50 protein-coding genes (1 of these 50 running past the window's edge) are annotated in these 57671 nt (G+C 50.7%); 39 read left to right on the top strand and 11 right to left on the bottom strand.

Annotated elements, in window-relative coordinates:
* A protein-coding gene (gene hisP, locus LC084_RS15935; protein WP_226572173.1) for a histidine ABC transporter ATP-binding protein HisP crosses the window boundary here: on the top strand, positions 1-579 show its 3' portion. 195 nt of this gene lie to the left of the window's left edge; the window shows 579 of its 774 coding nt (coding positions 196-774); the start codon falls outside the window, past its left edge; it ends in the stop codon at positions 577-579.
* 60 nt (positions 580-639) lie between these two features.
* On the opposite strand, the gene LC084_RS15930 is transcribed toward hisP, so the two are convergent.
* Together LC084_RS15930 and folX are read right to left on the bottom strand one after the other, a co-directional pair.
* The gene (locus LC084_RS15930) at positions 640-1530 is read right to left on the bottom strand and encodes a TIGR01777 family oxidoreductase (protein ID WP_226572172.1); all 891 of its coding nucleotides are present in this window, start codon (positions 1528-1530) and stop codon (positions 640-642) included.
* A 21-nt stretch (positions 1531-1551) separates the two neighbouring features.
* On the bottom strand, positions 1552-1920 hold the full coding sequence (gene folX / locus LC084_RS15925) for a dihydroneopterin triphosphate 2'-epimerase (RefSeq protein WP_226572171.1): 369 nt from the start codon (positions 1918-1920) through the stop codon (positions 1552-1554).
* Positions 1921-2155: 235 nt separating this feature from the next.
* On the opposite strand from folX, the gene yfcF reads away from it, so the two are divergent.
* The 3 genes from yfcF to yfcD all read left to right on the top strand — a co-directional run bounded on the left by yfcF (position 2156) and on the right by yfcD (position 4082).
* Entirely contained in the window at positions 2156-2800 is a 645-nt protein-coding gene (gene yfcF, locus LC084_RS15920) for a glutathione transferase (protein ID WP_226572170.1), read from the top strand.
* A 61-nt stretch (positions 2801-2861) separates the two neighbouring features.
* Complete coding sequence (gene yfcE / locus LC084_RS15915; protein ID WP_226572169.1) at positions 2862-3413, top strand: phosphodiesterase; 552 nt, start codon at positions 2862-2864, stop codon at positions 3411-3413.
* 54 nt (positions 3414-3467) lie between these two features.
* Positions 3468-4082: an NUDIX hydrolase YfcD gene (gene yfcD, locus LC084_RS15910; protein WP_226572190.1), complete on the top strand. Its 615-nt coding sequence runs from the start codon at positions 3468-3470 to the stop codon at positions 4080-4082.
* 26 nt (positions 4083-4108) lie between these two features.
* Here yfcD and LC084_RS15905 read toward each other — a convergent pair whose 3' ends face one another.
* The gene (locus tag LC084_RS15905; protein WP_226572168.1) at positions 4109-5128 is read right to left on the bottom strand and encodes a LacI family DNA-binding transcriptional regulator; all 1020 of its coding nucleotides are present in this window, start codon (positions 5126-5128) and stop codon (positions 4109-4111) included.
* A 248-nt stretch (positions 5129-5376) separates the two neighbouring features.
* On the opposite strand from LC084_RS15905, the gene LC084_RS15900 reads away from it, so the two are divergent.
* From LC084_RS15900 to LC084_RS15880, 5 genes are all read left to right on the top strand, one after another.
* Entirely contained in the window at positions 5377-5820 is a 444-nt protein-coding gene (locus tag LC084_RS15900) for a PTS sugar transporter subunit IIA (protein ID WP_226572167.1), read from the top strand.
* 199 nt (positions 5821-6019) lie between these two features.
* Positions 6020-6292 (top strand): PTS sugar transporter subunit IIB, encoded by a 273-nt coding sequence (locus tag LC084_RS15895; RefSeq protein WP_226572189.1) that lies wholly within the window; start codon positions 6020-6022, stop codon positions 6290-6292.
* Positions 6293-6316: 24 nt separating this feature from the next.
* Positions 6317-7720: a PTS ascorbate transporter subunit IIC gene (locus LC084_RS15890; protein ID WP_226572166.1), complete on the top strand. Its 1404-nt coding sequence runs from the start codon at positions 6317-6319 to the stop codon at positions 7718-7720.
* Positions 7704-8537, top strand: coding sequence for a transketolase (locus LC084_RS15885; RefSeq protein ID WP_226572165.1), 834 nt, complete (start codon positions 7704-7706; stop codon positions 8535-8537). Before LC084_RS15890 ends, LC084_RS15885 begins: the two co-directional genes overlap by 17 nt.
* The gene (locus tag LC084_RS15880; RefSeq protein ID WP_226572164.1) at positions 8530-9486 is read left to right on the top strand and encodes a transketolase family protein; all 957 of its coding nucleotides are present in this window, start codon (positions 8530-8532) and stop codon (positions 9484-9486) included. The genes LC084_RS15885 and LC084_RS15880 overlap by 8 nt, the downstream gene beginning before the upstream one ends.
* 66 nt (positions 9487-9552) lie before the next feature.
* Here LC084_RS15880 and pta read toward each other — a convergent pair whose 3' ends face one another.
* Complete coding sequence (pta, locus tag LC084_RS15875; RefSeq protein WP_226572163.1) at positions 9553-11694, bottom strand: phosphate acetyltransferase; 2142 nt, start codon at positions 11692-11694, stop codon at positions 9553-9555.
* A gap of 92 nt (positions 11695-11786) precedes the next feature.
* Positions 11787-12989, bottom strand: a complete 1203-nt coding sequence (gene ackA / locus LC084_RS15870; protein WP_226572162.1) for an acetate kinase — start codon at positions 12987-12989, stop codon at positions 11787-11789.
* A gap of 334 nt (positions 12990-13323) precedes the next feature.
* Here ackA and yfbV point away from each other — a divergent pair, with 334 nt between their 5' ends.
* The 4 genes from yfbV to LC084_RS15850 all read left to right on the top strand — a co-directional run bounded on the left by yfbV (position 13324) and on the right by LC084_RS15850 (position 17010).
* Positions 13324-13779 (top strand): terminus macrodomain insulation protein YfbV, encoded by a 456-nt coding sequence (yfbV, locus tag LC084_RS15865; RefSeq protein WP_036116007.1) that lies wholly within the window; start codon positions 13324-13326, stop codon positions 13777-13779.
* A 92-nt stretch (positions 13780-13871) separates the two neighbouring features.
* On the top strand, positions 13872-14366 hold the full coding sequence (locus LC084_RS15860; protein WP_226572161.1) for a YfbU family protein: 495 nt from the start codon (positions 13872-13874) through the stop codon (positions 14364-14366).
* A gap of 14 nt (positions 14367-14380) precedes the next feature.
* Entirely contained in the window at positions 14381-15037 is a 657-nt protein-coding gene (locus LC084_RS15855) for a sugar phosphatase (RefSeq protein WP_226572160.1), read from the top strand.
* A 140-nt stretch (positions 15038-15177) separates the two neighbouring features.
* Positions 15178-17010, top strand: a complete 1833-nt coding sequence (locus tag LC084_RS15850) for an SLC13 family permease (RefSeq protein WP_226572159.1) — start codon at positions 15178-15180, stop codon at positions 17008-17010.
* Between the two features lie 49 nt (positions 17011-17059).
* Here LC084_RS15850 and yfbR read toward each other — a convergent pair whose 3' ends face one another.
* Together yfbR and LC084_RS15840 are read right to left on the bottom strand one after the other, a co-directional pair.
* Positions 17060-17659, bottom strand: coding sequence for a 5'-deoxynucleotidase (gene yfbR, locus LC084_RS15845; protein ID WP_036115998.1), 600 nt, complete (start codon positions 17657-17659; stop codon positions 17060-17062).
* Between the two features lie 82 nt (positions 17660-17741).
* Positions 17742-18959: a pyridoxal phosphate-dependent aminotransferase gene (locus LC084_RS15840; RefSeq protein ID WP_226572158.1), complete on the bottom strand. Its 1218-nt coding sequence runs from the start codon at positions 18957-18959 to the stop codon at positions 17742-17744.
* Between the two features lie 1105 nt (positions 18960-20064).
* Between LC084_RS15840 and LC084_RS15835 the strand changes: the two genes are divergently transcribed.
* From LC084_RS15835 to LC084_RS15720, 24 genes are all read left to right on the top strand, one after another.
* Complete coding sequence (locus tag LC084_RS15835) at positions 20065-20997, top strand: LysR family transcriptional regulator (RefSeq protein WP_226572157.1); 933 nt, start codon at positions 20065-20067, stop codon at positions 20995-20997.
* Positions 20998-21600: 603 nt separating this feature from the next.
* Complete coding sequence (gene nuoA / locus LC084_RS15830) at positions 21601-22041, top strand: NADH-quinone oxidoreductase subunit NuoA (protein WP_110025696.1); 441 nt, start codon at positions 21601-21603, stop codon at positions 22039-22041.
* 15 nt (positions 22042-22056) lie between these two features.
* Positions 22057-22731 carry an NADH-quinone oxidoreductase subunit NuoB gene (gene nuoB / locus LC084_RS15825; protein ID WP_036115987.1) on the top strand — a complete coding sequence of 225 codons (675 nt, stop codon included), beginning with the start codon at positions 22057-22059 and terminating at the stop codon, positions 22729-22731.
* An 84-nt stretch (positions 22732-22815) separates the two neighbouring features.
* Positions 22816-24627: an NADH-quinone oxidoreductase subunit C/D gene (nuoC, locus tag LC084_RS15820; RefSeq protein ID WP_226572156.1), complete on the top strand. Its 1812-nt coding sequence runs from the start codon at positions 22816-22818 to the stop codon at positions 24625-24627.
* A 2-nt stretch (positions 24628-24629) separates the two neighbouring features.
* Complete coding sequence (nuoE, locus tag LC084_RS15815) at positions 24630-25130, top strand: NADH-quinone oxidoreductase subunit NuoE (protein ID WP_226572155.1); 501 nt, start codon at positions 24630-24632, stop codon at positions 25128-25130.
* Positions 25127-26470, top strand: coding sequence for an NADH-quinone oxidoreductase subunit NuoF (gene nuoF, locus LC084_RS15810; RefSeq protein WP_226572154.1), 1344 nt, complete (start codon positions 25127-25129; stop codon positions 26468-26470). Before nuoE ends, nuoF begins: the two co-directional genes overlap by 4 nt.
* An 87-nt stretch (positions 26471-26557) precedes the next feature.
* Complete coding sequence (nuoG, locus tag LC084_RS15805; protein ID WP_226572153.1) at positions 26558-29284, top strand: NADH-quinone oxidoreductase subunit NuoG; 2727 nt, start codon at positions 26558-26560, stop codon at positions 29282-29284.
* Positions 29281-30258 (top strand): NADH-quinone oxidoreductase subunit NuoH, encoded by a 978-nt coding sequence (gene nuoH, locus LC084_RS15800; RefSeq protein ID WP_226572152.1) that lies wholly within the window; start codon positions 29281-29283, stop codon positions 30256-30258. Before nuoG ends, nuoH begins: the two co-directional genes overlap by 4 nt.
* A gap of 14 nt (positions 30259-30272) precedes the next feature.
* Entirely contained in the window at positions 30273-30815 is a 543-nt protein-coding gene (gene nuoI, locus LC084_RS15795) for an NADH-quinone oxidoreductase subunit NuoI (protein WP_036115974.1), read from the top strand.
* 10 nt (positions 30816-30825) lie between these two features.
* The gene (gene nuoJ / locus LC084_RS15790) at positions 30826-31380 is read left to right on the top strand and encodes an NADH-quinone oxidoreductase subunit J (RefSeq protein WP_226572151.1); all 555 of its coding nucleotides are present in this window, start codon (positions 30826-30828) and stop codon (positions 31378-31380) included.
* The gene (nuoK, locus tag LC084_RS15785; RefSeq protein WP_036115971.1) at positions 31377-31679 is read left to right on the top strand and encodes an NADH-quinone oxidoreductase subunit NuoK; all 303 of its coding nucleotides are present in this window, start codon (positions 31377-31379) and stop codon (positions 31677-31679) included. Before nuoJ ends, nuoK begins: the two co-directional genes overlap by 4 nt.
* Positions 31676-33514, top strand: a complete 1839-nt coding sequence (nuoL, locus tag LC084_RS15780; RefSeq protein ID WP_226572150.1) for an NADH-quinone oxidoreductase subunit L — start codon at positions 31676-31678, stop codon at positions 33512-33514. Before nuoK ends, nuoL begins: the two co-directional genes overlap by 4 nt.
* 152 nt (positions 33515-33666) lie before the next feature.
* Positions 33667-35196, top strand: coding sequence for an NADH-quinone oxidoreductase subunit M (nuoM, locus tag LC084_RS15775; RefSeq protein ID WP_226572149.1), 1530 nt, complete (start codon positions 33667-33669; stop codon positions 35194-35196).
* Positions 35197-35202: 6 nt separating this feature from the next.
* Positions 35203-36660: an NADH-quinone oxidoreductase subunit NuoN gene (gene nuoN / locus LC084_RS15770; protein WP_226572148.1), complete on the top strand. Its 1458-nt coding sequence runs from the start codon at positions 35203-35205 to the stop codon at positions 36658-36660.
* Between the two features lie 82 nt (positions 36661-36742).
* Positions 36743-37213, top strand: coding sequence for a GNAT family N-acetyltransferase (locus LC084_RS15765; RefSeq protein WP_226572147.1), 471 nt, complete (start codon positions 36743-36745; stop codon positions 37211-37213).
* A 46-nt stretch (positions 37214-37259) separates the two neighbouring features.
* Positions 37260-37493 (top strand): hypothetical protein, encoded by a 234-nt coding sequence (locus LC084_RS15760; protein WP_226572146.1) that lies wholly within the window; start codon positions 37260-37262, stop codon positions 37491-37493.
* Positions 37494-37658: 165 nt separating this feature from the next.
* Positions 37659-38945 (top strand): isochorismate synthase MenF, encoded by a 1287-nt coding sequence (gene menF / locus LC084_RS15755; protein ID WP_226572145.1) that lies wholly within the window; start codon positions 37659-37661, stop codon positions 38943-38945.
* Positions 38946-39026: 81 nt separating this feature from the next.
* Entirely contained in the window at positions 39027-40700 is a 1674-nt protein-coding gene (gene menD / locus LC084_RS15750; protein ID WP_226572144.1) for a 2-succinyl-5-enolpyruvyl-6-hydroxy-3-cyclohexene-1-carboxylic-acid synthase, read from the top strand.
* Entirely contained in the window at positions 40697-41476 is a 780-nt protein-coding gene (menH, locus tag LC084_RS15745) for a 2-succinyl-6-hydroxy-2,4-cyclohexadiene-1-carboxylate synthase (protein WP_226572143.1), read from the top strand. The genes menD and menH overlap by 4 nt, the downstream gene beginning before the upstream one ends.
* The gene (menB, locus tag LC084_RS15740) at positions 41473-42330 is read left to right on the top strand and encodes a 1,4-dihydroxy-2-naphthoyl-CoA synthase (RefSeq protein ID WP_226572142.1); all 858 of its coding nucleotides are present in this window, start codon (positions 41473-41475) and stop codon (positions 42328-42330) included. Before menH ends, menB begins: the two co-directional genes overlap by 4 nt.
* Complete coding sequence (gene menC, locus LC084_RS15735) at positions 42330-43295, top strand: o-succinylbenzoate synthase (protein ID WP_226572141.1); 966 nt, start codon at positions 42330-42332, stop codon at positions 43293-43295. Before menB ends, menC begins: the two co-directional genes overlap by 1 nt.
* Positions 43292-44656 carry an o-succinylbenzoate--CoA ligase gene (menE, locus tag LC084_RS15730; RefSeq protein ID WP_226572140.1) on the top strand — a complete coding sequence of 455 codons (1365 nt, stop codon included), beginning with the start codon at positions 43292-43294 and terminating at the stop codon, positions 44654-44656. Before menC ends, menE begins: the two co-directional genes overlap by 4 nt.
* 134 nt (positions 44657-44790) lie before the next feature.
* On the top strand, positions 44791-45330 hold the full coding sequence (locus tag LC084_RS15725) for a YfaZ family outer membrane protein (protein WP_226572139.1): 540 nt from the start codon (positions 44791-44793) through the stop codon (positions 45328-45330).
* Between the two features lie 136 nt (positions 45331-45466).
* Complete coding sequence (locus tag LC084_RS15720) at positions 45467-46675, top strand: nicotinamide mononucleotide deamidase-related protein YfaY (RefSeq protein WP_226572138.1); 1209 nt, start codon at positions 45467-45469, stop codon at positions 46673-46675.
* 81 nt (positions 46676-46756) lie between these two features.
* Here the strand turns inward: LC084_RS15720 and yfaE are convergent, their stop codons facing one another.
* The 4 genes from yfaE to ubiG all read right to left on the bottom strand — a co-directional run bounded on the left by yfaE (position 46757) and on the right by ubiG (position 51633).
* Entirely contained in the window at positions 46757-47014 is a 258-nt protein-coding gene (yfaE, locus tag LC084_RS15715) for a class I ribonucleotide reductase maintenance protein YfaE (protein WP_226572137.1), read from the bottom strand.
* Positions 47015-47016: 2 nt separating this feature from the next.
* Complete coding sequence (gene nrdB / locus LC084_RS15710) at positions 47017-48147, bottom strand: class Ia ribonucleoside-diphosphate reductase subunit beta (RefSeq protein WP_226572136.1); 1131 nt, start codon at positions 48145-48147, stop codon at positions 47017-47019.
* Between the two features lie 115 nt (positions 48148-48262).
* A complete protein-coding gene (gene nrdA, locus LC084_RS15705; protein ID WP_226572135.1) occupies positions 48263-50548 on the bottom strand; it encodes a class 1a ribonucleoside-diphosphate reductase subunit alpha in 2286 nt (761 codons plus the stop codon).
* A gap of 353 nt (positions 50549-50901) precedes the next feature.
* Positions 50902-51633, bottom strand: a complete 732-nt coding sequence (ubiG, locus tag LC084_RS15700) for a bifunctional 2-polyprenyl-6-hydroxyphenol methylase/3-demethylubiquinol 3-O-methyltransferase UbiG (RefSeq protein WP_226572134.1) — start codon at positions 51631-51633, stop codon at positions 50902-50904.
* Positions 51634-51791: 158 nt separating this feature from the next.
* On the opposite strand from ubiG, the gene gyrA reads away from it, so the two are divergent.
* Both gyrA and rcsC read left to right on the top strand, forming a co-directional pair.
* Positions 51792-54428: a DNA topoisomerase (ATP-hydrolyzing) subunit A gene (gene gyrA, locus LC084_RS15695; RefSeq protein WP_226572133.1), complete on the top strand. Its 2637-nt coding sequence runs from the start codon at positions 51792-51794 to the stop codon at positions 54426-54428.
* A 123-nt stretch (positions 54429-54551) separates the two neighbouring features.
* A complete protein-coding gene (gene rcsC, locus LC084_RS15690) occupies positions 54552-57389 on the top strand; it encodes a two-component system sensor histidine kinase RcsC (RefSeq protein WP_226572132.1) in 2838 nt (945 codons plus the stop codon).
* The last annotated feature ends 282 nt before the right edge of the window (positions 57390-57671 follow it).

Below are 57671 nucleotides of genomic sequence, written 5' to 3'. Positions count from 1 at the left end.
AACGAGAACATTACGTTAGTACGCGACAAAGATGGTCAACTGAAAGTCGCCAATAAAAATCAACTGCGTCTGCTGCGCACCCGCCTGACCATGGTATTCCAGCACTTCAACCTGTGGGGGCACATGACTGTGCTGGAAAACGTCATGGAAGCGCCCGTGCAGGTACTGGGCTTAAGTAAAGCCGAAGCAAAAGCACGAGCCATTAACTACCTGGCAAAAGTGGGTATTGATGAGCGGGCACAGGCGAAATATCCGGTTCATTTGTCCGGTGGGCAGCAACAACGTGTCTCTATTGCCAGAGCCCTCGCGATGGAGCCAGAAGTGTTACTGTTTGATGAACCAACTTCTGCACTGGATCCGGAACTTGTGGGCGAAGTGCTACGCATTATGCAGCAACTGGCTGAAGAGGGGAAAACCATGGTGGTCGTTACCCATGAAATGGAATTTGCCCGCCATGTTTCCAGCCATGTTATCTTCCTGCACAAAGGGAAAATTGAAGAAGAAGGGCGGCCTGAGGATGTGTTTACTAATCCGCAAAGCCCTCGCTTGCAGCAATTCCTGAGTGGTGCATTGAAATAAACAGGTCTGTATCAGGTATGGCGCGCATAATGCTGTCTGTTCAGCCTTAAGCGCGCCTTTTCAGGTTACATCCTGTAAAGCATCTTCAAGTTGAAACCAGCGAAAACCAAACCCTGCCTGTTCCAGCCTGCGGGGTAGAGCATTTTGCCCACCCAGAACCAGTGCGGCGGATTCACCCATCATCAGGCTAATTACCCGGGCGGGTACGCGCAAAATTGCCGGGCGTTTCACTGCTTCCCCCAACAATTGCGTAAACCGGGCATTTCTTACCGGGTAAGGTGCCACCATATTAAACGGCCCTTGTAACGGGTTATCCAGCAACCAGATAATGGCATTGACCATATCGCCAATATGAATCCAGGCCAGGTACTGGCGCCCATTACCTAACGGACCACCAAGCCCCAGCCGAAAAAGAGGTAGCAATTTACTCAGCATTCCTCCATTGGGTGCCAGAACCACACCAGTGCGGAGTAAGCAGACTCGCGTATGAGAGCTTTGCGCTTGTAAAGCAATTTCCTCCCATTTGGCACAAAGTTCATGAGTAAATTCGTTATGAGGTGTGTCTTCTTCAGTTACAACTTCATCGCCAGTATCACCGTAGAAACCCACAGCAGAACCAGAAAGGAAAATAGCGGGAGGTTGGTTACTGTCATGAATCATTTCAACCAGGCGTTGGGTAATGCGCCAACGGCTTTGACACAAGCGTTGTTTTTGCGCGTTTGTCCAGCGTTTATCGGCAATGGGTTCGCCAGCAAGGTTAATCACCGCGTCAAACCCATCAAGCGTTGGGTGTTCATCCAGGCTTTGCCACAAAGTAACTCTGGGGTCGAGCAATTGGCGTGCCCGCTCAGGGGAACGGGTCACCACGGTAATAGTGTGCCCGATTTCTATCAGTGGAGGGATAAGGTGACGCCCAATCAGACCTGTACCACCTGTCAGCAAAATTTGCATATTCCCTCCAGTAAGCATTAATCAGGCATCACGCTTCCAGCTCATACTCATAGAAACTGAATCGGCATAACGCAACGCGTGTAGTTTATCGATTTCAACTTCAGCATAAGTGACCCAGTCATGCTGACGTGCGATATCAAGCACATCCTGAGTTAATTTTTCTAATAATGAAAAACGATGGTTCTCAACATGTTGGATAACCGCCTTGGTAATGGTTCGGTAATTTAGTGCATCGTTAATATCTTCACTATGCCGGGCCTTATCTGCCGGGTAATACAGTGTAATATTAATTACGATGTCCTGACGGTTAGCGATTTCTTCCTCTTTGATACCAATGAAAGTACGTAGTCTGAGGTTTTTAATTCGAATAATAGCATCCTGATACGACATGCAAGTGTGCCTCCTGATTATCTTTATCACTTCATAATACACGAGCTTATCCCGTCATGGGAGGCTCAAATCTGGAGTATATACTGGAATAAAAATAGGAAATTTCTTTACTGCGCAGTGAGTTGTATCGCAAGTTTAGTGGCGGGAAGAAAATCTGGCTTTACACGCAGGCTTGCTGGAATGGTGCCGGAATTCGTTGTATTTTTTCCATGGGTAAATGCGAATGGAGAAACTCATGAGTCAGCCAACAATTTGTCTGTGGTCCGATGCTCGCTTTCACAGCCCTTATGTCATGTCCGTATTTGTTGCTTTAAAAGAAAAGGGGCTGTCATTTACCCTCAAAACCATTGACCTGGGGGCGGGGCAGCATCACCAGCATGGCTGGGTGGGTTTTGATATAACGCAGCGTGTGCCAGTGTTGGATGTAGATGGGTTCGTGCTGGCGGAGTCATCCGCTATTACAGAGTACCTCGAAGAGGTGTTTGCACCCCCTATCCGGCAGCGGATCTACCCGGTTGATTTACAGCTGCGTGCGAAAGCGCGTGAAATTCAGGCCTGGTTACGTTCGGATTTACCAGCCCTGCGCCAGGAGCGCTCTACTGAAGTGATTTTCTCTGGGCAACATTTCTCCCCGTTGACCCCGCAAGGGGAGGCAGATGCACAGCGCTTAATACACCTGGCATCTTCTTTGATTGAACCGTCGCAGCACAATTTATTCGGCGAATGGTGTATTGCTGATACGGATTTGGCGCTGATGCTTAATCGCCTGATTATGCATGGTGACCCTGTGCCGGAAAAACTGGTTGAATATGCCACAGTTCAGTGGCAAAGATCCTCCGTCCAGCAATATGTCGCACTTTCCGCCAGGCAAACCGCCTGATGTACTGGCACTATGGCTCGCCACTCAGCTTGTCTGAGCACGATAAGTACAGGAGTGAGTAATGAAATTGATGTTTGCCTCAGATATCCATGGTGCGCTGCCAGCCTGCCAACGGGTACTGGATATTTTTGCTGATAGTGATGCACAGTGGCTTATAATTCTTGGCGATGTGCTCAATCATGGGCCGCGTAACGCATTGCCCGAAGGCTATGCGCCTGCTGAGGTCGCCGAACATCTGAATGCTGTGGCTTCACGTGTTATTGCGGTTCGTGGTAACTGCGACAGCGAAGTTGACCAAATGTTGTTATCATTTCCAATAACAGCGCCCTGGCAACAGGTACTGCTCCCGGAACAACGTCTTTTTCTGACTCACGGGCATCTGTATCATCCAGAAAAGCTACCACCTCTGGGGCTCAGCGATATACTGGTATTTGGCCATACGCATATTCCCGTTGCGGAACAGCGTGGGGATATTTTTCTGTTCAACCCCGGTTCTGTGAGTATTCCTAAAGGGGGATATCCGGCAAGTTATGGGATGTTGGATGGGGAACAGATGCGGGTACATAATCTGGTAAATCACGATGTTATTGCACAGGTTTGCATAACACCGTAATTTATTTCGACAAAACAAATGCGCCAATAGAGCGCCTGAACGAAAAGGTTACCAATAGTGGAACAGGACTCAAATTCCGGCACGGAGTGGGTGGACATTGTCAGCGAAGATAATGAAGTGATTGCTCAGGCCAGCCGTGCGCAAATGCGCGCGCAGCGGTTGCGGCATCGCGCCACTTATATCGTGGTACATGACGGTATGGGCAAAATTCTGGTGCAACGGCGCACAGACATTAAAGATTTTATGCCCGGAATGCTGGATGCGACTGCTGGTGGAGTTGTACAGGCTGACGAAGTGCTGCTGGACTCCGCACGCCGCGAAGCAGAAGAAGAGTTGGGTATTGCAGGTGTACCTTTTGCTGAGCACGGTCAGTTCTATTTTGAGGATGAGAACTGCCGGGTTTGGGGCGGGTTGTTCAGTTGTGTCTCCCATGGGCCATTTGCGCTTCAGGAAGAAGAAGTCAGCGAAGTGTGCTGGATGCTACCAGAAGAAATTACCGCACGGTGTGATGAATTTACGCCAGATTCACTCAAAGCGTTGGCACTGTGGATGAGCCGTAATGGCGGGGCAGAGAACAAATCTGCAGCCGGAAAAACGGCGGAAACAGAAGCTGATGAGCCTGCAAAGGTTGAGGCTTCGGGCGAAGAAGACTCCTCTGCTGCACAGTGAACCTAAGGGCCTGCATCAGGCCCTGATTAACAACTTTCCCGCATACACAATGTTGACTTGATGGGCTTCTGGCTTGGCTGAGTTTCTCCGTTAAGCCGTGCCAGTAATGCCTTACCTGCCTCAATACCGATTTCGCGGTGCGGCACTGACAACGTAGTCAGTGGCGGTTGGCATACTTTTGCAACATCGCTGTCACCGAACCCCACAATCGCCAGGTCATCTGGTACCTTAATTCTTCTGCGTTGGCATTCATATAATGCACCACAGGCCAGCTCATCCGAAACACACACCAGAGCATCCAGTTCCGGCCAGGCAAGTAAAAACTCAGGTAATTGCGCCGTACCAGTGGAAAACGTGGGGGCTGCCGCTGCGTTAATCACCCTGTTCGGTGAAATATGGTGGCGTAACATAGCCTTATACCAGCCCTGCAGATGCTGTTGGAAAATCCATTGCTCCTGGTTTGCGCACAACAAGCCAATATTTTGGTAGCCGCGTTCAATCAGCATACTGGTCAGTTCCAACATAGCGGCAACGTTATCAATGCCGATATTCATATCAATCGGATCTGCCCGAGTCGCGCCTATCTCAATCACAGGGATTCCGGCATTACCCAGCCAGGTGCGGACATTATCGCTGTGTTCAACACTCAGAAGAATGGCGGCGGCCAGGTTGGAGGCGAGCAGGGTTTCCAGTAATTTTTCTTCCTGTTCCAGACGGTGGCGCGATTCCGCCAGCATAATTTGGTAGCCCGCGGGTTGTAACACCTGCTGCAACCCGGCGAACATTTCTGTACAGCCAGACTCCGCTAAATTCGGTACCACCATAGCAATGGTATAAGACGATGCGGACGCAAGCGCGCTGGCCGCCAGGTTCGGTAAATACCCAAGTTCGTTTATTGCTGCGTTGATTTTTTCCCGTAATTTGTCAGAAACCTGATCGGGGGTACGCAGTGCGCGTGAAACAGTCATCGTGCCGACACCGGCTAACTGGGCTACATCGGCAAGGGTTACTTTGCCGGTGCTGCGTCTTTTTCGGGTTAAAGACATGCTTGTTCCTGTATTAAAGGTGTAGCACTTACCATTTTCTCACATAAAAATCGTAGGTTATTGTCCTGGTATTATAAGGGGTAACATTGCACGGATACTGTTTTTTTGTGCAACCTTTCCTTTTTTGATAGCGCTATCACATATTGGTGATGTTACCTTTGATAGCGCTATCTTTGAGATGTCTGTCACGGTCAGAACCCGTTGGCTTGCCTAAAGTTTGCGCATAACTGAAGGGACAGGAGCACATTATGCTTTCACAGTGGTTACATGCCGGGAACATACAGTGCCACAAACGCGCTGAAAACTGGCAACAGGCAATAACCTGGAGTGCTGAACCTCTGCTTAAAGAGGGCGTTATTACTCCTGATTATGTGCAGGCGGTAATAGCCCAACATAAAAAGCTGGGGCCGTATTATGTGCTGGCTCCAGGGCTTGCGATGCCACATACCCGGCCAGAGGATGGTGCTAAGGGAATGGGGTTATCACTACTGAAACTTGAACAAGGGGTACCATTCGGCTCTACTGATTTTGACCCAGTAACAACGATTATTATGTTGGCAGCACCCGACAGCCACAGCCATATCAATATGATATCTGCACTGGCAGAATTGTTTTCATGCGATGAAGATTTAAAGAAACTGCATCAGGCTAATTTGGTTGAGGATATTCAGGAGATTATTTCTCGCTATTAAATTAATAAGGATAAAATAGACGATAAATGTGATTTTGATTGTAGGTGAAATACATTGTTGCTTCGGGTATGTATCAGGATAAAACCTGAAAACCCCCGAGAGCTACATGGCTGATGTTTTGTATATAGCAAATATAAAAATTAACTTCCTGTTGTCCGAGCAGGACAGCTTCCCTGTACGCTACAAAAAGGTAAATATAATGAAGATAATGGCAATATGTGGATCAGGCCTCGGCAGTAGTTTTATGGTTGAGATGAATATTAAAAAGGTACTCAAGAAAATTAATGTTGAGGCAGAAGTTGAACATGCGGATTTATCCTCCGCAACGCCTGGGGCTGCAGACCTGTTTGTGATGGCGAAAGATATTGCAGACAGTGCCAGTGTGCCGGAAAACCAACTGTTAGTAATCAACAATATTATTGATATTAATGAACTTGAAACAAAACTCACTGCTTATTTTTCAAACCATTAGTAGACTGATATAAGCGAGGCAGATATGTTTCTTACTGGAATGCTAAGTTTTATTGTCGATATACTCAAGGTTCCTTCGGTGCTGGTCGGTGTCGTTGCATTAATCGGGTTATTGGCACAGAAGAAATCATTCTCAGATACAGTAAAAGGAACAATTAAAACTATTCTCGGGTTTATTGTTCTGGCTGGAGGTGCATCGGTATTATTAACGTCTTTAAATCCTCTTGGGGGGATGTTTGAACATGCTTTTAACATTCAGGGGATAATTCCTAATAATGAGGCTGTTGTCTCCATTGCTCTGGAAAAATATGGTGCTTCTACTGCGCTTATCATGGCTTTTGGCATGGTGGCAAATATTATCATTGCTCGTTTTACCCGGTTGAAATACATCTTCCTGACTGGTCATCATACATTTTATATGGCGTGTATGATTAGTGTGATTCTCACTGTAGCCGGGTTTGACGGTGTGGGGCTGGTATTTACTGGCGCATTGACGCTGGGGCTGGTAATGGCCTTTTTCCCGGCGCTGGCTCAACGTTATATGCAAAAGATCACCGGGAATGATGAAATTGCCTTCGGCCACTTTGGTACGTTGGGTTATGTGTTATCCGGGTGGATTGGCAGCAAATGCGGCAAGGGTTCACGCTCAACGGAAGAGATGAATTTGCCAAAAAACCTCAGCTTTTTACGTGACAGCTCCATCTCTATTTCTCTGACCATGATAGTGATTTACATGATCCTCGCTATTTGTGCCGGGCAGGGATATGTCGAAACGCAATTAAGTGGTGGCCAGCACTTCCTGGTGTACTCCATTATTCAGGCAATTACCTTCGCAGCAGGGGTTTTTATTATTCTGCAAGGTGTGCGTTTAATTCTTGCAGAGATAGTACCGGCGTTCACCGGGTTTTCTGAAAAACTGGTACCCAATGCCCGCCCTGCACTGGATTGCCCTGTCGTGTATCCCTATGCGCCTAATGCCGTACTGGTCGGCTTCTTGTTCAGCTTTCTTGGCGGCCTGGTGGGGTTGTTTTTACTTGGGCAGTTTAAGTTAGTGCTCATCCTGCCCGGAGTGGTGCCACATTTCTTTACTGGAGCCACTGCGGGTGTGTTTGGTAACGCTACTGGTGGGCGCCGTGGTGCCATGCTTGGCTCGTTTGCAAATGGTTTGTTGATTACTTTCTTGCCGGTGATGCTACTACCTGTGCTGGGCGCTCTTGGGTTTGCCAATACGACATTCTCCGATGCAGATTTTGGCGTGATAGGCATTCTGCTGGGTAACCTGGCGCGTTATTTTTCTCCGGGCATCATTATGGGCCTGGTTGTGGCGTTGTTTGCCTTGCTGGTGGCCTTCAACTACCTGGTGAAAAAGAAATCTCACGTAAGCGGTGCGGCCGATAACCAGGGAGGTTCGAATGGCTTCAGTAAATGAAATTGCAACGTTTGCCCGGCAAATTCGCATTGAAACGTTACGTGCATTGAATCACTTAGGTTTTGGGCACTATGGCGGCAGTTTGTCTGTGGTTGAAACATTGGCAGTGCTGTACGGTGATGTTATGCGTACAGACCCACAGCGCCCGGAATGGCCGGAGCGGGATTATTTCGTCTTATCAAAAGGGCATGCCGGGCCAGCGCTTTACAGTACGCTGGCACTGAAAGGTTATTTCCCGGTTTCGCAGTTACTGACGCTCAACGAAAATGGTACCCACTTGCCAAGCCACCCGGACAGGTTAAAAACGCGTGGTGTGGATGCAACGACAGGCTCACTGGGGCAGGGGGTTTCTATTGCCGGGGGGATTGCTCTGGCGCACCGCCTTGCTGGGAAACCTAATCGGGTGTTTTGCATCGTAGGTGATGGTGAGTTGAATGAAGGGCAATGCTGGGAAGCATTTCAGTTTATTGCACACCATAAGCTCAATAATTTGCTGTTGTTTGTGGACTGGAATAAGCAACAGTTGGATGGGCCACTAAGTGAAATCATCAACCCAGGGGATTTATGTGCGAAATTCAGGGCATTTGGTTTCGTGGTTTCTCTGGTGAAAGGGGATGACATTGCCGGAATACTGGCGGCTGTTGAGCCTGTATCCTCACCGGGTGACGCCCCCCGCGTGGTAATTCTTGACAGCAAGAAAGGGCAAGGCGTGCCATACCTGGAAGCCTTACCAAATTCACATCATTTGCGGTTAACCCCCGAAATGCGCGCAGAGCTTGAGTGTGAACTGGCTCAACTGGAGGTGATGCATGATTAACCTGGCTCCGTTGGGTGAGAAAGACACCATTGAAATGCGCAAAGTGTATGCCGGTTTTGTCCGTGAGCAAATTAACCAGAGTAGTGGCATTATCGCCCTGGAAGCAGATTTGATGAGTTCTATGGCAATGGATACCGTGCAGGCCGAATTTCCCCATGATGTGATTAACTGCGGGATTATGGAGGCCAATGTGATTGGTACTGCTGCAGGGCTATCTCTGGCCGGGCGTAAACCTTTTGTGCATACCTTTACGGCATTCGCCAGCCGCCGTTGTTTTGACCAGCTGTTTATGGCGCTGGATTACCAGCACAATAACGTGAAAGTGATTGCGTCCGATTCCGGGGTTACTGCGTGCCACAATGGGGGCACGCATATGTCATTTGAGGATATGGGCATTGTGCGTGGGCTGGCTCATGCCATCGTGCTGGAAGTAACAGACAGCGTGATGTTCAACGATATTCTGCACCAGCTTATCAATCTCGATGGGTTCTACTGGGTGCGAACCATTCGTAAGCAGGCCCGGCGCATTTATGAGCCAGGAACCACATTCACTATTGGCAAAGGAAATGTCCTGCGGGAAGGGAAAGATATTACGCTGATAGCGAACGGAATCATGGTTGCTGAAGCATTAGATGCAGCAACTATTTTGGCGCATCAGGGAGTGGATGCCGCCGTGATTGATATGTTTACTCTGAAACCTATAGATCGCATGTTGGTAAAAAACTATGCGGAAAAAACCGGCCGGGTGGTGACTTGTGAAAACCACAACATCCACAATGGGTTGGGCTCGGCAGTTGCCGAAGTGTTGGGCGAAACGTGCCCAGTGCCACTGAGGCGAGTCGGCGTGAAAGACCAGTACGGGCAGGTTGGCACGCAAGACTTTCTGCAGCGCACATACGGGCTGACTTGTTCTGATATTGTCGCTGCAGCTCAAGATCTGTTGGCGTAAAGCTGGCTGTTATCAAATAAAAAAGGCAGCCTTCGGGCTGCCTTTCAACACTGCTTTCAACAGTTATTAACTCTGTTGAGAAGACTGAATTGCCGTCAGTGCAATGGTGTAAACAATATCGTCTACCAGTGCACCACGGGACAAGTCGTTAACCGGTTTGCGCATACCTTGCAGCATCGGCCCAATGGAGATCAGGTCGGCAGAACGCTGTACCGCTTTATAGGTGGTGTTACCGGTGTTCAGATCCGGGAAGATGAACACAGTGGCACGGCCAGCAACCGGAGAATTCGGTGCTTTAGATTTTGCCACGTCAGCCATAACTGCTGCGTCATATTGCAGCGGGCCATCGATAACCAGATCCGGGCGTTTTTCTTGAGCAAGGCGAGTTGCTTCACGAACTTTCTCAACATCGCTACCAGCACCAGAGTTACCGGTAGAGTAGGAAAGCATTGCAACGCGCGGTTCAATACCGAAAGCAATAGCAGAATCAGCAGACTGAATTGCGATTTCAGCCAGTTGTTCAGCAGTCGGATCCGGGTTGATTGCACAGTCACCGTAAACGTAAACCTGTTCCGGCAGCAGCATGAAGAAAACAGAAGAAACCAGTGAGCTGCCTGGTGCAGTTTTAATCAACTGCAGCGGGGGGCGAATGGTGTTGGCAGTGGTGTGAACTGCACCAGATACCAGACCATCAACTTCATCTTGTTCCAGCATCAGGGTACCCAGAACAACGTTGTCTTCCAGTTGTTCGCGGGCAACCGCTTCGGTCATACCTTTGTTTTTACGCAGTTCAACCAGGCGAGGTACATAGCTTTCACGTACTACATCCGGGTCAACGATTTCGATACCTGCGCCCAGTTCTACACCCTGAGAGGCTGCAACACGGTTCACTTCTTCCGGGTTACCTAACAGGATACAGGTGGCAATGCCACGGTCAGCACAGATAGATGCTGCTTTAATGGTACGCGGTTCATCACCTTCTGGCAGCACGATACGTTTGCCAGCTTTGCGAGCCAGTTCAGTTAACTGGTAACGGAAGGCAGGCGGAGACAGGCGACGGCTGCGTTCAGACGTTGCAGTCAGAGACTCAACCCAGTCGCTGCTGATGTGGCTGGCAACATATTCCTGAACTTTTTCAACACGTTCATGGTCATCAGCCGGCACTTCCAGGTTGAAGCTCTGCAGGCTTAAAGAAGTCTGCCAGGTGTTGGTGCTAACCATAAATACTGGCAGACCAGTGGCGAAAGCACGTTCGCAGAGTTTACCAATGCGTTCGTCCATTTCGTAACCGCCAGTCAGCAGCAGTGCGCCAATTTCAACGCCGTTCATGGCGGCAAGGCAGGCTGCAACCAGAACGTCAGGGCGATCAGCAGAAGTCACCAGCAGTGAACCCGGACGGAAATGTTCCAGCATATGAGGAATGCTGCGCGCACAGAAAGTCACGGATTTCACACGACGGGTATTGATGTCACCTTCATTGATGATGGTGGCATTCAGGTGTTTCGCCATGTCGATAGCGCGAGTCGCAATCAGATCAAAGCTCCACGGAATACCGCCCAATACTGGCAGCGGGCTTTTCTCTGCCAGAACTTTAGCATCAATGCTGACTACTTTGGCTTTACTTGAATCATCAAAGATTTCAGACAGGTCAGGGCGAGTACGGCCTTGTTCATCAACCGGAGCATTCAGTTTGTTAACAATCACACCAGTGATGTTGGTATTTTTGCTGCCGCCGAAAGAGTTACGAGTCAGCTCGATACGTTCCTGAATTTGCTCAACAGTATCAGTACCCTGAGACATAACAAAAACAATCTCAGCATTCAAGGTTTTGGCAATTTCATAGTTCAGAGACTGCGCAAACTGATGTTTACGTGTTGGTACCAGGCCTTCAACCAGTACCACTTCCGCATCTTTGGTGTTTTCGTGGTAGCGGGCAATAATCTCTTCCATCAGCACGTCTTTCTGGTTGCTGGACAGCAAAGATTCTACATGGTGCATAGTCAGCGGTTCAGCAGCAGTCACGTTGGAGTTAGCACGCACGATAGTGGTGGTTTGATCCGGTGTGTTGCCGCCAGTACGAGGCTGAGCGATAGGTTTGAAGACGCTTAAGCGAACGCCTTTACGTTCCATAGCACGGATAACACCGAGGCTGACACTAGTCAGGCCTACGCTGGTTCCGGTAGGAATAAGCATAATAGTACGGGACACGTTGAATCCTCTTTACACACTGGCACCTGTAGGCAGGCGCATTGGGAGTGTCGTTAAAACAGCACCGCCAGCGGAGGCTGGCGGTGAAGATATTAAGCAGTCAGGCGAAGCGCATCTTGCGCAATAACCAGTTCTTCGTTGGTCGGAATGACCATCGCGAGAGTGGTGCCTTCTTTGTTGATGAAACCAGAGTTACCAAAACGGGCAGCCAGGTTACGTTCGTGGTCAACTTCAAAGCCCAGAACGCCCAGTTTAGCCAGAGACAGTTCACGAACCATTGCGGCGTTTTCACCAATACCACCGGTGAATACAACACCATCCAGGCGACCTTCCATCATTGCAGTATATGCGCCGATGTATTTTGCCAGGCGGTGGCAGTAAACGTCCATGGCGCGTTTTGCGTCATCTTTGGTTTGGTAGTTATCTTCAACATAACGGCAATCGCTGGTCACTTCAGTCAGACCAAGCAGGCCAGACTCTTTGGTCAGTAGCTTGTTGATATCTTCAATGCTCATACCCAGAGTGTCATGCAGGTGGAACACGATAGCCGGGTCGATATCACCAGAACGTGTACCCATTACCAGGCCTTCCAGCGGGGTCAGACCCATAGAGGTATCAACGCATTTCCCGTTACGGATTGCAGAAACAGAACCACCATTGCCCAGATGGCAGGTGATGATGTTCAGTTCTTCAACCGGCTTGTTCAGCATTTTGGCCGCTTCCTGAGTTACATAGAAGTGGCTGGTGCCGTGTGCGCCATAACGACGAATACCATGCTCTTTGTACAGACTGTAAGGCAGCGCGTACAGGTAAGATTCCTGCGGCATAGTCTGATGGAAAGCGGTGTCGAAAACGGCAACGTTTTTGTTGGTCAGATTCGGGAATGATTTCAGTGCTTCAGCGATACCAATCAGGTGCGCCGGGTTATGCAAAGGTGCAAAAGAGGACGCATCTTTGATACCCTGAATAACAGTATCATCAATGACAACAGAACTGGTGTATTTTTCGCCACCGTGAACAATACGGTGACCAATTGCGACCAGCTGGGCAGAAAGTTCAGGTTTTTGTGCCAGAATGGTATTAACGATGAAGCTCAGCGCTTCGCTGTGCGCAGCGCCAGCACCCAGTGCTGCTTCTTCTTTATTACCGCTCATTTTCCATTTGATACGCGCTTCTGGCAGATGGAAACATTCCGCTAAACCAGAGAGGTACTCGTCACCATTAGTTGCATCAATGATTGCGAATTTCAGTGAGGAGCTACCGCAGTTCAGAACCAGTACTAACTTACTCGACATGGAAGTACCTACTATTTGATACGTGGCTAAAAAAACGTCAGTGAGTCTCTCATCGTAGCGCAAGATGACGCTGACATTTATGATTAACGTCATGCCCGAAACGTTTTTTGGCACGACGAACAAATATTCATGAGTTTATGCCATTTTCACTTTTTTTTCGCCTGAGTTGGCGCTTGTGAAAGTGTGGCAACCAGCAGTTTTCCACTACGGCCTCATGGCCGGGACAGGATAACTGATCGCACCAGTAAATGACAAAATATTTTGAACCTTGTCATTGGAAGTTGGTATTTTGCACAAAAATTTGAATTTTTATATGTGAAGTTGAGGTGAAACCATGTCCACACCCGAAAAACGTTCTGTCAGTGGCCTCAGTCTATTTCGTAAGGGGCAGCATTATGCGAAAACGTGGCCCATGGAAAAGCGCCTCGCGCCGGTGTTCGTAGAGAACCGCATTATTCGCGCCACCCGGTTTGCTATCCGCTTCATGCCACCCATCGCGGTCTTTACTCTTACCTGGCAAATCGCACTTGGCGGCCAGTTGGGGCCAGCGGTGGCGACAGCACTGTTTGCCGTCAGCTTGCCAATGCAGGGCTTGTGGTGGCTGGGGAAACGTTCAGTCACGCCGTTACCGCCCTCCATCCTTAACTGGTTCTATGAAGTACGCAGCAAGCTGGAAGAAGCGGGCCAGGCATTGGCACCCGTTGAAGGCAAGCCCGATTACCAGGCGCTGGCTGACACGCTGAAACGTGCTTTCAGACAACTGGACAAAACATTCCTTGATGATTTGTAATCCCGGCTAATTACGCATATAAAAGAAGGCAGGTATTTTTTGTGGTTTAACAGAGTTATTTCAGTGCGTTAGCCTGATACAGGAGTTGTGAAATGGAAATGACCAATGCCCAACGGCTTATTCTTTCTAACCAATATAAAATGATGACCCTGCTGGACCCGGATAACGCAGAGCGTTATCGCCGCCTGCAAACAATTGTTGAGCGTGGTTTTGGCTTGCAAATGCGTGAACTTGACCGGGAGTTTGGCGAATTAACTGAAGAAACTTGCCGCATGATTATCGATATCATGGAAATGTACCATGCGTTGCAGGTCTCCAGGGGCAACCTGAAAGATGCGGAAAATATTGATGAGCGCCGCGTAATATTCCTCGGTTTTGATGCTGCAACAGAAGCGCGTTACTTAAGCTATGTTCGTTTTATGGTGAACACCGAGGGGCGTTATACCCACTTTGATGCTGGTACACATGGGTTCAATGCCCAAACGCCAATGTGGGAAAAATATATGCGTATGCTCAAGACCTGGCAAAGTTGCCCGCGTCAGTACCACCTGAGCAGCAACGAAATCAATCAGATTATTAATGCCTGACAGGAGAAACCGTAGTGCAGTGTAAAGGATTTTTGTTCGATTTGGATGGTACGCTGGTTGACTCACTACCCGCGGTCGAAAGGGCCTGGTGTAGTTGGGGCGACAGGTTTTCCATCCCACATAAGGATATTCTCGATTTTATTCACGGGAAACAGGCAATTACTTCACTGCGGCATTTTATGGCAGGGGCTTCTGAAGAGGATATTCAGCGGGAATTTTATGCGCTGGAAGCACTAGAAGCGTCGGATACCACAGGGATCACGGCATTACCAGGAGCCATTGCGTTATTGGAGTATTTAGACGCTAACGAAATCCCCTGGGCCATTGTTACATCAGGTTCCGTTCCCGTTGCCAGTGTTCGCCATAACGCAACCGGTTTGCCCACACCAAAGGTATTTGTTACTGCAGAGCAAGTGAGCAAAGGCAAGCCTGAGCCGGATCCTTACTTACTTGGTGCTAAATTACTCGGTTTGCCCGCATCAGAATGCCTTGTGGTGGAAGATGCAGCAGCAGGGGTGATATCCGGTCTGGCTGCGGGTTGCCATGTGGCGGCTGTCAATGTACCAGGCGATGCGCCAGGGCTTGAAAGTGTCGATTTTTGCCTGACCAGTCTTGAACAACTGGTGGTTGAGGTTGTCGCGCCTGGCGTGGTGGAGTTAAAACAACGCTAAACCCTGATTTAGCCCGCTATTTTTTGCACTTTTCTTTTGTACACTAAAACGCCTGAAACTTGTTTCGGGCGTTTTTTTACACTGATGTATTGCCAGCGGACTGGCAATATCCGTTTCACTTCAGCAAACAAGGATGGGTTGTGAACAGCGAACTGATTTGGGTAGTTTGTTTACTGGGCTTTGCTGTTTTTTTCTTCGCCACCGGGAAGATTCGTATGGATGCGGTGGCGTTGTTGGTTATCGTTGCTTTTGTGCTGAGCGGCACGTTGACGATAAGTGAAGCGCTCTCCGGTTTCAGCGACCCCAACGTGGTCCTGATAGCAGCCCTTTTCATTATTGGCGATGGCCTGGTGCGCACGGGTGTGGCTACAGCTCTGGGTGCCTGGTTGGTAAAAATGGCGGGTAGCAGCGAAACCAAAATGCTGGTGTTACTGATGCTCACTGTTACCGGGCTGGGCGCTTTTATGAGCTCAACTGGCGTGGTCGCAATTTTTATTCCGGTCGTACTAAGTGTTTCCGGTCGTATGCAAATTCCCCCCAGCCGTTTGATGATGCCACTAGCATTTGCTGGCCTAATCAGCGGCATGATGACGTTAGTCGCCACTCCCCCAAATTTGGTTATTAACAGTGAACTACTGCGCGAAGGCTTGCAGGGGTTTCAGTTTTTTAGTGTAACGCCCATTGGCCTGGCTGTGCTGGTGCTGGGTATCTTCTATATGCTACTGGTGCGCTTTGCGTTTCGTGGCGAAAGCGATGACGGCGATAAAGAGCGCTGGAAGCGCCGTACCTTTCGTGACCTGATAAAAGATTACCGGCTGAGCGGGCGTGCTCGTCGCCTGGCTATTCGCCCAGGATCTCCGCTTATGGGGCGTCGTCTGGATGACTTAAAACTGCGTGAGCACTATGGCGCCAATATTATTGGCGTTGAACGCTGGCGTAAATTCCGCCGGGTTATCGTGAACGTTAATGGGGTTACGGAGCTTCGCGACCGTGATGTCCTACTGATAGATATGTCTGCTTCTGATGTCGACCTGCGCCAGTTTTGTGCTGAGCAAATGCTGGAGCCCATGATTTTGCGTGGCGAATATTTTTCTGACCAGGCACAGGATGTCGGCATGGCTGAAGTGTCGTTATTGCCGGAATCAGAACTGGCGGCAAAAAGTATACGGGAGATAGGCTTTCGTTCACGCTATGGGCTGAATGTTGTTGGCCTGCGGCGTGGCGGAGAAGCAATGGAAGGTAATATTCTTGATGAGCCGGTGCAGTTGGGCGATATCTTGCTGGTGGTGGGCGACTGGAAGCTGATTCGCATTCTTGGCCAGAAAAAACGCGATTTTCTGGTGCTGAATTTACCCGTTGAAGAGAGTGTGGCTTCCCCCGCACACAGCCAGGCACCTCATGCTATTTTTTGCCTGGCGTTAATGGTTGCCATGATGCTGACGGATGAAATCCCTAACACGATAGCTGCAATCATAGCCTGCCTGCTTATGGGGAAATTTCGTTGTATTGATGCACAAAGCGCCTATAAAGCCATTCACTGGCCCAGCATTATTTTGATTGTCGGTATGATGCCATTCGCGCTGGCTTTACAGAAAACCGGCGGGGTGGATTTGATTGTGAAAGGCCTGATGGAAGTTGGGGGCGGCTACGGGCCATATATTATGCTGGTGTGTCTGTTTGTCATGTGCGCAGCGATTGGGTTATTTATCTCTAATACGGCTACAGCGGTACTGATGGCACCTATCGCGCTGGCTGCGGCCAAATCGATGGGGGTTTCGCCGTATCCTTTTGCCATGATTGTGGCAATGGCTGCATCAGCAGCATTTATGACGCCAGTATCATCGCCAGTGAATACGCTGGTATTAGGGCCGGGGAACTACCAGTTCAGTGACTTTGTGAAAATTGGGGTTCCCTTTACGTTGCTGGTCATGGTGGTGTGCGTGGTGCTTGTGCCTGTGCTATTTCCGTTTTAATGGCGAATTTTGCGCCCGGTAGCTGTTACCGGGCGTTGTAACGCACTATTCAGAGCGGGGTATCCTGGCTGATTTCATCAAGGGATAAATGAAAGCTGGGTACAAAAACCCGCATAAAGTATTCCATTTCTTCACTGTGGCGCTCACTGAGCGTCTTCTCGAGCCTGCCTTTCGCCAGTAAAAATTCATTGTTCCCGGCAGAAAGCTCTTCAAGGCACTTCAGATAAGCACACAGCGCATCAGCTTGCTTGACGATGTGTTTTTCATCATCGCTGTAGTATTGCTCGTCTAGTAAAGGGGTAAAAATATCCTGCAACTCATCCGGGATCATTTGCAGTAGTTTTTGCTGGGCGATTTTTTCTATCGCTTTATATTCATGGGCAATTTGCGAGTTAAAATATTTTACTGGTGTGGGCAGGTCGCCGGTCAGCACTTCGCTGGCATCGTGGTACATCGCCAGCAGTGCAACGCGTTCTTGATTAAGCGTTCCACCGAACTTACGGTTCTTGATAGCAGCCAGTGCGTGGGCCACCATGGCAACCTGCAAACTGTGCTCTGACACATTTTCGGTGCGAACATTGCGCATCAGCGGCCAGCGGTTAATTAACTTGAGGCGGGAGAGGTGGGCAAAAAAATGGCTCTGGCTCATGATTCACAATGACCTTCTGTACAAAAGAAGGCCATTGTGTCGCCGCACACCAGAAGATGCAACGCTTTCTGGCTTGTGGAGGTTACTGGTGGTAATGGCCCAGAAAACGGCCAAACTTCTCAACAGCCTGCTCCAGCTCATCTACCCGCGGCAGGGTGACAATACGCACATGGTCCGGCCAGGGCCAGTTAAATGCGGTTCCCTGAACCAGCAGCACTTTTTCTTGTAACAAGAAGTCCAGTACCATTTTTTGGTCATCGTGGATATTAAAGCGTTTTGCATCGATTTTCGGGAACATATACAGCGCGCCATTTGGCTTAACGCAACTTACACCCGGAATATCGTTAATTAATTCCCACGCTCTGTTGCGTTGCTCATATAAACGCCCACCGGGAACAATAAACTCGCTAATACTCTGGTATCCGCCCAGCGCGGTCTGAATTGCGTGTTGTGCCGGAACGTTAGCGCACAGGCGCATTGACGCCAGCATCTCCAGGCCTTCAATATAACCTTTAGCGTGTTTTTTCGGGCCATTCAGCACCATCCAGCCCTGGCGGAACCCAGCTACGCGGTAGGTTTTTGATAACCCATTAAAGGTGACCGTGAGCAGGTCCGGCGCCAGTGCGGCTATAGAGTGGTGTTGTGCATCGTCGTAAAGAATTTTGTCGTAAATCTCATCGGCGAAGATAACCAGATTATGCTGGCGGGCAATCTCAACGATTTCTTTGAGAACATCCAGTGAATACACAGCGCCCGTCGGGTTATTGGGGTTAATAATCACAATGCCGCGTGTCCGCGGAGTGATTTTGGCGCGGATATCGTCAAGGTCCGGGAACCAGTCAGAAGATTCATCACACAGGTAATGGACCGCTTTGCCGCTGGAAAGTGAGACAGCTGCCGTCCAGAGCGGGTAGTCAGGTGCTGGAACCAGCATTTCATCGCCGCTGTTCAGTAATGCCTGCATTGACTGAACAATCAGCTCAGATACCCCATTACCAATATAGATATCTTCAACAGTGACATCCCTCATTCCACGCTGCTGGTAGTGCTGCATGATGGCTTTACGGGCGGAATAAAGCCCTTTGGAATCTGAATAGCCCTGGGATGTAGGAAGGTTGCGGATAACATCAACCAATATTTCATCAGGCGCTTCAAAACCAAATGGGGCAGGGTTGCCAATGTTAAGCTTGAGAACTTTGTTGCCTTCTTCTTCGAGGCGTTTCGCTTCTTTGAGAACAGGCCCACGGATGTCGTAGCAGACGTTATCGAGTTTACTGGATTTTTCAATAATCGGGGACATGGAACACCTTAACTTTGTTTTCGGCGCTTCCTGCCGTGGAAGGCCGCTGGCGACAATGTACTCTTCGGCGTTGAACTTTTGAAGGGCAGTTGTGCACTGTTACGCAGTTTTTTGTATGTAACGTATTGATAAATAATAATCTTGGCAGGTTTATTGTGGCATGTGAATTGCTGTATATAGTTTTATATTTTGGTTTATTGGGTTTTTGTTGGTATTTTATGCTGTTATTTATTGTTTAAATGGTTTTAAATTTTAACGATAAAAAATAACAATTGTGTAAATGTTGTTTTTTGTTTATCAAATAACAGCAATAGTGGAAAATGGATAAACAAAAAGTTAAATGAAATTAATTAATCGCTATAGAAATGTATGTAATTAACAATCCCTGAGCGTAGTCGCGTAAAACGCGCCTCACTAGCCACAATCGCCTGACACATTATAATTAATTGATATCACGCTGGGTTCAATCTTGTTTATCAGAAACACCTGGATATGTTACGGTTATTGTTTGAAAAGGCGTTAAAAGAACTCATCTGGTTATTATTGGCAATTATTATTATGAATGCGTTGATCTCTAAATAGAATTCAGCAAAAGTCTTTCTATTGTTTGATTAGTCACTCAGGTAATTATAGGCCTCTTTAGTTTTTACCGTTGTGTTTTGACTGGGAATACAGCACTGCCTTTACAAACATTACCTTTATTTAATTATTTCCACTGGTACGATGACTGTGGGATCGGTATGTTGTATAGGGTGCTAAGCCTGGTATGGCAGTATAATCGCAGTGAGCAGTGGCAAGCTAATGTGACAGTTTTATTTAGCCAGCCTCCATGCAGAAAGAGCATTCATACATGGAACCTTTGTCGTAAAAACGAAACGTACTGGAAGCATTGCAAAATAGCGCCTGAAGCAGGTGTAGGAAAATCTTACCACTACCCGTAGTGTGATAGCTTCATAAATTCGTAATACACAAATAACTACGAAGTGAAAGCTTGACGGGTTTTTATCTGGCAGGAAGCCACGTTCAAATGGAATTGCTTTGTTGTTTCACTCACATAGCAATAGATAAGGGAAGCTCATTAATGGGTCCCAAATAGTGAATCATTATGATAAATTCTACTCGCACGATACTAAACCTTGACCTCGATCTTCTCAGGACGTTTGTTGCCGTAGCAGATTTAAATACCTTTGCTGCGGCTGCTATAGCTGTTTCGCGTACACAATCCGCTGTCAGCCAACAGATGCAGCGCCTGGAACAATTGGTGGGCAAAGAATTATTTGTCCGCCACGGGCGTAATAAACTCCTGACGGAACATGGTATTCAGCTCCTGGGCTACGCACGTAAAATATTACGTTTTAATGACGAAGCTTGTATGTCACTGTTATTCAGTAATATTCAGGGGAATCTCTCGCTGGGAGCATCGGATGAATCGGCTGACACATTGCTGTCATTTTTACTGGGCAGAATAAGCCAGGTTTATCCGAAACTTACTCTGGATATTTGTGTAAAAAGAAATCCTTATATCGTTGAGATGCTGAATAGCCAGAAACTGGATCTTATTCTGACTACCGCAGCACCGGAATGGGCTGAATCTTTTGTGATGCGGCGCTCACCAACACTTTGGTATTGTTCGGCCGATTTTATTTTTCCTAAAGGTGAACCCGTGCCACTGGTGGTGCTCGATGACCCCAGCCCTTACCGGGATATGATTTTCAAACACCTTGATCATGCACAAGTCGATTATCGTGTTGCCTATGTCGCTTCAACATTAGCAGCGGTGCGGGCAGCAGTAAAAGCGGGGCTTGGTGTAACCGCAAGACCTGTAGAGATGATGAGCCAGGAATTACGGGTGCTGGTTGATACAGACGGTTTGCCAGCATTGCCGGATACTGAGTACAGCTTATGCTATAACCCCTCACAGCAGAATGAATTGGTGCACACACTGTTCAGTACGCTCAAAGATTACCAGGACCCGTGGCACTACACACAACAGGTTACCAGAGAGAATCAGTGGCTGGATAACTCTCTTCCTGAATAAAATCCGTCCTTGTAATAAAAAGCTTTTAAGGCAAATTCTGCTTTGAAAGCTTTTTTTTTGCGCATCATTTTTTTCTGGCCTGGCAGCGGCTAATAAAAACCATTATAAAAACATGGCTGTTGTGTGTTTTTTGCTCAAATTAAATAGTTTCGTGCAGGTAGCAAAATCTGGGTCTATGTTAAATATTGGCAGGGTATTGTTGCTGGTTTATTGGTTAAATTAACAAAAGCGTGTCTCAGATCAAGAAAATACTCAGTCTTGGGGAGAGGAATCCCTCGAAAATCCTGCCAGAATAAAGGGACATCGCAGGCCATATCATGAACGGACTCGATTCAACAGTATGAATATTCATCAGTTAGCAGGGAAAAGTAGTTACTTAAGCACCAAATGTTAATGCTTATAGTTAAATGTAAACTAATGTGATGATACTTTTGTTAAAGTTGACAAAAGGTTATGAAAAGGAGTAAAAAACCACAGCATCAGGCTGGTCATAAGAAAATCATAGCGGCCGATGTCGGGTTTTCTGTTCCTCCCCATGAATCGATGTGGTGAATCTCTGTGAACCTGTGCAGAGGCTGGTTTACCACTTTTGATGAGTAAGCAATGAGTATGTCGACATCCACTGAAATCATCGCTCATCACTGGGCATTCGCAATTTTCTTTATCGTCGCATTAGGCCTGTGCGCCTTTATGCTGGTTGGTGGCTGGTTACTGGGCGGCAGAGCCCGGGCCCGTTACAAAAATACACCGTTCGAATCGGGTATTGATTCCGTTGGGTCGGCCCGGTTGCGCCTCTCAGCGAAGTTCTATCTGGTCGCCATGTTCTTCGTCATCTTTGATGTTGAAGCACTCTATCTTTATGCCTGGTCAACCTCGATTCGCGAGAGCGGATGGGTGGGGTTTGTCGAGGCTGCCATTTTCATTTTAGTGCTGCTGGCAGGTCTGGTTTATCTGGTGCGTATTGGCGCGCTGGACTGGACGCCTGCACGTTCCCGTCGCCAGATGGTTAACCCGGAAACTGACAGCCACACTAGTCAACGCTAACTGCGAGGCAATAAGATGGATTATACGCTCACCCGCATAGATCCCAACGGTGAGAACGACCGTTACCCCCTTCAAAAACAGGAGATTGTAACTGATCCCCTGGAGCAACATGTTCATCGCAGTGTCTATCTGGGCAAACTGGAAAATGCATTGCACGACATGGTCAACTGGGGGCGTAAAAACTCAATTTGGCCGTATAACTTTGGCCTTTCCTGCTGTTATGTAGAAATGGTGACCTCTTTCACCGCTGTGCATGACGTTGCGCGTTTCGGGGCGGAAGTATTACGTGCTTCTCCTCGCCAGGCGGACCTGATGGTGGTGGCTGGTACCTGCTTCACTAAAATGGCACCGGTTATTCAACGCCTGTATGACCAAATGCTCGAACCCAAATGGGTTATCTCCATGGGAGCCTGCGCCAACTCTGGTGGCATGTACGATATTTACTCGGTAGTGCAGGGCGTGGATAAATTTTTGCCCGTCGATGTGTATATTCCGGGTTGCCCGCCGCGTCCTGAAGCCTACATGCAGGCACTGATGCTGTTGCAGGAGTCCATTGGAAAAGAACGCCGCCCACTGTCCTGGGTTGTTGGTGACCAGGGTGTTTATCGCGCGAATATGCAATCTGAGCGTGAACGCAAACGCGGTGAGCGTATTGCGGTGAAAAACCTGCGTACACCGGACGAAATTTAAAAGAACAGCGAAATGTGGCATTTACTTGCATATCAATAATTAATAGCGCAACGCCACATTTCGGTCACCAAAAAACCATTTGCAATGGTGAACAATATGACCGATTTAACCACGCAAGAGGCGGTTTTACCCGTCTGGCAAACCAGGGATCACTTGGATGATCCGGTCATTGGCGAATTGCGTAACCGTTTTGGGCCAGATGCTTTTACTGTGCAGGCAACACGTACCGGTGTACCGGTAGTTTGGGTGAAGCGTGAACAGTTACTGGAAGTTGGCGATTTCCTGAAAAAACTGCCTCAACCTTATGTCATGCTGTTTGATCTGCATGGCATGGATGAGCGCCTCAGAACCCATCGTGAAGGCTTGCCTGCTGCTGATTTCTCCGTTTTCTATCACTTAATTTCCATTGATCGTAACCGCGACATCATGTTGAAAGTTGCGCTGGTGGAAAATGATATGACGGTGCCTACATTCACCAGCCTGTTCCCGAATGCCAACTGGTATGAACGGGAAACCTGGGAAATGTTTGGGATAACCTTCAGCGGTCACCCAAACCTGCGCCGTATTCTGATGCCACCAACCTGGTCTGGTCACCCGCTGCGTAAAGATTACCCGGCTCGTGCGACCGAGTTTGATCCGTTTGAACTGACCAAACAGAAAGAAGACCTGGAAATGGAAGCGCTGACCTTCAAACCCGAAGAGTGGGGAATGAAGCGCGGCACGGAAAATGAAGATTTCATGTTCCTGAACCTCGGGCCGAACCACCCATCTGCGCATGGTGCGTTCCGCATTATTTTGCAGCTCGATGGCGAAGAAATCGTTAACTGTGTTCCTGACATTGGTTACCACCACCGCGGTGCGGAAAAAATGGGTGAACGTCAGTCATGGCACAGCTACATTCCCTACACCGACCGTATTGAATACCTGGGCGGTTGTGTTAACGAAATGCCTTATGTGCTGGCAGTAGAAAAACTTGCCGGTATTACGGTACCTGACCGCGTTAACGTGATTCGCGTTATGCTGTCTGAGCTGTTCCGCATTAACAGCCACTTACTGTATATCTCCACGTTTATTCAGGACGTGGGTGCGATGACGCCGGTGTTCTTCGCCTTTACTGACCGCCAGAAAATCTACGATCTGGTTGAAGCGATTACTGGTTTCCGTATGCACCCGGCCTGGTTCCGTATTGGCGGTGTGGCGCACGACCTGCCACGCGGCTGGGATCGTTTACTGCGTGAATTCCTCGACTGGATGCCAAAACGCCTGGCCAGCTATGAAAAAGCCGCGTTGCGTAACACCATCCTGAAAGGGCGTTCGCAGGGGGTTGCGGCCTACGGTGCGAAAGAAGCACTGGCCTGGGGCACAACCGGTGCCGGGTTACGTGCTACCGGTATTGATTTCGATGTGCGTAAAGCCCGCCCTTACTCCGGATACGAAAACTTCGACTTTGAAGTTCCGGTTGGTGGTGGCGTGAGTGATTGCTATACCCGTGTCATGCTCAAAGTCGAAGAGTTGCGCCAGAGTCTGCGCATTCTGGAACAGTGCCTGAACAACATGCCGGAAGGGCCGTTTAAAGCGGATCACCCGCTGACAACACCGCCGCCAAAAGAGCGCACGTTGCAACATATCGAAACCCTGATCACCCACTTCCTGCAGGTCTCTTGGGGCCCGGTTATGCCGGCCAATGAATCCTTCCAGATGATCGAAGCAACGAAGGGGATAAACAGTTACTACCTGACAAGTGATGGCAGCACGATGAGCTACCGTACTCGCGTACGTACGCCAAGTTTTGCACACTTGCAACAGATCCCGTCGGTTATCCGCGGCAGTCTGGTTTCCGACCTGATTGTGTATCTGGGGAGTATCGATTTTGTTATGTCAGATGTGGACCGCTAATTATGCACGATAATCAACAACCCCAAACGGGTGACTTTGCACTGAGTGCCGCAGAGCGTGAGGCGATTGAGCACGAAAAGCATCACTATGAAGACCCGCGTGCGGCGTCCATTGAAGCGCTGAAAATCGTCCAGAAACAACGTGGCTGGGTGCCAGATGGCGCAATTGGCGAAATCGCTGAATTGCTGGGTATTCCTGCCAGTGATGTTGAAGGTGTGGCGACATTCTACAGCCAAATCTTCCGCCAGCCTGTTGGCCGCCATGTTATTCGCTATTGCGATAGCGTGGTGTGCCATATCACGGGTTACCAGGGTATTCAGTCTGCCATTGAAAAACATCTGGAAATCAAACCGGGCCAAACCACGTTCGATGGCCGTTTTACACTGCTGCCGACCTGCTGTCTGGGTAACTGCGACAAAGGGCCGACCATGATGATTGATGAGGATACCCACAGCCATCTCACACCTGAGGCTATCCCGGAACTTCTGGAGCAGTATAAATGAAGACGATTATTCGTACTGCCGAAACCCATCCGCTGACCTGGCGGATGCGTGATGACAAACAACCCGTCTGGCTGGATGAATACCGCAGCAAGAATGGGTATGAAGGTGCGCGTAAAGCACTGACAGGAATGGCACCAGATGAAATCGTCAGCCTGGTAAAAGACGCCGGGCTGAAAGGCCGTGGTGGTGCAGGCTTTCTCACCGGGCTCAAATGGAGCCTGATGCCGAAAGACGAATCCATGAATATCCGTTACCTGCTGTGTAACGCCGATGAAATGGAACCGGGCACCTATAAAGACCGTATGCTGATGGAGCAACTTCCCCACTTGTTGGTGGAAGGGATGCTTATCGCGGCATTTGCGCTGAAAGCATACCGTGGCTACATCTTCCTGCGTGGCGAATATATTGAAGCCGCACAGCATTTACGCCGCGCCATTGCCGAAGCCACTGAGGCCGGGTTACTGGGGAAAAATATCCTCGGTTCTGGCTTTGATTTTGAGCTGTTCGTACATACCGGTGCCGGGCGTTATATCTGCGGTGAAGAAACAGCGTTGATCAACTCACTGGAAGGTCGCCGTGCTAACCCGCGTTCCAAACCGCCATTCCCGGCCAGTGCTGGTGTCTGGGGTAAGCCGACTTGTGTTAACAACGTCGAAACCCTGTGTAATGTACCGGCAATTCTGGCTAATGGCCTTGAATGGTATCAGGGCATTTCGGCGGGCAAGAGCAAAGATAATGGCACCAAACTGATGGGCTTCTCCGGTCGGGTAAAAAACCCCGGTGTTTGGGAACTGCCATTTGGTACCACTGCCCGTGAAATTCTTGAAGATTATGCCGGTGGTATGCGTGATGGCCTGAAGTTTAAAGCCTGGCAGCCAGGTGGCGCAGGTACTGACTTCCTGACTGATGCTCACCTTGATTTGCCAATGGAATTTGAAAGCATTGGCAAGGCGGGAAGCCGCCTGGGTACTGCACTGGCAATGGCTGTCGACCACGAAATCAACATGGTTTCCCTGGTGCGCAACCTGGAAGAGTTTTTTGCGCGGGAATCCTGTGGCTGGTGCACGCCATGCCGCGATGGTTTGCCGTGGAGTGTGAAAATCTTGCGTGCTATTGAAAAAGGGGAAGGGCAGCCTGGCGATATCGAAACGCTTGAGCAGTTGTGCCGTTCTCTGGGGCCGGGCAAAACCTTCTGTGCCCATGCGCCGGGTGCAGTCGAGCCTTTACAAAGCGCAATTAAATACTTCCGCGAAGAATTTGAAGCAGGTATTCAGCAGGACTTTAACAATACCCGACTAATAAACGGGATACAGCCAAACCTGTTGAAAGCGCGCTGGTAAGCCGCAACCCGCAAGCGGGTGAGCGCCGCAAACCGAATTTTGATTAACGCCTGACAGTGTGTCAGGCCTGATGGAAGCATGCTGACTATGGCAACGATTCATGTAGACGGCAAAGAGTATGAGGTAGATGGTGCAGACAACCTGTTGCAGGCATGTCTCTCCCTCGGCCTTGATATTCCGTACTTTTGCTGGCACCCGGCACTGGGGAGTGTGGGTGCCTGCCGCCAGTGTGCGGTGAAGCAATACCAAAATGCCGAAGATACCCGTGGTCGCCTGGTGATGTCCTGTATGACACCAGCGTCAGACGGTACCTTTATTTCAATTGCAGACGATGAAGCGAAGCAATTTCGTGAAAGCGTGGTGGAATGGTTGATGACCAACCACCCGCACGATTGTCCTGTTTGCGAAGAAGGGGGGAACTGCCACCTTCAGGATATGACAGTGATGACCGGCCACAGTTTCCGCCGTTATCGTTTTACTAAACGTACACATAAAAACCAGGAACTGGGGCCGTTTATTTCCCATGAAATGAACCGCTGCATCGCCTGCTACCGTTGTGTCCGTTACTACAAAGATTATGCTGATGGCACCGACCTGGGTGTTTATGGCGCACATGACAACGTCTATTTTGGCCGCCCGGAAGACGGCACGCTGGAAAGTGAATTTTCCGGTAACCTGGTAGAAGTGTGCCCAACCGGCGTATTTACCGACAAAACTCACTCAGAGCGTTATAACCGTAAATGGGATATGCAGTTTGCGCCGAGTATTTGCCAGCAGTGCAGCCTGGGGTGCAACACCAGCCCGGGTGAGCGCTATGGTGAGTTGCGCCGTATCGAAAACCGTTACAACGGTTCGGTAAACCATTATTTCCTGTGTGACCGTGGCCGTTTTGGTTACGGTTATGTCAACCGCGAAGACCGCCCTCACCAGCCATTGCAACGCCGTGGCGACGATATTATTGCGGTTAATGCGGAGCAGGCCTTGCAGGGCGCGGCAGATATTCTGCGCCAGTCAAAACGTGTAATTGGTATTGGCTCGCCGCGTGCCAGCGTCGAGAGCAACTTCGCACTGCGTGAACTGGTGGGTGAAAATAATTTCTATACCGGTATTGCTGCTGGTGAACAGTCCCGCCTGCAACGCATGTTGAGCATTCTGCGTGAAGGCGGTGTTCGTACACCATCACTGCGCGAAATTGAAAGCTATGACGCGGTGCTGATTTTGGGTGAAGACCTCACTCAAACCGGTGCCCGTGCTGCACTGGCTGTGCGCCAGGCAGTAAAAGGCAAAGCGCGCGAAATGGCAGCGGCACAAAAAGTGGCCGACTGGCAGATTGCCGCCATCCTCAACATTGGGCAGCATGCCAAACACCCGCTGTTTGTCACCAACGTTGACAGCACCCGCCTGGATGATATTGCCGCATGGACTTACCGTGCACCGGTTGAAGATCAGGCGCGCCTTGGCTTTGCTATTGCCAGTGCGCTGGATACCTCAGCACCTGCCGTTGAACTCACTGACAACGACCTGAAAAATAAAGTAGATGTTATTGTTCAGGCGCTGGCTGGTGCGAAAAAACCACTGATTATTTCCGGCACTAACGCTGGGAGTGAAGCATTGCTGGAAGCAGCAGGAAATGTGGCGACGGCACTGAAAAATCGCGGTGCCGATGTTGGTATTACCCTGGTAGCACGTTCAGTGAACAGTGTTGGCCTTGGTATGCTGGGTGGTGGTTCGCTTGATACTGCGCTTAGTGAACTGGAAAGCGGCAGTGCTGATGCAGTGATTGTGCTGGAAAATGATCTGCACCGCCACGCCAGTGCGTCACGGGTGGATGCAGCACTCAGTAAAGCACCGCTGGTGATGGTGATTGACCATCAGCGTACTCAAATTATGGACCATGCACATCTGGTCTTGTCTGCGGCAAGTTTCGCAGAAAGCGATGGCACCGTAGTGAATAACGAAGGCCGTGCACAGCGTTTCTTCCAGGTATTCGACCCGGCTTACTATCACAGTGACTGGGTGATGCTGGAAAGCTGGCGCTGGCTGCATTCGTTGCACAGCATGGTAGAAAACCGCGCTGTGGACTGGACTCAGCTTGACCACGTCATTGATGCCTGTATCGCGAAGTTCCCGCAACTGGCTGGTATGAAAGAAGCCGCGCCGGAAGCCAGCTTCCGTATCCGTGGGCAAAAACTGGCGCGTGAACCTCATCGTTACAGTGGCCGCACGGCGATGCGTGCCAATATCAGTGTCCATGAACCTCGCCAGCCACAAGACCAGGACACCATGTTCGCCTTCTCAATGGAAGGGAACAACCAACCTGGTGCACAGCGCCAGCAGGTACCTTTTGCCTGGGCTCCGGGCTGGAACTCACCGCAGGCCTGGAACAAATTCCAGGACGAAGTGGGCGGCCACTTACGCTTTGGCGACCCGGGTGTACGCCTGATTGAACCATCAGACAAAGAAGTTGCCTGGTTCACCACGGTGCCACAGCCATTCACTCCGGTTGCTGGTCAGTGGCGTGTTGCGCCTTACTATCATCTGTTTGGCAGCGATGAGTTATCGCAGCGCTCACCCGTTTTCCAAAAACGTATGCCGGTTGCCGTGTTGCGCCTGAACCCAACGGATGCCGCAAACCTTGGCATTAACGAAGGTGCGGTTGCAAGCTTTACTGTGGATGGGCAAACCTTGAGCTTGCCAGTTCAGTTGAGCGACGGGTTGGCTGCCGGGCAGGTTGGCCTGCCGATGGGGATGCCGGGTGTGGCACCTGTTTTGGCTGGTGCACCACTGAGTAATCTGCAGGAGGCACAAGCATGAGCTGGCTAACACCTGAAGTTCTCTCCGTCATTTTCAGCGTACTGAAAGCGGTGGTTATTATTTTGGTTGTGGTGGTATGCGGTGCCTTCATGAGTTTTGGTGAACGCCGTTTACTGGGCCTGTTCCAGAACCGTTACGGGCCAAACCGTGTGGGTTGGGGCGGGTCGCTGCAGTTGGCAGCCGACATGATCAAAATGTTCTTTAAAGAGGACTGGATCCCGCGCTTCTCCGACCGGGTTATTTTTACCCTGGCACCAATGATTGCGTTCACTTCATTGTTACTGGCGTTCGCAATTGTGCCGGTCAGCCCTACATGGGTGGTGGCTGATCTCAATATCGGGATTCTGTTTTTCCTGATGATGGCAGGGCTTGCGGTTTATGCAGTGTTATTTGCTGGCTGGTCCAGCAACAACAAATACTCACTGCTGGGCGCAATGCGTGCTTCTGCACAAACGTTGAGTTATGAAGTGTTCCTCGGTCTGTCCTTGATGGGTGTGGTTGCACAGGCGGGTTCATTCAATATGACCGACATTGTGAACAACCAGGCGCATTTGTGGAACATTGTGCCGCAGTTCTTCGGCTTTATTACCTTTGCGATTGCGGGCGTGGCGGTATGCCACCGTCACCCGTTTGACCAACCGGAAGCAGAACAGGAACTGGCGGATGGTTACCATATTGAATATTCCGGAATGAAATTCGGTCTGTTCTTTGTGGGGGAATACATCGGCATCGTGACGGTCTCCGCGTTGATTGTCACCCTGTTCTTTGGCGGCTGGAATGGTCCCTGGTTACCGCCATTCATCTGGTTCGCGCTGAAAACCGCGTTCTTCATGATGATGTTTATTCTGATTCGTGCCGCACTGCCGCGTCCACGTTATGACCAGGTGATGGCCTTTGGCTGGAAAGTGTGTCTGCCACTGACTCTGATTAATTTGTTGGTAACCGCTGCGGTTATCCTCTGGCAGGCATCTTAAGGGGTGAATAAACCATGACATTGAAAGAATTAGTGGTTGGTTTCGGCACCCAACTGCGCAGTATCTGGATGATAGGGTTACACGCTTTTGCTAAGCGTGAAACCCGGATGTATCCGGAAGAGCCGGTTTATCTGCCACCACGTTACCGTGGGCGTATTGTGCTCACCCGCGACCCGGATGGTGAAGAACGGTGCGTTGCCTGTAACTTATGTGCGGTAGCCTGCCCGGTAGGTTGTATCTCTTTGCAAAAAGCAGAGATGAAAGATGGCCGCTGGTATCCGGAGTTTTTCCGGATCAACTTTTCACGCTGCATCTTTTGCGGTCTGTGTGAAGAGGCTTGCCCTACAACTGCGATTCAGTTGACGCCGGATTTTGAACTGGGTGAATTCAAACGCCAGGACCTGGTGTACGAAAAAGAAGATTTGTTGATTTCCGGGCCAGGTAAATACCCGGAATATAACTTCTATCGTATGGCCGGCATGGCAATTGACGGAAAAGATAAGGGCCAGGCGGAAAACGAAGCCAAACCTATCGACGTCAAGAGCCTGTTACCTTAAGGAGTCGGGAATGGAATTTTCATTTTATCTTTGCGCCCTTGTGGCCATCCTGACCACCCTGAGGGTGATCACGCATACCAATCCGGTGCATGCATTGCTGTATTTGATTGTGTCGTTGTTGTCTATTGCCGGTGTCTTTTTCTCCATGGGCGCTTACTTTGCTGGTGCGCTGGAAATCATCGTTTACGCGGGCGCCATTATGGTGTTGTTCGTGTTCGTGGTGATGATGCTTAACCTCGGCAACTCGGTGGTAGAACAAGAACGCGCCTGGCTGAAGCCTCAATTGTGGATTGGCCCAGGCATCCTGAGTGCGGTGCTGTTGTTTGTCATCGTGAAAGGCATTGTGGGTCTGAACGACCAGGGTATCGATGGCACAGCCATTAATGCCAAAGAGGTCGGCATTGCTTTATTTGGCCCGTATGTTCTGGCTGTTGAGCTGGCATCCATGCTATTGCTGGCCGGGCTGGTTGTTGCCTTCCATATTGGCCGTGAAGAGCGCCAGGGCGAAGTCATCAGTAACCGCTCTGGCGATATGGCAACAAGAAAATCGGAGGAACGCGCATGATACCGCTACAACATGGGCTCATTCTTGCGGCCATTCTCTTTGTCCTTGGCCTGACCGGGCTAATGATTCGTCGCAATCTGCTGTTTATGCTGATTAGCCTTGAAGTAATGATCAACGCTGCTGCCCTGGCATTTGTTGTGGCAGGCAGTTATTGGGGGCAGCCGGAAGGGCAGGTAATGTACATCCTGGCGATTACCCTTGCTGCGGCGGAAGCCAGTATCGGTCTGGCGCTGCTGTTGCAGCTCCATCGTCGTCGCCAGAATCTGAATATCGATTCAGTAAGTGAGATGCGCGGATGAATCTGCTCTGGTTAACTTTTTTCCTGCCACTGCTTGGTTATGTATTACTGGCCTTTTCGCGTGGGCGCTGGTCAGAAAACTTGTCTGCGACGGTGGGAGTTGGCTCGGTAGGGCTGGCTGCTTTAGTCACCGCCTGGGCGGGGATGGATTTCTTCAACCACGGTAAGCAGGCGTTTACTTTACCGTTGTGGACCTGGATGTCGGTGGGTAACTTTACCGTCGCCTTCAACCTGGTGCTGGATGGTCTGTCACTGACGATGCTGTCTGTCGTGACAGGGGTTGGCTTCCTTATCCATATGTTCGCGTCCTGGTATATGCGCGGTGAAGAAGGCTATTCGCGCTTCTTTGCCTATACCAACCTGTTTATTGCCAGCATGGTGATTCTGGTGCTGGCCGATAACCTGATGCTGATGTATTTGGGTTGGGAAGGTGTGGGTCTGTGCTCTTACCTGCTGATTGGCTTCTATTATACCGACTCGAAAAATGGGGCGGCAGCCATGAAAGCCTTTATCGTTACCCGTGTGGGCGATGTATTCCTGGCTTTCGCGCTGTTCATTCTCTATAACGAACTCGGTACGCTGAACTTCCGTGAAATGGTAGAACTGGCACCACAGCACTTTGCTGCGGGCAACACCATGTTGCAGTGGGCGACACTGATGCTGCTGGGTGGCGCTGTGGGTAAATCAGCTCAATTGCCGTTGCAAACATGGCTGGCTGATGCCATGGCGGGCCCAACCCCAGTTTCTGCACTGATCCACGCGGCAACCATGGTAACCGCCGGGGTATATTTGATTGCCCGTACCCATGGCCTGTTCCTGATGACGCCAGAAGTGCTTCACCTGGTGGGTATCGTTGGTGCGGTTACTCTGGTGCTGGCAGGCTTTGCTGCATTGGTGCAGACGGATATCAAACGTGTGCTGGCTTATTCAACCATGAGCCAGATTGGTTATATGTTCCTGGCGCTTGGGGTGCAGGCTTGGGATGCAGCGATTTTCCACCTGATGACCCACGCGTTCTTCAAAGCGTTACTGTTCCTGTCTTCAGGTTCCGTTATCCTGGCATGCCACCACGAACAGAACATCTTCAAAATGGGCGGCTTGCGTAAGTCGATTCCACTGGTTTATGTCTGCTTCCTGGTGGGGGGCGCGGCGTTGTCTGCGTTGCCTGTGATTACTGCCGGTTTCTACAGTAAAGATGAAATCTTGTGGGGCGCACTTGCCAGTGGTCACCAGAACCTGATGCTGGCCGGTCTGGTTGGGGCATTCCTCACCTCGATTTACACCTTCCGTATGATCTTCATTGTGTTCCATGGCGAAGAAAAAATTCATGCTCATGCCGGAAAGGGCATTACCCACCACCTGCCGTTGCTGGTGTTGCTGGTGCTGTCTACTTTCGTGGGAGCATTAATTACGCCACCGCTGGCCGGTGTGTTGCCGGAAAGCGATTTGGGGCATGCAGGAAAAACAACACTGGAAATGACCTCCGGGGCCGTTGCAATTATCGGCATCCTGATTGCTGCCTGGCTGTGGCTGGGTAAACGCACTCTGGTGAGTGCGGTTGCCAAAAGCGCACCGGGTCGTTTCTTCAGCACATGGTGGTTCCATGCCTGGGGCTTCGACTGGTTATATGACGCCATTTTCGTCAAACCGTTTAAAGCGATTGGCTGGTTACTGCAACGTGACCCACTGAATGCACTGATGAACATCCCGGCAATCTTGTCGCGTTTTGCAGGCAGAGGTTTACTGCTAAGCGAAAGCGGTCATTTACGTTGGTATGTTGCGTCCATGAGCATCGGTGCTGTTGTGGTGCTGGCACTGCTGATGGTGTTGCGTTAATGGATATCAGGGGAGCGGCGAAACCTGTTTCCCTGAAAATTATGTTGTGCTGTTTTTCCTGTTCTTATGGTGTGGCTGGCGTGACGGTGTGCAACGCATGGCGTGTGGCAACAGTCTCACCATCAGATAGATCAATAAGGAAATAAATTGCCATGTTATTACCCTGGCTAATACTCATTCCCTTTATCGGCGGCTTCCTGTGCTGGCAGACCGAGCGTTTTGGCGTTCGTACACCGCGCTGGATAGCGCTGGTTACCATGGGGCTGACACTCGCGCTGTCGTTGCAACTCTGGCTGCAGGGCGATTATTCACTCACGCAGGCAACCGGCTTGCCGCAGTGGCAATCTGAATTTTCCATGCCGTGGATCCCACGCTTTGGCATTTCCATTCACCTTGCGCTGGATGGGCTGTCACTGCTGATGGTGGTGCTGACCTCACTGCTGGGTGTTCTGGCGGTACTGTGTTCCTGGAATGAAATTGAAAAATATCAGGGCTTCTTCCACCTCAACCTGATGTGGATCCTGGGCGGCGTTATCGGCGTCTTCCTGGCGATTGATATGTTCCTGTTCTTCTTCTTCTGGGAAATGATGCTGGTACCCATGTACTTCCTGATAGCGCTCTGGGGCCATAAAGCCTCCGATGGGAAGACGCGTATCAGTGCAGCAACCAAATTCTTCATTTATACCCAGGCAAGCGGCCTGGTGATGTTGATAGCGATTCTGGCGTTGGTGCTGGTGCACTACAATGCGACCGGCGTTTGGACATTCAACTACACCGAACTGTTGCACACGCCGATGTCGCACACCGTTGAATGGCTGTTGATGCTCGGCTTCTTCATTGCCTTTGCGGTTAAAATGCCTGTGGTTCCGCTGCATGGCTGGCTGCCGGATGCGCACTCTCAGGCACCAACTGCGGGTTCTGTTGACCTTGCGGGTATCTTGCTGAAAACCGCCGCTTACGGTTTACTGCGGTTCTCTCTGCCACTGTTCCCTAATGCATCGGCTGAGTTTGCACCTATCGCCATGTGGCTTGGGGTGATTGGTATTTTCTACGGTGCGTGGATGGCATTCACCCAGACAGATATCAAACGCCTTATCGCTTACACCTCGGTTTCCCATATGGGCTTCGTGATGATTGCTATCTATTCCGGCAGTCAACTGGCTTATCAGGGGGCGGTGATCCAGATGATTGCCCACGGTTTGTCTGCTGCCGGTTTGTTCATCCTGTGTGGCCAGATTTACGAAAGAATGCATACTCGTGACATGCGTTTGATGGGCGGGCTGTGGAGTAACATCCGCTGGTTGCCTGCATTGTCTATGTTCTTTGCAGTCGCCACCCTGGGGTTACCGGGCACCGGCAACTTCGTTGGCGAATTTATGATTCTGTTCGGTAGCTACCATGTGGTGCCGGTTATTACGGTCATTTCCACCTTTGGTCTGGTATTCGCCTCGGTTTACTCGCTGGCGATGCTGCATCGTGCCTATTTTGGCCAGGCGAAAAGTGAAGCGGCACGTAAGCCGATGCGTGGCCTGTCGATGCGGGAATTATTTATTATTTTGTTGCTGGTGGTGCTCCTGTTACTGCTTGGGTTCTTCCCGCAACCGGTTCTGGATACCTCACACGCTGCTGTGAGTAATATCCAGCAGTGGTTTACCAGTTCTATTTCAACTACAAGGCCGTAATTCGCCATGACAATAACTGCTCAACAACTGATCGCGCTGCTGCCGCTGTTGATCGTCGGATTGACAGTAGTGGTTGTGATGCTCTCCATTGCGTGGCGACGCGACCACTTTCTTAATGCCACGTTGTCTGTAATCGGGCTGAATGCCGCACTGGTCTCATTGTGGTTTTCTACTCAGGTTGGCGCGATGGATGTCACGCCACTGTTGCGTGTCGATGGTTACGCTGCGCTCTATACCGGGCTGGTGCTGGCGGCAAGTCTGGCAACCTGCACTTTCGCCTATCCATGGTTGCAGGGTTACCCAGACAACCGCGAAGAGTTTTACTTACTGGTGCTGATTGCCGCGATGGGTGGGATTTTGCTGTCCTGCGCCAATCATATGGCCTCACTGTTTATTGGTATCGAGCTGATTTCTTTGCCGCTGTTTGGCCTGGTTGGCTATGCATACCGGCAAAAACGCTCACTTGAAGCCAGTATCAAATACACCATTATGTCTGCTGCGGCATCGTCTTTCCTGTTGTTTGGGATTGCGCTGCTGTATGCGGAATCTGGCAGCCTGTCTTTTGTCAGTATTGGCAAGAGCCTCAACGACAGTATGCTCCATGAGCCGCTGTTGTTGGCCGGGCTGGGTATGATGATTGTTGGGTTAGGTTTCAAACTGTCGCTGGTGCCTTTCCACCTGTGGACGCCTGATGTGTATCAGGGCGCTCCGGCACCGGTATCAACCTTCCTGGCGACCGCCAGTAAAATCGCCATTTTTGGTGTGGTGATGAGGCTGTTTCTGTATGCGCCAATGGGCGACAGTGAAGCGGTGCGTATCGTACTGGGGATAATCGCATTTGCTTCTATCCTGTTCGGTAACCTGATGGCACTCAGCCAGACCAACATTAAACGCCTGCTCGGTTACTCTTCCATTTCTCACCTGGGGTATCTGCTGGTGGCGTTGATTGCGCTGCACAGTGGTGACGTCTCCATGGAGGCTGTGGGGGTTTACCTGGCCGGTTATCTGTTCAGCAGCCTGGGCGCGTTTGGTATTGTCAGCCTGATGTCCAGCCCTTACCGTGGCCCGGATGCGGATACCCTGTATTCCTACCGTGGTCTGTTCTGGCACCGTCCTGTTCTCGCGGCAGTGATGACTGTGATGATGCTTTCCCTGGCCGGGATCCCGATGACTCTGGGCTTTATCGGTAAGTTCTATATCCTTGCCGTGGGCGTGCACGCACACCTTTGGTGGCTGACAGGCGCTGTTGTGGTGGGGAGTGCGATTGGTCTTTACTACTACCTGCGTGTTACGGTCAGCCTCTACTTGTCTGCACCGCAGCAGCCTGCTCGTGATACCCCGTCTAACTGGGCATTTACCGCCGGTGGTATTGTGGTACTGATCTCTGCTGTGCTGGTCCTGCTGTTGGGTGTTTGGCCGCAGCCGTTAATTAGCCTTGTGCAACTGGCGCAGCCTTTGATGTAATCATTGCATTACCAACAGGTATACTCATATTAAACCGCCGGAAACGGCGGTTTTTTTATCGGAAATAATGTGGGAGAACAGCATGCTAATCTGGCAGGACTTACACCATTCAGAACTGACTGTACCGCAGTTATACGCGCTGTTGCACCTGCGCTGTGCGGTGTTTGTTGTCGAGCAAAACTGCCCGTATCTGGATGTTGATGGCGAGGATTTATCGGCTGAAAACCGCCATATTCTTGGCTGGCAAGGGGATACTCTGGCAGCATATGCCCGTATTCTTACCAGTGACAGGCACCACCCACTGGTGATTGGCCGCGTGATAGTTAACCCTGCCTGCCGGGGGCAAAAACTGGGGAACCAGCTTCTGGAACACGTCATGGCTGCCTGCCAGCGACACTGGCCGGGTGTTGCACCTTATCTCAGTGCCCAGGCGCATTTACAGCATTTCTACCAACAATTCGGGTTTGAGCCGGTCACCGAAGTGTATCTTGAAGATGATATTCCCCATCGCGGCATGGCATGGATAAAAAACACACAAAATAACGTAGGTTAACTATAGTAAGTAGACTCTGGGAAAAAACATAATAAGTGAGCGCGCCATGAGCGACGACCTTCAACGTCGGGTAATCCGTGCCCGTCAAAATATTACTGGCCTGAGCCAGTGCATTACTACTTTGTTGAATTATCCTGACAGCTGGTCTGAAACCGGGCATGCCTTGTTATTGGTTCGGGCTGACACGCAGTTTGGCCGCCTGCAACGGCAGCTACGTATTCGCAAAGTGGTTAACCTCCCACCGGATGTTCAGAATCTTCCTTTTAGCCACTATGTGTAACCCCTGAGCGGGAAACACCTTGTATCGTGCCAGGTTCGGGGGGGATCACGTTCCGATAAACCCGGCCCTGTAACCGCATTTTTTGGTGCTTTCAAACGCCGTGTTGGCATTCATTTTCTGTTCTTACCACGTATAATTTGGGGTTTTTACGTGGCGGGATAACAAATGGAATTTACACAGGCGGTAACTGCGCTGCAGCATGCGTTGCGCGAAGATATTCCTGATACTCCCGGAATGAGAGTGTTGTCGGCCTCTTTGAGCCTTGCCGATAACCAGGATGCGTTATGCTGGCTGAACAGCCAGCCTTGCTGGCCGCAGTTTTACTGGCAACACCGTGACGGCCATGAAGAATGTGCCGCACTGTGTGCGTTGCGTACCTTCACCTCACTGGCTGAAGGCCAGCGTTTCCTTTCCCGCTTCCCTGAATGTCCGGAACTACGCTTGTGGGGGCTGAACGCATTTGACCAGCAGCAAGGGCATTTTTTCCTTCCACGCCTTTCCTGGCTGCGGCAGGGAGCACGTGCCAGGTTAATCCTGAATTTATACAGTGAAACCAGCCTGCATGAAGCTGCGAAAGAAGCTCAACAGTGGCTGTCCGGCTTATCCCCTGAAACTGTCATACCTCCTGCGTCTGCGCGGGTGTGTGAGCAAGTACATTTGCCGGAAAAAGCACAGTGGCATGCCATTGTCACCCAGGCGACACAAGCTATCCGGCAGGGAGGTATAGACAAAGTCGTGCTGGCACGAGCAACGGATGTGCAACTCACCCAGCCCATGTCTCCCACCTGGCTGATGCATGCCAGCCGCCAGCATAATAGCCACTGCTACCACTTTTACATGGCATTTGACTCCCACCAGGCCTTTCTGGGGTCTTCCCCCGAACGTCTGTGGCACAGAGCAGGGCAGCAGTTATCAACCGAAGCCCTGGCCGGAACGGTTGGCCGTGCGGCAGATGACAACCAGGCCGAACAACAAAGCCAGTGGTTGCTTGAGGATAAAAAGAATCAACATGAAAACTGGTTGGTCGTTGAAGATATTTGCCAACGGTTGCAGGCCATTGCCGGGCAGATAGATGTGGAGCCTGTAAAGGTGGTTCGCCTGCGCAAAGTACAACACTTACACCGGGCCATCACTGCCACCCTCAACCATGCAGATGACACTACATGCCTGATGCAGCTACAACCTACAGCGGCAGTGGCCGGGTTGCCACGCAAAGATGCACTGGCTTTTATTCATGCACACGAACCCTTCAACCGTGGCTGGTATGCCGGGTCTGCAGGTTACCTAAGCCTGGCAACCGCCGAGTTCAGCGTGGCACTGCGTTCAGCTCAGGTTCAGCACGACAAAGTACGGCTTTATGCCGGTGCAGGTATTGTGGCGCAATCAAATCCGGCAGAAGAATGGCTGGAAATTGAAAATAAAGTGGCGGCATTACGTTCATTATTCAGCTGAAAGCGGATAAACCGATGTATATCAATGTCTGCCAGTTTGCCGACGCTATACTTTTTTGCAAATGCTATTGCGGGTCAAGTTATGTCGTTAAGCACGTTCAACAGGCGCTGGGCCGCCGTCATTTTGCAGGCATTACACCATAATGGAGTCCGGCATGTGTGTATTGCTCCGGGTTCCCGTTCCACACCACTGACACTGGCAGCAACGCAAACATCGGGGTTTGTTTTTCATACCCATTTTGATGAACGCGGCTTGGGCCACCTTGCGCTTGGCCTTGCTAAAGCCAGTGGTGAGCCAGTTGCGGTTATTGTGACTTCAGGTACTGCGGTCGCAAATATTTATCCTGCGGTAATTGAAGCGGGCCTGACTGGGGAAAAACTGGTGGTTCTGACCGCCGACCGCCCGCCGGAATTAATTGATTGTGGCGCCAACCAGGCTATTGTTCAGCCGGGTATTTATGGCGCACACCCGGCCGCCACGCTGAATTTACCTCGCCCCACAGAATCCATTCCGGCACGCTGGCTGGCAAGTGCTATTGACAGCCAAATGGGCGCATTGCGCCATGGTGCGCTGCATATCAACTGCCCATTTGCAGAGCCTTTATATGGCGAAATGGATGATACAGGACTTACCTGGCAGCAGGCCCTGGGCAACTGGTGGCAGGGCGAAAAACCCTGGCAAGTCTACACCGCTTCAGGTGGTATTACCCAACAGCTTGACTGGCATAGCTGGCGACAGAAAAAAGGGGTGGTTATTGCGGGCCGGTTGACTGCACAGGAAGGCGAGCGAGTCGCTGTCTGGGCCAGAACACTTGGCTGGCCATTAATTAGCGATATCCAGTCCCAAACGGGCCAGCCGTTACCTTATGCTGACCTCTGGCTTGCCAACCCTGGGGCACTGCAGGTACTGGAACAGGCCCATATTGTTGTGCAATTTGGTGCCAGCCTTACCAGTAAACGTTTGTTGCAATGGCAGGCTGCCAGCCACCAGGATAACTGGTGGCTGGTGGATCCTATACCCGGCCGGCTTGATCCGGGGCATCACCGTGGGCGGCGGATTCAGGCAACTGTTGAAGCCTGGCTTGATGTACACCCGGCGCACAAGCAGGTGAGTTGGGCAGACGCGCTCCAACCTTATGTGCAACAGGCCACTGAGGCAGTGAATAGCGAAATTCCGCCTGCGGGTGAAGCCGGGCTCGCGAAGTGCCTGCCTCAATTATTACCAGAAAAAGGTCAGTTATTTATTGGCAATAGTTTATCGGTACGCCTGGTTGATGCTCTGGCACAGCTACCTTGCGGATACCCGGTTTACGGTAACCGCGGCGCCAGTGGTATTGACGGCCTGGTGGCAACCCTTGCAGGCGTTTCACGGGCAACGTGCCGCCCAACACTGGCTGTTATGGGGGATTTATCCGCCCTGTACGATCTCAACTCACTGGCGTTGTTACGCGCTTGCCCCGCGCCGGTGGCTCTGGTGGTGGTGAATAACAACGGCGGGCAAATCTTTTCTCTGCTTCCCACTCCCGCAGACGTGAGAAGTGAATTCTATGCCATGCCGCAGAATGTTGATTTCCGCCATGGTGCCGCGTTGTTTGGCTTGCCATATATTGCACCACAGTCGCTTGAGGCGTTAGCCGGGAGCCTGGAGCAGTGCTGGTCCGGGCCCGCGGTCACGACAGTGATTGAACTGAAAGTACCAGAAGCTGAAGGGGCTGCGATGTTACAAAAACTGGTAGCCAGGGCCAGCCAGCAATGACGCTTGCCGGGCAGATTATACCGGGAGAACAGCCCCAGCTACCGTATCTGGTCTGGCTGCATGGCTTCCTTGGCTCAGCCGAAGACTGGTACGCAACCCGTAATGCGTTTACACGCTGGCCACAACTCTACCTCGACCTGCCGGGGCACGGTGCGTCCGAAGCGCTCTCCACACAAGGGTTTGATGAGTTCTTCACGCAACTTACCTTCACGCTGGCTGAGCTGAATATCACGCGGTACTGGCTTATAGGGTATTCACTCGGTGGCAGGCTGGCTATGTACACCGCCTGCCAGCGGCCAGCAGGCCTTCAGGGCATAATTATTGAGGGCGGTAACCCAGGCCTTAGAAACTCACAGGAACGGTTATTGCGTATTGAATCTGACCAACGCTGGGCTATGCGGTTTACAGCGGAGCCCCTGGAAAAGGTGCTGGATGCCTGGTACCGGCAGCCCGTATTTGCTTCGCTCTCTGATACAGCTCGCAGGCAATTAATCCAGGTGAGGGCTGGCAACCAGCCAGCCGCTCTTGGCAGCGTGCTGGGTAACCTTTCATTAGGTCTCCAGCCGTGGCTTGGTGATGCATTAGCCGCGTTACCTGTGCCATTCCATTACCTGTGTGGCGCACGGGACCAAAAATTTCAGGGCATTGCCCATGCACTGGACGTGCCTTTTCATCTGATTGAACATGCCGGGCACAATGCCCACCGGGAGAATCCGGCGGCATATTGCCAGTGTGTTATTGATATTTTGACTCACTATTCTGAGGAACAGCCATGATTTACCCCGATGAACAAGAACTGTATGCCCCTATCTCCTGGCAGGACTGCTCTGAAGGTTATGAAGATATTCGTTACCACAAATCGGCAGAGGGTATTGCGAAAATCACCATTAACCGCCCGCAAGTGCGTAATGCATTTCGCCCGCAAACCGTTAAAGAGATGATTCAGGCACTGTCTGATGCACGGTATGACGACAATATTGGCGTCATTGTGCTTACCGGGGAAGGTGATAAAGCATTCTGTTCCGGTGGCGACCAGAAAGTACGTGGCGATTACGGTGGCTATAAAGACGATTCTGGTGTTCACCACCTGAATGTGCTGGATTTCCAACGCCAAATTCGCACCTGCCCGAAACCTGTGGTGGCGATGGTTGCCGGTTACTCCATTGGTGGCGGGCATGTTTTACATCTGATGTGCGACCTTACCATTGCAGCTGAAAATGCCATTTTTGGCCAGACCGGGCCTAAAGTGGGGTCGTTTGATGGTGGCTGGGGCGCATCTTATATGGCGCGCATTGTCGGCCAGAAAAAAGCCCGTGAAATCTGGTTCCTGTGCCGCCAGTATGATGCGCAGCAGGCGCTGGATATGGGGCTGGTCAATACGGTTGTGCCACTGGCAAGCCTTGAAAAAGAAACGGTACGTTGGTGTCGCGAAATGCTGAAAAATAGCCCGATGGCACTGCGTTGCCTTAAAGCTGCGCTCAATGCTGATTGCGATGGGCAGGCCGGGTTACAGGAATTGGCCGGTAATGCCACGATGCTGTTCTATATGACAGAAGAAGGCCAGGAAGGGCGCAATGCATTCAACCAAAAACGCCAGCCTGATTTCACCAAATTTAAACGGAACCCGTAATGCGACAGGCACAACTCTGGCGTTATACCATCCCCATGGATACCGGGGTGGTCATTCGTGACCGCAGGCTGAAAATGCGTGAAGGATTCGTGGTTGAACTGTGTGAAGGCAATCAACGGGGCTGGGGGGAAATCGCCCCGCTACCCGGCTTGAGTACCGAAAGCCTGGAAGAAGCGCAGTCTGCTGCCCTGCACTGGTTATCTGGCTGGCAAGCAGGGCTGGTCGCTGCGTTCCCGGCACAACCTTCGGTGGCGTTTGGGCTGAGTTGTGCACTGGCGGAGCTGTCTGGTGAACTGCCACAAGAGGCGAATTACCACTCGGTACCACTGTGTACTGGTGACCCGGATGCGCTATTTGCGCTGTTGCAAGGGTTGCCAGGGCGCAAAGAAGCCAAAATAAAAGTGGGGCTCTATGAAGCCGTGCGTGATGGCATGGTAGTCAGCTTATTGCTGGATGCTATACCGGATCTCTGGCTGCGTCTGGATGCCAACCGGAGTTGGTCTGCACAAAAAGCGGCACAGTTTGCCCGCTATGTACCAGAAGCATTGCGCTCACGAATAGCGTTTTTTGAAGAGCCGTGTAAAACCCCAGAATTGTCACTGGCATTTGCCCGTGAAACCGGTATTAAACTGGCGTGGGATGAAAGCCTGCGCGATGGGCATGTGGTGATAAGCCAATGCCCGGAAGTCAACACGGTAGTGATTAAACCTTCACTGACTGGCAGTTTGCAGCAGGTGCAGGCATGGGTTAATCAGGCACATGCGTGTGGCATGAATGTGGTAATCAGTTCGGCAATTGAATCGAGCCTTGGGTTAACGCAACTGGCGCGCATTGCTGCCTGGTTAACACCCCAAACAACGCCAGGCCTGGACACGCTTTCTCTGATGCAGGCACAGTTAATAAGGCCCTGGCCGGAAAGTTCCCTGCCGTTAATCAGCCAGAGTGAGCTGGAGCTGGTGCAATGATGCTTGCGAATTACCCCTGGCGGCACTGGGCAGGCCTTGCGCCTGCTAAAGTGGCACTCTATAGCCAAAATGGTGAAATAAGCTGGCAGCAGCTGGCAAACCGGGTTGATAGCCTGGCGGCCAGCTTTCATCGCCAGGGGGTGAATGCCGGAATGGGGGTTGCCCTGCGTGGGCGCAACAGTATGCCGTTATTACTGAGTTGGCTGGCGCTGTTGCAATGTGGTGCACGGGTGTTACCGCTCAACCCACAACTGCCTGATACCTTACTGGAAGCACTTATTCCGTCACTAACTATCCATTTTGCGCTCAGCTTCGATTGCGATGCGGTGCCTGGCCCTGCCGTTTTGCATTACCAACCGTTGGCTGGCGAATGGGCAGAGCCGTGGCAACCGGATCGCTTTGTCTCCATGACCCTGACATCCGGCTCCACTGGCTTGCCAAAAGCCGCTGTGCATACAGCCAGCGCGCAACTTGCCAGTGCCCGAGGGGTAACTGCACTGATGGCCTTTGGCTGCGATGACTGCTGGTTATTATCACTGCCACTGTTTCATGTCTCCGGCCAGGGTATTTTATGGCGTTGGCTGGTAACCGGAGCCGCGCTGGCGCTGCGCCCTGACCAGCCGCTACCTCTGGCATTGCAAGGGTGTACGCATGCTTCGTTGGTGCCGACGCAGTTATGGCGGTTACTGAGCGACAACCCAGTATCGTTAGGCAATTTAAAAGCAGTATTGTTAGGAGGGGCAGCGATTCCTGTCGCATTGACCGATACAGCACAACAACGTGGCATTGCTTGTTGGTGCGGCTACGGTATGACAGAAATGGCCTCCACAGTAACAGCGAAGCGCGCCAATGGCCTTGGGGATGTAGGGCAGCCATTAGCAGGCCGCCAGGTGCGAGTGGTGGATAATGAGGTCTGGTTACGGGGTGACAGCCTGGCGTCCGGCTACTGGCAACAGGGCCATTTGCTGCCATTACTCAATTCTGAAGGGTGGTTTGCCACCCGGGACCGGGGAACTTACACCAGCAATACACTCACCATACACGGGCGGCTCGACAATCTCTTTTTCAGTGGTGGCGAGAGTATTCAACCGGAAGAAGTCGAGCGGATTATTATGGCGCACCCACAAGTCCAACAAGTCATTGTGGTACCACGCGAAGATGAAGAGTTTGGGCACCGCCCGGTGGCAGTTGTTGAACTGGTTGATTCTGGCGCGTTGGCAACATTAAGTGACTGGATTCAGGATAAACTGGCGCGCTTCCAGCAGCCGGTTCAGTGGTTACTGTTGCCAGACACATTACGCCAGGGTGGGATTAAAATATCCCGTAACGCGGTAATGCATTGGGTTGCAGAACAACAATAACGTACCTGGGTATGCTTGTTACATTCTGTAGAGAAAGCACCATATTTCCGTATTGAATGTCAGCCCCCAGCGGGTAAAATCCGCTTTGTGCTTCAACGGGTTAATTACCAGGTATCAGTATTCAGGAAAACAAAATGAATAAGTATCTATTGTTGGCAGTCAGTGGGCTTGTTGCAGTATCTGGCTCAGCCAGTGCCGTGGGGATTTACGGCCAGGCCGGGCATAAATACACCAGCATTGGTGTGGGCATGGGTACGTCTACCAGCGGTGTGGCGCTCAGTGCAGACTGGACTCGTCATAATGACGATGGTTATATTGCGGACCTGGGGCTGGGCTACAATCTGCCTGTTGGCCCGGCGATGGTGACTCTGGGCGGTAAAGGGCTTTATATCAAGCCTGACCAGGGAAAAACTGGCTACGCACTGGGAATTGGCGGTGGTTTGAGTGTGCCGGTTGTGAGCCATGTTTCTGTCTTCGGTCAGTACTATTACGCGCCAGATGCTTTTGCTTCGGGTATTGATTCCTATCAGGAAGTGCAGGCCGGTGGCCGTTGGATGGTGTTCCGCCCATTAACGGTTGAAGCGGGTTATCGCTATATGAGCCTGAAAGACCGTAACGACAATAAAAACACGATTATTGATGGCCCGTACCTGGGTGTCAGTGCAGCTTTCTAAATCTCTCACCTCTTCTTTTCCCCTCAGCCTGGTGCTGCAATCACTGATTAACGGCATAAGGTGAAACAGTTATAGCCTCTGTATTTACCAGGCCACTGCGCTATAGTGGTGGCTTCTCTCCCAATGGAGTATATCGATGTTAAATGTGGAAATGCTCTCAACCGGCGATGAAGTGCTGTATGGGCAAATAGTCGATACCAATGCCTCCTGGCTCGCTGATTTTTTATTTGAACAGGGATTCCCCATGACTCGTCGCCAGACAGTCGGGGATAAATTTGCCGACCTGGTGGCGATATTGCAGGCGCGCAGCCATGAGGCGGATATTCTGATAGTCAACGGCGGCCTGGGGCCAACCAGTGACGACCTGAGTGCAGAAGCTGCCGCGAAAGCCGCGGGTACAGAATTGGTTATCCATGAAGAGTGGCTGGCGCATATGGCGCGTTTTTTCGAAGAGCGCGGCAGGCCTATGGCACCCAGTAACCGCAAGCAGGCGATGATCCCGGCGGGCAGTGAAATGATTGATAACCCGGTGGGGACAGCCTGTGGGTTTGCCATGCAACTTAACCGTTGCCTGATTTTTTTCACGCCAGGCGTTCCTTCTGAATTTAAACAGATGGTTGAGCTGGAAATTTTACCGCGCCTGCGCAAGCGTTATCCTGGCATTGAAATGCCGTTGTGCTTGCGCATGACCACATTTGGCCGTTCTGAAAGCGATCTCGCCCAACAACTCGATCCCCTGCCATTACCAGACGGTGTGGTACTGGGTTACCGTTCTTCTATGCCCATTATTGAACTGAAGCTGACTGGCCCATCGGTCCAGCGTGCAGGCATGCAGCACGCCTGGCAGAAAATTCGTGACGTGGTGGGTGAAAGCCTTATTTTTGAAGGAACTGAAGGGTTGCCTGCACAGCTTGCCACGCGGTTACAGGAGCAAAATCTGACTCTGGCGCTGAGTGAACAGTTTACCGCAGGTATGCTGTGCTGGCAGTTGACCAATGCTGGTGTACCGGTAGTTCAGGGGCAGGTTTTACCTTCTACCACACCAGAGAGCCTGGCGTGTTGTGTTCAGCGTGCCCGGCAACTGGCTGAACAGCAGGGCAGTTCACTGGCGCTGGTGGTGGGGGCAATTGATGATAGCAGCAAACAAACCCTGGCGTTGCACACACCGGGTAAAACTGTCGGTTTGCTGGTTAACTGGTCCGGGCGCCGCCATAGCGTGGAAACCCGCCAGGCGGTCTGTGCGATGCTGGCCATGAATATGCTGCGCCGTTGGTTAAATGGCTGGGATGTGAGCACAGAACATGGCTGGATCCATATTGAAGAGCAATTAACCTGTTCTGCCTGACGAGATACGCGAAATAAAAAAGGGAAAACATTGTTTTCCCTTTTTACTATTCGGCTAACGCGCCAGTGAGTTATGTGGGATTCAGCAATCCACTTCCACATCGCCCTGTGCTTTGCAACAACAGGGAAGAATCTCTCCCGGCTGAATAAAAGCCAGGGGCTGAGTCAGCCATTTGACCTGTCCTGCCAACAAGCGCATACGACACGAGCCGCAATACCCTTCCCGGCACTGATACTCTACAGCCACCTTGTGCGATTCCAGGGCGGCCAGCAGTGAAGGGTGGTCTTCCTGGCACTCTAACTGGCGGCCAGACTGATGTAAGGTAATACGGTTACTCATAGTTATAACTGGAAGTTACTCAAATCATCGGCATCAATTTGTGAATCTATCTGGCCAACCAGGTAAGAGCTGACTTCAACCTCCTGAGGCGCAACCTGCACGTTGTCAGATACCAGCCAGGTGTTGATCCACGGAATTGGGTTAGAGCGTGTCTTGAATGGTAAGTCCAGCCCAACAGCCTGCATGCGAATATTGGTTATATATTCAACATACTGGCACAAAATGTCTTTATTCAGGCCAATCATTGAGCCATCGCGGAACAGGTAGTTGGCCCAGTCTTTTTCTTGCTGCGCCGCCAAAACAAACAGGTCATAGCTTTCCTGCTGGCACTCTTCGGCAATTTCAGCCATTTCCGGGTCGTCTTCACCACTGCGCATCAGGTTCAACATATGTTGAGTACCGGTAAGGTGCAGGGCTTCGTCGCGGGCAATCAGACGAATAATCTTCGCATTGCCTTCCATCAATTCGCGTTCAGCAAAAGCGAAGGAACAGGCAAAACTGACATAAAAGCGAATGGCTTCCAGTGCGTTCACACTCATCAGGCACATATAAAGCTTTTTCTTCAATTCGCGCATGTTCACCGTAACGGTCTTGCCATTTACAGTGTGGGTGCCTTCGCCCAGCAAGTGCCAGTAGCTGGTCAGCTCAATCAGCCCGTCGTAATAGGTGGAGATGTCTTTGGCGCGCTTGATAATTTCTTCGTTTTCTACGATGTCATCAAACACCACCGCCGGATCATTGACGATATTACGAATGATGTGGGTGTATGAACGGGAATGGATAGTTTCAGAAAACGCCCAGGTTTCTACCCAGGTTTCCAGTTCAGGAATAGAAATCAGCGGCAGCAATGCCACATTAGGGCTGCGCCCCTGAATGGAATCCAGCAATGTCTGGTATTTCAGGTTGCTGATAAAAATGTGTTTTTCGTGTTCTGGTAACGCCTGGAAATCGATGCGGTCGCGTGACACATCCACTTCTTCTGGCCGCCAGAAAAATGACAGTTGTTTCTCAATCAGTTTTTCGAAAATGTCATATTTCTGCTGGTCATAGCGTGCAACGTTAACAGGCTGACCAAAAAACATGGGTTCGTTGAGCGGGTTATTTTTCTTCTGTGAAAATGTGGTGTATGCCATAAACATTGTCCTGTAAAACGCCACCATTGGCTGAGTGCCGTTTCGCTGTTCTTAACGGGCCCTTTACCGCGTGAAAAGGGAAACAGGCAGACCGGATTCCCGGCCTGCCTCTGGGTTAAATCTTACACGCGCCGCTTTCGCAACCGTCGTCCTGGATGCTGGGTGCCAGGTCATCCTGGGCATCTTCAGCACCGTCGCGGGTATTCTGATAGTAAAGGGTTTTGACACCAAATTTATAGGCGGTGAGCAAATCCTTCAGTAATTGCTGCATCGGCACTTTTCCTGACGGGAAGCGTGACGGGTCATAGTTGGTGTTGGCAGAAATCGACTGGTCGATAAATTTCTGCATTACGCCAACCAGTTGCAGGTAGCCATCGTTACCCGCCATTTCCCACAGCAATTCGTATTTGTCTTTCAGCAGTTCATAATCCGGCACCACCTGGCGCAGAATACCGTCTTTCGACGCTTTCACACTGATATGGCCACGAGGCGGCTCAATACCATTTGTGGCATTGGAAATCTGTGATGACGTTTCTGACGGCATCAGGGCAGACAGCGTTGAGTTACGCAGACCATGAGTTTTAATGGACTCACGCAAGCTTTCCCAGTCGTAGTGCAGCGGCTCGTTGCAAATCGCATCCAGGTCTTTTTTGTAGGTATCAACCGGCAGAATACCTTTGGCGTAGGTGGTTTCGTTGAACCACGGGCAAGCGCCTTGCTCTTTCGCCAGTTCATTCGATGCTTTCAGCAGGTAATACTGAATGGCTTCGAAGGTCTTGTGCGTCAGATTGTTGGCGCTGCCATCGGAGTAGCGCACGCCATGTTTTGCCAGGTAATATGCAAAGTTAATCACACCAATACCCAGGGTACGGCGGCCCATAGCACCACGTTTGGCTGCCAGAATAGGGTAATCCTGGTAATCCAGCAGGGCATCAAGTGCGCGAACGGCCAGAACCGCCAGCTCTTCCAAATCTTCCAGGCTCTCTATTGCGCCCAGGTTGAACGCAGACAATGTACACAGCGCAATTTCGCCGTTTTCATCATTGACGTCATTCAGTGGTTTGGTTGGCAGAGCGATTTCCAGGCACAGGTTAGACTGGCGCACTGGAGCAACTGTTGCATCAAACGGGCTGTGGGTGTTGCAGTGGTCAACGTTCTGGATGTAGATACGGCCAGTAGAAGCACGTTCCTGCATCATCAGTGAGAACAGTTCCGCTGCTTTAACACGCTGCTTACGGATGCTGTCGTCATTTTCGTACTGGGTGTACAGGCGTTCGAACTCATCCTGATCTGCAAAGAAGGCATCATACAGCCCCGGAACATCTGACGGGCTGAACAGAGTGATATCGCCACCTTTAAGCAGACGGGTATACATCAGTTTGTTGATTTGAACACCGTAATCCATATGACGAACACGGTTACCTTCCACACCACGGTTATTTTTCAACACCAACAGGCTTTCAACTTCCAGGTGCCACATGGGGTAGAACAGTGTTGCCGCACCACCACGTACACCACCCTGAGAACAGGATTTCACTGCTGTCTGGAAGTGCTTGTAGAAAGGAATGCACCCGGTATGGAATGCTTCACCACCACGAATCGGGCTACCCAGTGCGCGAATGCGGCCCGCGTTAATACCAATACCGGCACGCTGAGATACATATTTCACAATAGCGCTGGAAGTTGCGTTGATAGAATCAAGGCTGTCACCACACTCAATCAGCACACAAGAGCTGAACTGGCGTGTAGGAGTACGCACACCAGACATAATTGGCGTTGGCAGTGAAATCTTGAAAGTCGATACAGCATCATAAAAACGCTTTACGTAGTCCAGGCGAGTCGCACGCGGATAACGAGAGAACAGGCAAGCAGCAACCAGAATGTACAGGAACTGGGCGCTTTCATAAATTTCACCCGTAACGCGGTTTTGCGCCAGGTATTTCCCTTCCAGCTGTTTTACAGCCGCATAAGAGAAGGTCATATCGCGCCAGTGGTCGATAAAACCGTCCATCTGCTGGAACTCTTCTTCCGTGTAGTCTTCCAGCAGATGAGTGTCGTATTTACCCATTTCAACCATTTTAACTACATGATCGTAGAGTTTAGGCGGTTCAAACTGACCAAAAGCTTTCTTACGCAGGTGGAAAATGGCCAGACGAGCAGCGAGATACTGGTAGTCCGGGGCGTCGCGAGAAATCAGGTCCGCGGCTGCTTTGATAATCGTTTCATGGATATCCGAAGTGCGGATACCGTCATAAAACTGGATATGGGAACGCAGTTCAACTTGTGAAACTGAAACGTTGTGCAGGCCTTCTGCCGCCCAGTCGAGGACACGATGAATTTTGTCCAGATTGATGCGCTCTGTACGGCCATCACGTTTCGTTACCAGCAGACTCTGATTCATGTGGGGTTTACCTGTCCGTGAAATAAAAATATCCCCCGCTTATCCACAACGCCGCCTTGTGGCTAACTTTGTGGATAAATACTATATGTTGGGGGTATGAGATAACTGAATCACTATATGGTGAGTATTCTAGTAAGGAATCTTTCAATCTCAAGAGTTGATTTTGCCGAAAAATTGAGGTTCATCTCCCCGGAACAGGTAAGAATGCCCGAATGGTAAGGGCTGAAGGGGATGTCAAGCTGGAGTAACTTTTTTTAAAAAAATGACTAAATGTTGGTTTCTTGTTCGTGATGTAAATTGCGCAACTTGATGCTGCGCAATTTTTGATAGCAAAGAGATAGCGAAAACTTATCTCAGAGCGCGTTGCTTGAGGTTGTGTGCAACATATAATTAACATCAACACCCGGCGCGAGACGGAAATGATCAGTCAGCGGATTGTAATGCAGGCCAGTCATATGACGTTCACGTAAAGCGGTGTTACTCAGCCAGTGAATCAGTTCAGCGGGCTTAATGAATTTCTTTATATCGTGAGTGCCTTTAGGCACCATGCGCAGCACATATTCAGCACCGACCACCGCCATTAGCCAGGCCTTGCCATTACGGTTAATGGTGGAAAAGAAAACATGGCCACCCGGTTTGACCAGGCGCGCACAGGCCTGCACCACCGATTGTGGATCCGGAACATGTTCCAGCATTTCCATGCAAGTGACGACATCATAGGCACCAGGGTTTGCTGCCGCATGGTCTTCAACGGTTTCCTGGCGGTAATCAACCTGAAGGCCACTTTCCAGCGCGTGCAGGCGGGCCACTTGCAGGGGTTCTCCGCCCATATCCAGCCCGGTTACTGTTGCGCCTTCCCGTACCATACTTTCGGCCAGAATGCCGCCGCCGCAACCCACATCAAGCACCTTTTTACCAAAGACACCGCCACTGCGTTCATTGATATAGCCCAGGCGTAAAGGGTTAATCCGGTGAAGGGGTTTGAACTCGCCTTCCATATCCCACCAGCGCGAGGCGATGGCTTCAAATTTAGCAATTTCGTCGTGGTCAACATTGCGCGACACCGGGGTATTTTCGTCATTCATGGACGCCAGAACTCCTCATCAATAGATGCTGCCGAGTATAACAGCCTGGCGAGACGAATAAAGCGCTGCGCCCATCAGACAAGTTTCCCTGCCAGAGCGGGAGTGTGTTATAATTTGCGACCTTTGAATCCGGGATACAGTAGAGGGATAGCGGTCAGATGAGCGACCTTGCCAGAGAAATTACACCGGTCAATATTGAGGAAGAGCTGAAAAGCTCATATCTGGATTATGCCATGTCGGTTATTGTCGGCCGTGCATTGCCAGATGTCCGTGATGGCCTCAAGCCTGTACACCGTCGCGTATTGTTCGCGATGAACGTGTTGGGCAACGACTGGAATAAAGCCTATAAAAAATCCGCCCGTGTCGTCGGTGACGTTATCGGTAAATACCATCCCCATGGTGATTCTGCAGTGTATGACACCATTGTTCGTATGGCGCAGCCATTTTCATTGCGTTATATGCTGGTCGATGGCCAGGGGAACTTTGGTTCTATCGATGGCGATTCCGCCGCGGCCATGCGTTATACAGAAATTCGTCTGGCGAAAATTGCCCATGAGTTAATGGCTGATCTTGATAAAGAAACAGTCGACTTCGTGGACAACTATGACGGAACAGAAAAAATTCCCGATGTTATGCCAACCAAAATTCCGAACCTGCTGGTTAACGGCTCTTCCGGGATTGCAGTGGGGATGGCAACTAACATACCGCCCCATAACCTGACAGAAGTGATTAACGGCTGTCTGGCATATATTGAGGATGAAAACATCACCATTGAAGGGTTGATGGAACACATCCCTGGGCCAGATTTCCCGACAGCGGCAATTATTAATGGCCGTCGCGGTATTGAAGAAGCGTACCGTACAGGGCGCGGGAAGATTTATATTCGCGCCAAAGCAGAGGTGGAAACCGATGCAAAATCTGGCCGCGAAACCATTATCGTGCATGAAATTCCTTATCAGGTGAACAAAGCGCGCCTGATCGAGAAAATTGCCGAGCTGGTCAAAGAGAAACGTGTTGAAGGCATCAGTGCACTGCGCGACGAGTCTGATAAAGACGGGATGCGTATTGTTATTGAAGTTAAACGCGATGCGGTGGGTGAAGTGGTTCTCAACAACCTCTACTCACAAACTCAGTTGCAGGTATCTTTCGGGATCAACATGGTGGCATTGCACCATGGCCAACCGAAGATTATGCCGCTGAAAGATATTCTCGAAGCTTTTGTTCGCCACCGCCGTGAAGTGGTGACTCGCCGTACTATCTTTGAACTGCGTAAAGCGCGTGACCGTGCTCATATCCTTGAAGCATTGGCTGTTGCGCTGGCGAATATCGACCCGGTTATCGAGATGATTCGCCATGCACCGACACCTGCTGAAGCAAAAGCAGCGTTAGTCGCTCACGCATGGGACCTGGGTAATGTGGCTGCGATGCTGGAACGTGCTGGCGACGATGCTGCTCGTCCTGAGTGGCTGGAACCGCAGTTCGGCGTGCATGACGGTAAATATTACCTGACTGAGCAACAGGCTCAGGCAATTCTTGATTTGCGTCTGCAAAAACTGACCGGCCTTGAGCATGAAAAACTGCTCGATGAATACAAAGAGCTGCTGGAGCAGATTGCTGAGTTGCTGTATATCCTGTCCAGCGCAGAGCGCCTGATGGAAGTTATCCGTGAAGAGCTGGAAGCGATTCGCGACCAGTTTGGTGACGAACGTCGCACGGAAATCACTGCCAACAGTGCGGATATCAACATCGAAGATCTGATAAACCAGGAAGATGTTGTTGTTACGCTGTCGCATCAGGGCTATGTGAAATACCAGCCGCTGTCAGATTATGAAGCGCAGCGCCGTGGTGGTAAGGGTAAATCTGCTGCCCGCATTAAAGAAGAAGACTTTATTGATCGCCTGCTGGTCGCTAACACCCATGACACGATCCTGTGCTTCTCCAGCCGGGGGCGTCTGTACTGGATGAAGGTTTACCAGTTGCCGGAAGCAAGCCGTGGTGCGCGTGGCCGCCCAATCGTCAACCTGTTGCCACTGGAGCAGGATGAACGTATTACCGCCATTCTGCCTGTGCGTGAATACGAAGAAGGCGTGAATGTCTTTATGGCTACCGCAAGTGGTACTGTGAAGAAAACCGCGCTGACTGAGTTTAGCCGCCCACGTAGCGCCGGTATCATCGCTGTGAACCTTAATGAAGGCGATGAACTGATTGGCGTGAACCTGACTCAGAAAGACGACGAAGTTATGTTGTTCTCTGCGTTTGGTAAAGTGGTGCGCTTTAAAGAAGACGCAGTGCGCGCCATGGGCCGTACAGCCACCGGTGTGCGTGGTATCAAGCTGGCAGAAAAAGACAGCGTGGTTTCACTGATTGTTCCTCACGGTGAAGGCGCTATCCTGACAGTTACCCAGAACGGTTACGGTAAACGTACCGATGAGAAAGAGTACCCAACTAAGTCCCGTGCGACTCAGGGGGTTATCTCTATCAAAGTGACCGAACGTAACGGGGAAGTGGTAGGTGCTGTTCAGGTTGATGACGCTGACCAGATTATGATGATCACCGATGCCGGTACGCTGGTGCGTACACGCGTTTCTGAAATCAGCGTTGTGGGCCGTAACACCCAGGGCGTGATTCTGATTCGCACGGCGGAAGATGAGCACGTAGTGGGTCTGCAGCGTGTTGCTGAACCGGTAGACGACGAAGAACTCGACAGCATTGATGGCTCTGTAGCAGAAGGCGATGATGAAATCGCGCCGGAAGCGGAACAGGACGACGATATTGCCGATGACAGTGAAGATTAATCTGAAATCATCACGTTATGAAGGGCCGGGTAACCGGCCCTTTTTCTTTGCCATTGCGACCACTCACTTTTACCGTTAAGTTAACGCATTATTATCGATTGACTGACTCTTACCGGGCTTACATTGAAATACGCCGTCTCTTTCCGCAGCACACTTAAAGTCTCGCGCTATCTTTTCCGGGCGCTGGCGCTGTTACTATGGCTTCTGATAGCCCTGTTTTCGGTGTTTTACATCGTGGGTGCACTACACGATAAAGAAGCGGAAATACACCAGGAGCTTACGCTAAGCTTTGACCAGGCGCAGCGGTATATTCAACGCACCACCGATGTGGTGAAAGAACTCAAATACATTACAGAAAACCGCCCAACAGACAATGCTACGCCAGGCAGTAATCGGGGAGGGAATACGCCCGCATTTTTGCCACTGTCTAACAATGTGGATTGCAGTACGCTTGACCAGTCATGGCAAGGGTCCATGCAGTCGTTATCCGGTTTTTTGCGTTACTGGCGTGATAACTTTTCAGCAAACTATGACCTGAACCGGGTATTTCTGGTTGCTGGTGATAACCAGTGTATTGCCGATTTCTCCCTACGTAACACCTCACCAGGCCAGGACAAAGCACTGTCGTTGCTTAATGAACGGTTAAAGCACTACCGTGATGCGCCAATGGATGAACGGATTAACACCGTTTATTGGGTGGCTCCGGGCAGCCGTGCAGGAACCGGGTATTTTTACACATTAACGCCTGTTTTCCTCGCTAACCGGGTGCAGGCATTACTGGGTGTTGAGCAGAGTATTCGCCAGGAAAACTTTATGCTGCCGGGTAACTTACCGGTAGATATCACACTGATGGATGAAAATGGCCATTCGCTGGTATCACTGACCGGGGGAAGTGGGCATTTATCACTACAGCCTGACTGGTTTCAGGCGCGCACCTGGTTTGGTTACACCACAGGGTTTAAAGAACTGGCATTGAAGAAAAACCTGATGCCGTCATCGCTCAGTGTGGTGTACAGCGTGCCGGTTGATAAAGTGCTGGACGAAATTCGTATTCTTATTTTGAACGCCGTATTGCTGAATATCCTGGTCGGTGTGGTGTTGTTTACCCTGGCAAGAATGTATGAGCGGCGTATTTTCATCCCCGCGGAAACGGATGCCCAGCGCCTGGAAGAGCACGAACAGTTTAACCGTAAAATTGTGGCTTCAGCGCCAGTAGGTATTTGTATTCTGCGCACGCTGGATGGCACCAATATTCTCAGTAATGAACTGGCGCACAATTACCTGAATATGCTGACTCATGAAGACCGCCAGCGCCTGACGCAAATCATTTGTGGCCAGCAGGTGAACTTTGTTGATGTGCTCACCAGCGACAACACGAACTTGCAGATAAGTTTTGTGCATTCTCGTTATCGCAACGAGAACGTGGCAATTTGCGTGCTGGTGGATGTGAGCGCCCGTGTGAAGATGGAAGAATCGTTGCAGGATATGGCTCATGCTGCAGAACAGGCCAGCCAGTCTAAATCGATGTTCCTGGCAACAGTCAGCCATGAATTGCGCACGCCGCTGTATGGCATCATTGGTAACCTGGATCTGTTACAAACCCGTGAATTACCTGACGGCGTTGACCGTCTGGTGACGGCAATGAACAACTCATCCAGCCTGTTGCTGAAAATCATCAGTGATATTCTCGATTTCTCGAAAATTGAATCTGAACAGTTGAAGATTGAACCGCGGGAATTCTCGCCTCGTGAAGTGATGACCCATGTTACCGCAAACTACCAACCTCTGGTGGTGCGCAAACAAATGGGGCTTTACTGTTTTATCGCGCCTTCCGTGCCGTTAACCTTACGTGGCGACCCAATGCGTTTACAGCAGGTGATTTCGAACTTGTTGAGTAACGCGATTAAGTTCACCGATACTGGCTGCATTATTCTCGATGTGCGTTGTACGGATGATTACCTCTGCTTCCGGGTGCGAGATACCGGGGAAGGGATTGCTGCCAAAGAGGTTGTGCGCCTGTTTGATCCGTTTTTCCAGGTGGGAACAGGGGTTCAGCGTAACTTCCAGGGTACCGGGTTGGGGCTGGCGATTTGTGAGAAACTTATCACCATGATGGACGGTGATATTGCGGTAGATTCTGAACCAGGGATGGGGAGCCAGTTTACTATTCGTATACCTCTGTATGAAGCTAAACCGGTTCCGGTTATGTCGGCATCGGCACTGACTCATAAACATTGCTGGCTGGCTGTGAGTAATGCTTTTCTGAATGACTTTTTGGCGAATCTACTGGCAAGTAAAGGAATCAAAAACAGTTTCTGGCAGGGAGAAACGCCAGACCCGGATGATGTGTTAATCACTGATGAAGTGTTAAATGAGCCCTGGTCTGGCCGGGCTGTAATTCAGTTCTGCCGCAGGCATATTGGTATTCCGCTGGAAAGTGAGCCCGGTATCTGGGTGCACAGTGTGGCTTCCCCCCACGATCTGGTGACATTGCTGGCGAAAATTTACCGGGTGGATGTGAAGGTTCCGGGTAACGATGTGAATTTGCCAGAGCCTTCTGAAATCAGCGAGCAGAACGACGACATTACCGTGCTGATCGTTGATGATCACCCAATAAACCGCCGTCTGCTGGCGGATCAGCTCGCATCCCTTGGGTATCATCAGTGCAAGACTGCGGGTGATGGTGTAGAAGCGCTTGAAGTGCTCAGCAAACATCATATCGATATTGTTCTGAGTGATGTGAATATGCCGAATATGGATGGTTATCGCCTGACACAACGTATCCGCCAGTTAGGGCTGACGTTACCTGTGATAGGGGTGACGGCGAATGCACTGGCAGAAGAGAAGCAGCGTTGTTTTGAGTCGGGAATGGATAGTTGCTTGTCCAAACCTGTGACGCTGGATGTGTTGAAGCAGGCGCTGGCGGTGTTTGCGGAGCGGGTGAGGAATCACCGGGAGTAAAAGGGGCTTGTTCCTTTGTAATGATGGTTTTCGTGGGGAACTGGTTCCGTTCACTTTGCGCTGATGTTGGTTTGGTGAAAGTTCCGTTCACTTCCAGTGGAGTGGTTAATGTGGCTTCACAGCCGGTGAACGTGTTAAGGGGCCCGCCCCTTAACAATCCCCGTTTTCGCGGGCAACCGGTGCTGCGCACTGCGTTCACCTCCGGGCAGTCAGCCTGCGGCCGGCTCGACTCGGCGTCCTGCCTCGTTTCGCCTTATTCCGCCGTCCAGGCGGAATAACCTT

It is taken from the genome of Mangrovibacter yixingensis (assembly GCF_020523985.1).
GTDB lineage: Bacteria > Pseudomonadota > Gammaproteobacteria > Enterobacterales > Enterobacteriaceae > Mangrovibacter > Mangrovibacter yixingensis.
This window is presented reverse-complemented; position numbering and strand designations above follow the sequence as displayed.

Coding starts and splice junctions, on each gene's coding strand:
- LC084_RS15930 (WP_226572172.1), bottom strand. CDS start 1,530: ATGCAAATTTTGCTGACAGGTGGTACAGGTCTGATTGGGCGTCACCTT.
- folX (WP_226572171.1), bottom strand. CDS start 1,920: ATGTCGTATCAGGATGCTATTATTCGAATTAAAAACCTCAGACTACGT.
- yfcF (WP_226572170.1), top strand. CDS start 2,156: ATGAGTCAGCCAACAATTTGTCTGTGGTCCGATGCTCGCTTTCACAGC.
- yfcE (WP_226572169.1), top strand. CDS start 2,862: ATGAAATTGATGTTTGCCTCAGATATCCATGGTGCGCTGCCAGCCTGC.
- LC084_RS15905 (WP_226572168.1), bottom strand. CDS start 5,128: ATGTCTTTAACCCGAAAAAGACGCAGCACCGGCAAAGTAACCCTTGCC.
- LC084_RS15900 (WP_226572167.1), top strand. CDS start 5,377: ATGCTTTCACAGTGGTTACATGCCGGGAACATACAGTGCCACAAACGC.
- LC084_RS15895 (WP_226572189.1), top strand. CDS start 6,020: ATGAAGATAATGGCAATATGTGGATCAGGCCTCGGCAGTAGTTTTATG.
- LC084_RS15890 (WP_226572166.1), top strand. CDS start 6,317: ATGTTTCTTACTGGAATGCTAAGTTTTATTGTCGATATACTCAAGGTT.
- LC084_RS15885 (WP_226572165.1), top strand. CDS start 7,704: ATGGCTTCAGTAAATGAAATTGCAACGTTTGCCCGGCAAATTCGCATT.
- LC084_RS15880 (WP_226572164.1), top strand. CDS start 8,530: ATGATTAACCTGGCTCCGTTGGGTGAGAAAGACACCATTGAAATGCGC.
- ackA (WP_226572162.1), bottom strand. CDS start 12,989: ATGTCGAGTAAGTTAGTACTGGTTCTGAACTGCGGTAGCTCCTCACTG.
- yfbV (WP_036116007.1), top strand. CDS start 13,324: ATGTCCACACCCGAAAAACGTTCTGTCAGTGGCCTCAGTCTATTTCGT.
- LC084_RS15860 (WP_226572161.1), top strand. CDS start 13,872: ATGGAAATGACCAATGCCCAACGGCTTATTCTTTCTAACCAATATAAA.
- yfbR (WP_036115998.1), bottom strand. CDS start 17,659: ATGAGCCAGAGCCATTTTTTTGCCCACCTCTCCCGCCTCAAGTTAATT.
- LC084_RS15840 (WP_226572158.1), bottom strand. CDS start 18,959: ATGTCCCCGATTATTGAAAAATCCAGTAAACTCGATAACGTCTGCTAC.
- LC084_RS15835 (WP_226572157.1), top strand. CDS start 20,065: ATGATAAATTCTACTCGCACGATACTAAACCTTGACCTCGATCTTCTC.
- nuoA (WP_110025696.1), top strand. CDS start 21,601: ATGAGTATGTCGACATCCACTGAAATCATCGCTCATCACTGGGCATTC.
- nuoB (WP_036115987.1), top strand. CDS start 22,057: ATGGATTATACGCTCACCCGCATAGATCCCAACGGTGAGAACGACCGT.
- nuoC (WP_226572156.1), top strand. CDS start 22,816: ATGGTGAACAATATGACCGATTTAACCACGCAAGAGGCGGTTTTACCC.
- nuoE (WP_226572155.1), top strand. CDS start 24,630: ATGCACGATAATCAACAACCCCAAACGGGTGACTTTGCACTGAGTGCC.
- nuoF (WP_226572154.1), top strand. CDS start 25,127: ATGAAGACGATTATTCGTACTGCCGAAACCCATCCGCTGACCTGGCGG.
- nuoG (WP_226572153.1), top strand. CDS start 26,558: ATGGCAACGATTCATGTAGACGGCAAAGAGTATGAGGTAGATGGTGCA.
- nuoH (WP_226572152.1), top strand. CDS start 29,281: ATGAGCTGGCTAACACCTGAAGTTCTCTCCGTCATTTTCAGCGTACTG.
- nuoI (WP_036115974.1), top strand. CDS start 30,273: ATGACATTGAAAGAATTAGTGGTTGGTTTCGGCACCCAACTGCGCAGT.
- nuoJ (WP_226572151.1), top strand. CDS start 30,826: ATGGAATTTTCATTTTATCTTTGCGCCCTTGTGGCCATCCTGACCACC.
- nuoK (WP_036115971.1), top strand. CDS start 31,377: ATGATACCGCTACAACATGGGCTCATTCTTGCGGCCATTCTCTTTGTC.
- nuoL (WP_226572150.1), top strand. CDS start 31,676: ATGAATCTGCTCTGGTTAACTTTTTTCCTGCCACTGCTTGGTTATGTA.
- nuoM (WP_226572149.1), top strand. CDS start 33,667: ATGTTATTACCCTGGCTAATACTCATTCCCTTTATCGGCGGCTTCCTG.
- nuoN (WP_226572148.1), top strand. CDS start 35,203: ATGACAATAACTGCTCAACAACTGATCGCGCTGCTGCCGCTGTTGATC.
- LC084_RS15765 (WP_226572147.1), top strand. CDS start 36,743: ATGCTAATCTGGCAGGACTTACACCATTCAGAACTGACTGTACCGCAG.
- LC084_RS15760 (WP_226572146.1), top strand. CDS start 37,260: ATGAGCGACGACCTTCAACGTCGGGTAATCCGTGCCCGTCAAAATATT.
- menF (WP_226572145.1), top strand. CDS start 37,659: ATGGAATTTACACAGGCGGTAACTGCGCTGCAGCATGCGTTGCGCGAA.
- menD (WP_226572144.1), top strand. CDS start 39,027: ATGTCGTTAAGCACGTTCAACAGGCGCTGGGCCGCCGTCATTTTGCAG.
- menH (WP_226572143.1), top strand. CDS start 40,697: ATGACGCTTGCCGGGCAGATTATACCGGGAGAACAGCCCCAGCTACCG.
- menB (WP_226572142.1), top strand. CDS start 41,473: ATGATTTACCCCGATGAACAAGAACTGTATGCCCCTATCTCCTGGCAG.
- menC (WP_226572141.1), top strand. CDS start 42,330: ATGCGACAGGCACAACTCTGGCGTTATACCATCCCCATGGATACCGGG.
- menE (WP_226572140.1), top strand. CDS start 43,292: ATGATGCTTGCGAATTACCCCTGGCGGCACTGGGCAGGCCTTGCGCCT.
- LC084_RS15725 (WP_226572139.1), top strand. CDS start 44,791: ATGAATAAGTATCTATTGTTGGCAGTCAGTGGGCTTGTTGCAGTATCT.
- LC084_RS15720 (WP_226572138.1), top strand. CDS start 45,467: ATGTTAAATGTGGAAATGCTCTCAACCGGCGATGAAGTGCTGTATGGG.
- yfaE (WP_226572137.1), bottom strand. CDS start 47,014: ATGAGTAACCGTATTACCTTACATCAGTCTGGCCGCCAGTTAGAGTGC.
- nrdB (WP_226572136.1), bottom strand. CDS start 48,147: ATGGCATACACCACATTTTCACAGAAGAAAAATAACCCGCTCAACGAA.
- nrdA (WP_226572135.1), bottom strand. CDS start 50,548: ATGAATCAGAGTCTGCTGGTAACGAAACGTGATGGCCGTACAGAGCGC.
- ubiG (WP_226572134.1), bottom strand. CDS start 51,633: ATGAATGACGAAAATACCCCGGTGTCGCGCAATGTTGACCACGACGAA.
- gyrA (WP_226572133.1), top strand. CDS start 51,792: ATGAGCGACCTTGCCAGAGAAATTACACCGGTCAATATTGAGGAAGAG.